At 44.1% G+C, this 57296-nt stretch carries 60 protein-coding genes and 2 tRNA genes (1 of these 62 running past the window's edge); 49 read left to right on the forward strand and 13 right to left on the reverse strand.

Going from position 1 to position 57296, the window contains the following annotated elements; all coding sequences use genetic code 11:
- The 7 genes from HMPREF2832_RS10020 to gltX form a co-directional block, all read left to right on the forward strand.
- A partial coding sequence (locus HMPREF2832_RS10020; protein ID WP_148131360.1) for an LPXTG cell wall anchor domain-containing protein occupies positions 1-164 on the forward strand: 164 nt, incomplete at its 5' end.
- 161 nt (positions 165-325) lie between these two features.
- Positions 326-1192: an ABC transporter permease gene (locus HMPREF2832_RS09355; protein ID WP_049497072.1), complete on the forward strand. Its 867-nt coding sequence runs from the start codon at positions 326-328 to the stop codon at positions 1190-1192.
- Positions 1189-1953 (forward strand): ABC transporter ATP-binding protein, encoded by a 765-nt coding sequence (locus tag HMPREF2832_RS09360; RefSeq protein ID WP_049497074.1) that lies wholly within the window; start codon positions 1189-1191, stop codon positions 1951-1953. The genes HMPREF2832_RS09355 and HMPREF2832_RS09360 overlap by 4 nt, the downstream gene beginning before the upstream one ends.
- A gap of 798 nt (positions 1954-2751) precedes the next feature.
- The gene (locus HMPREF2832_RS09365; protein ID WP_049523374.1) at positions 2752-3294 is read left to right on the forward strand and encodes a hypothetical protein; all 543 of its coding nucleotides are present in this window, start codon (positions 2752-2754) and stop codon (positions 3292-3294) included.
- Positions 3295-3497: 203 nt separating this feature from the next.
- Positions 3498-5159: a ribonuclease J gene (locus HMPREF2832_RS09370; RefSeq protein WP_049523372.1), complete on the forward strand. Its 1662-nt coding sequence runs from the start codon at positions 3498-3500 to the stop codon at positions 5157-5159.
- A gap of 70 nt (positions 5160-5229) precedes the next feature.
- Complete coding sequence (locus HMPREF2832_RS09375; RefSeq protein ID WP_070507000.1) at positions 5230-6012, forward strand: alpha/beta hydrolase; 783 nt, start codon at positions 5230-5232, stop codon at positions 6010-6012.
- Positions 6013-6397: 385 nt separating this feature from the next.
- The gene (gltX, locus tag HMPREF2832_RS09380) at positions 6398-7855 is read left to right on the forward strand and encodes a glutamate--tRNA ligase (RefSeq protein ID WP_070507002.1); all 1458 of its coding nucleotides are present in this window, start codon (positions 6398-6400) and stop codon (positions 7853-7855) included.
- 267 nt (positions 7856-8122) lie between these two features.
- Here the strand turns inward: gltX and HMPREF2832_RS09385 are convergent, their stop codons facing one another.
- Positions 8123-9325, reverse strand: a complete 1203-nt coding sequence (locus tag HMPREF2832_RS09385; RefSeq protein ID WP_070507005.1) for an IS110 family RNA-guided transposase — start codon at positions 9323-9325, stop codon at positions 8123-8125.
- 238 nt (positions 9326-9563) lie between these two features.
- Here HMPREF2832_RS09385 and HMPREF2832_RS09390 point away from each other — a divergent pair, with 238 nt between their 5' ends.
- The 10 genes from HMPREF2832_RS09390 to rsmA all read left to right on the forward strand — a co-directional run bounded on the left by HMPREF2832_RS09390 (position 9564) and on the right by rsmA (position 16788).
- On the forward strand, positions 9564-10457 hold the full coding sequence (locus tag HMPREF2832_RS09390) for a TDT family transporter (RefSeq protein WP_049497083.1): 894 nt from the start codon (positions 9564-9566) through the stop codon (positions 10455-10457).
- Positions 10458-10542: 85 nt separating this feature from the next.
- The gene (locus HMPREF2832_RS09395; protein WP_049497084.1) at positions 10543-11220 is read left to right on the forward strand and encodes a CPBP family intramembrane glutamic endopeptidase; all 678 of its coding nucleotides are present in this window, start codon (positions 10543-10545) and stop codon (positions 11218-11220) included.
- A 78-nt stretch (positions 11221-11298) separates the two neighbouring features.
- Entirely contained in the window at positions 11299-11640 is a 342-nt protein-coding gene (gene rnpA, locus HMPREF2832_RS09400; protein ID WP_003002960.1) for a ribonuclease P protein component, read from the forward strand.
- Between the two features lies 1 nt (position 11641).
- The gene (locus tag HMPREF2832_RS09405) at positions 11642-12457 is read left to right on the forward strand and encodes a YidC/Oxa1 family membrane protein insertase (protein ID WP_070507069.1); all 816 of its coding nucleotides are present in this window, start codon (positions 11642-11644) and stop codon (positions 12455-12457) included.
- Between the two features lie 15 nt (positions 12458-12472).
- Complete coding sequence (gene jag / locus HMPREF2832_RS09410) at positions 12473-13420, forward strand: RNA-binding cell elongation regulator Jag/EloR (protein WP_021153989.1); 948 nt, start codon at positions 12473-12475, stop codon at positions 13418-13420.
- A gap of 75 nt (positions 13421-13495) precedes the next feature.
- Positions 13496-14125: a hypothetical protein gene (locus HMPREF2832_RS09415; RefSeq protein ID WP_049497088.1), complete on the forward strand. Its 630-nt coding sequence runs from the start codon at positions 13496-13498 to the stop codon at positions 14123-14125.
- Between the two features lie 147 nt (positions 14126-14272).
- The gene (rpmH, locus tag HMPREF2832_RS09420; protein ID WP_003003086.1) at positions 14273-14407 is read left to right on the forward strand and encodes a 50S ribosomal protein L34; all 135 of its coding nucleotides are present in this window, start codon (positions 14273-14275) and stop codon (positions 14405-14407) included.
- A 125-nt stretch (positions 14408-14532) separates the two neighbouring features.
- Positions 14533-15303, forward strand: coding sequence for a TatD family hydrolase (locus HMPREF2832_RS09425; RefSeq protein WP_049497090.1), 771 nt, complete (start codon positions 14533-14535; stop codon positions 15301-15303).
- On the forward strand, positions 15275-15859 hold the full coding sequence (rnmV, locus tag HMPREF2832_RS09430; protein WP_186823075.1) for a ribonuclease M5: 585 nt from the start codon (positions 15275-15277) through the stop codon (positions 15857-15859). Before HMPREF2832_RS09425 ends, rnmV begins: the two co-directional genes overlap by 29 nt.
- 53 nt (positions 15860-15912) lie before the next feature.
- Positions 15913-16788 (forward strand): 16S rRNA (adenine(1518)-N(6)/adenine(1519)-N(6))-dimethyltransferase RsmA, encoded by an 876-nt coding sequence (gene rsmA / locus HMPREF2832_RS09435; RefSeq protein ID WP_070507011.1) that lies wholly within the window; start codon positions 15913-15915, stop codon positions 16786-16788.
- A 45-nt stretch (positions 16789-16833) separates the two neighbouring features.
- On the opposite strand, the gene HMPREF2832_RS09440 is transcribed toward rsmA, so the two are convergent.
- Positions 16834-16923: transfer RNA gene (locus tag HMPREF2832_RS09440), tRNA-Ser, on the reverse strand.
- 4 nt (positions 16924-16927) lie between these two features.
- Positions 16928-17010, reverse strand: a tRNA-Leu gene (locus HMPREF2832_RS09445).
- 248 nt (positions 17011-17258) lie between these two features.
- Between HMPREF2832_RS09445 and rsgA the strand changes: the two genes are divergently transcribed.
- From rsgA to glnA, 15 genes are all read left to right on the forward strand, one after another.
- On the forward strand, positions 17259-18137 hold the full coding sequence (gene rsgA, locus HMPREF2832_RS09450) for a ribosome small subunit-dependent GTPase A (RefSeq protein WP_070507015.1): 879 nt from the start codon (positions 17259-17261) through the stop codon (positions 18135-18137).
- Positions 18138-18151: 14 nt separating this feature from the next.
- On the forward strand, positions 18152-18811 hold the full coding sequence (gene rpe / locus HMPREF2832_RS09455; protein WP_070507018.1) for a ribulose-phosphate 3-epimerase: 660 nt from the start codon (positions 18152-18154) through the stop codon (positions 18809-18811).
- Complete coding sequence (locus HMPREF2832_RS09460) at positions 18804-19436, forward strand: thiamine diphosphokinase (protein WP_070507020.1); 633 nt, start codon at positions 18804-18806, stop codon at positions 19434-19436. The genes rpe and HMPREF2832_RS09460 overlap by 8 nt, the downstream gene beginning before the upstream one ends.
- A 1-nt stretch (position 19437) precedes the next feature.
- The gene (locus tag HMPREF2832_RS09465) at positions 19438-20688 is read left to right on the forward strand and encodes a DNA recombination protein RmuC (protein WP_049497101.1); all 1251 of its coding nucleotides are present in this window, start codon (positions 19438-19440) and stop codon (positions 20686-20688) included.
- Entirely contained in the window at positions 20675-21619 is a 945-nt protein-coding gene (locus HMPREF2832_RS09470; RefSeq protein ID WP_049497103.1) for a 3'-5' exoribonuclease YhaM family protein, read from the forward strand. Before HMPREF2832_RS09465 ends, HMPREF2832_RS09470 begins: the two co-directional genes overlap by 14 nt.
- Positions 21620-21754: 135 nt before the next feature.
- Positions 21755-22570: a pur operon repressor gene (gene purR, locus HMPREF2832_RS09475; protein ID WP_037599408.1), complete on the forward strand. Its 816-nt coding sequence runs from the start codon at positions 21755-21757 to the stop codon at positions 22568-22570.
- Positions 22571-22593: 23 nt separating this feature from the next.
- Positions 22594-23130: a hypothetical protein gene (locus tag HMPREF2832_RS09480; RefSeq protein ID WP_049497105.1), complete on the forward strand. Its 537-nt coding sequence runs from the start codon at positions 22594-22596 to the stop codon at positions 23128-23130.
- A 205-nt stretch (positions 23131-23335) separates the two neighbouring features.
- Positions 23336-23749, forward strand: a complete 414-nt coding sequence (gene rpsL / locus HMPREF2832_RS09485) for a 30S ribosomal protein S12 (RefSeq protein ID WP_003003125.1) — start codon at positions 23336-23338, stop codon at positions 23747-23749.
- A gap of 19 nt (positions 23750-23768) precedes the next feature.
- Positions 23769-24239 carry a 30S ribosomal protein S7 gene (rpsG, locus tag HMPREF2832_RS09490; RefSeq protein ID WP_003003105.1) on the forward strand — a complete coding sequence of 157 codons (471 nt, stop codon included), beginning with the start codon at positions 23769-23771 and terminating at the stop codon, positions 24237-24239.
- 387 nt (positions 24240-24626) lie between these two features.
- Positions 24627-26708, forward strand: coding sequence for an elongation factor G (fusA, locus tag HMPREF2832_RS09495; RefSeq protein ID WP_003003071.1), 2082 nt, complete (start codon positions 24627-24629; stop codon positions 26706-26708).
- A gap of 271 nt (positions 26709-26979) precedes the next feature.
- Positions 26980-27990, forward strand: coding sequence for a type I glyceraldehyde-3-phosphate dehydrogenase (gene gap, locus HMPREF2832_RS09500; RefSeq protein ID WP_023919220.1), 1011 nt, complete (start codon positions 26980-26982; stop codon positions 27988-27990).
- A 178-nt stretch (positions 27991-28168) separates the two neighbouring features.
- The gene (locus HMPREF2832_RS09505; protein ID WP_003015928.1) at positions 28169-29368 is read left to right on the forward strand and encodes a phosphoglycerate kinase; all 1200 of its coding nucleotides are present in this window, start codon (positions 28169-28171) and stop codon (positions 29366-29368) included.
- A gap of 267 nt (positions 29369-29635) precedes the next feature.
- The gene (locus HMPREF2832_RS09510; protein ID WP_003008874.1) at positions 29636-30169 is read left to right on the forward strand and encodes an FUSC family protein; all 534 of its coding nucleotides are present in this window, start codon (positions 29636-29638) and stop codon (positions 30167-30169) included.
- Between the two features lie 67 nt (positions 30170-30236).
- A complete protein-coding gene (locus HMPREF2832_RS09515; RefSeq protein ID WP_003008872.1) occupies positions 30237-30596 on the forward strand; it encodes a MerR family transcriptional regulator in 360 nt (119 codons plus the stop codon).
- 39 nt (positions 30597-30635) lie between these two features.
- Positions 30636-31982 carry a type I glutamate--ammonia ligase gene (gene glnA, locus HMPREF2832_RS09520; protein ID WP_003008870.1) on the forward strand — a complete coding sequence of 449 codons (1347 nt, stop codon included), beginning with the start codon at positions 30636-30638 and terminating at the stop codon, positions 31980-31982.
- Positions 31983-32234: 252 nt separating this feature from the next.
- Here glnA and rnjA read toward each other — a convergent pair whose 3' ends face one another.
- Together rnjA and HMPREF2832_RS09530 are read right to left on the reverse strand one after the other, a co-directional pair.
- Positions 32235-33917: a ribonuclease J1 gene (gene rnjA / locus HMPREF2832_RS09525; RefSeq protein ID WP_070507023.1), complete on the reverse strand. Its 1683-nt coding sequence runs from the start codon at positions 33915-33917 to the stop codon at positions 32235-32237.
- A gap of 3 nt (positions 33918-33920) precedes the next feature.
- Positions 33921-34151, reverse strand: coding sequence for a DNA-directed RNA polymerase subunit epsilon (locus HMPREF2832_RS09530; protein WP_003008866.1), 231 nt, complete (start codon positions 34149-34151; stop codon positions 33921-33923).
- Positions 34152-34443: 292 nt separating this feature from the next.
- Here HMPREF2832_RS09530 and tsaB point away from each other — a divergent pair, with 292 nt between their 5' ends.
- From tsaB to HMPREF2832_RS09560, 6 genes are all read left to right on the forward strand, one after another.
- On the forward strand, positions 34444-35127 hold the full coding sequence (gene tsaB / locus HMPREF2832_RS09535) for a tRNA (adenosine(37)-N6)-threonylcarbamoyltransferase complex dimerization subunit type 1 TsaB (protein ID WP_070507026.1): 684 nt from the start codon (positions 34444-34446) through the stop codon (positions 35125-35127).
- Positions 35124-35561 carry a ribosomal protein S18-alanine N-acetyltransferase gene (rimI, locus tag HMPREF2832_RS09540; RefSeq protein ID WP_070507029.1) on the forward strand — a complete coding sequence of 146 codons (438 nt, stop codon included), beginning with the start codon at positions 35124-35126 and terminating at the stop codon, positions 35559-35561. The genes tsaB and rimI overlap by 4 nt, the downstream gene beginning before the upstream one ends.
- Positions 35551-36561 carry a tRNA (adenosine(37)-N6)-threonylcarbamoyltransferase complex transferase subunit TsaD gene (tsaD, locus tag HMPREF2832_RS09545; protein WP_070507032.1) on the forward strand — a complete coding sequence of 337 codons (1011 nt, stop codon included), beginning with the start codon at positions 35551-35553 and terminating at the stop codon, positions 36559-36561. Before rimI ends, tsaD begins: the two co-directional genes overlap by 11 nt.
- 218 nt (positions 36562-36779) lie before the next feature.
- The gene (locus HMPREF2832_RS09550; protein ID WP_070507035.1) at positions 36780-37475 is read left to right on the forward strand and encodes an AzlC family ABC transporter permease; all 696 of its coding nucleotides are present in this window, start codon (positions 36780-36782) and stop codon (positions 37473-37475) included.
- Positions 37462-37788: an AzlD domain-containing protein gene (locus HMPREF2832_RS09555; protein WP_186823076.1), complete on the forward strand. Its 327-nt coding sequence runs from the start codon at positions 37462-37464 to the stop codon at positions 37786-37788. Before HMPREF2832_RS09550 ends, HMPREF2832_RS09555 begins: the two co-directional genes overlap by 14 nt.
- 102 nt (positions 37789-37890) lie before the next feature.
- On the forward strand, positions 37891-38553 hold the full coding sequence (locus tag HMPREF2832_RS09560) for a hypothetical protein (RefSeq protein ID WP_049497117.1): 663 nt from the start codon (positions 37891-37893) through the stop codon (positions 38551-38553).
- A gap of 321 nt (positions 38554-38874) precedes the next feature.
- Here HMPREF2832_RS09560 and HMPREF2832_RS09565 read toward each other — a convergent pair whose 3' ends face one another.
- From HMPREF2832_RS09565 to larA, 5 genes are all read right to left on the reverse strand, one after another.
- Entirely contained in the window at positions 38875-40047 is a 1173-nt protein-coding gene (locus HMPREF2832_RS09565; protein WP_049497119.1) for an aminoacetone oxidase, read from the reverse strand.
- A 138-nt stretch (positions 40048-40185) separates the two neighbouring features.
- Positions 40186-40899, reverse strand: a complete 714-nt coding sequence (larD, locus tag HMPREF2832_RS09570) for a D/L-lactic acid transporter LarD (protein WP_024056458.1) — start codon at positions 40897-40899, stop codon at positions 40186-40188.
- 20 nt (positions 40900-40919) lie between these two features.
- Positions 40920-42335, reverse strand: coding sequence for a nickel pincer cofactor biosynthesis protein LarC (larC, locus tag HMPREF2832_RS09575; RefSeq protein ID WP_083306351.1), 1416 nt, complete (start codon positions 42333-42335; stop codon positions 40920-40922).
- Positions 42335-43102 carry a nickel pincer cofactor biosynthesis protein LarB gene (larB, locus tag HMPREF2832_RS09580; RefSeq protein WP_049497124.1) on the reverse strand — a complete coding sequence of 256 codons (768 nt, stop codon included), beginning with the start codon at positions 43100-43102 and terminating at the stop codon, positions 42335-42337. The genes larC and larB overlap by 1 nt, the downstream gene beginning before the upstream one ends.
- A gap of 8 nt (positions 43103-43110) precedes the next feature.
- Entirely contained in the window at positions 43111-44385 is a 1275-nt protein-coding gene (gene larA / locus HMPREF2832_RS09585; protein WP_049497126.1) for a nickel-dependent lactate racemase, read from the reverse strand.
- Positions 44386-44545: 160 nt separating this feature from the next.
- Here larA and HMPREF2832_RS09590 point away from each other — a divergent pair, with 160 nt between their 5' ends.
- The 4 genes from HMPREF2832_RS09590 (at position 44546) to HMPREF2832_RS09605 (ending at position 47051) form a co-directional block, all read left to right on the forward strand.
- The gene (locus HMPREF2832_RS09590; RefSeq protein WP_045759927.1) at positions 44546-45211 is read left to right on the forward strand and encodes a Crp/Fnr family transcriptional regulator; all 666 of its coding nucleotides are present in this window, start codon (positions 44546-44548) and stop codon (positions 45209-45211) included.
- A gap of 1 nt (position 45212) precedes the next feature.
- Positions 45213-46061 carry an ATP-dependent sacrificial sulfur transferase LarE gene (gene larE, locus HMPREF2832_RS09595; protein ID WP_023919180.1) on the forward strand — a complete coding sequence of 283 codons (849 nt, stop codon included), beginning with the start codon at positions 45213-45215 and terminating at the stop codon, positions 46059-46061.
- Positions 46062-46064: 3 nt separating this feature from the next.
- The gene (locus HMPREF2832_RS09600; RefSeq protein WP_070507038.1) at positions 46065-46589 is read left to right on the forward strand and encodes a DUF924 family protein; all 525 of its coding nucleotides are present in this window, start codon (positions 46065-46067) and stop codon (positions 46587-46589) included.
- 162 nt (positions 46590-46751) lie between these two features.
- Positions 46752-47051: a YbaB/EbfC family nucleoid-associated protein gene (locus HMPREF2832_RS09605; RefSeq protein ID WP_003005613.1), complete on the forward strand. Its 300-nt coding sequence runs from the start codon at positions 46752-46754 to the stop codon at positions 47049-47051.
- Positions 47052-47258: 207 nt separating this feature from the next.
- Here the strand turns inward: HMPREF2832_RS09605 and HMPREF2832_RS09610 are convergent, their stop codons facing one another.
- The 3 genes from HMPREF2832_RS09610 to HMPREF2832_RS09620 all read right to left on the reverse strand — a co-directional run bounded on the left by HMPREF2832_RS09610 (position 47259) and on the right by HMPREF2832_RS09620 (position 50793).
- On the reverse strand, positions 47259-47852 hold the full coding sequence (locus HMPREF2832_RS09610; protein WP_049488259.1) for a 3'-5' exonuclease: 594 nt from the start codon (positions 47850-47852) through the stop codon (positions 47259-47261).
- A gap of 53 nt (positions 47853-47905) precedes the next feature.
- Positions 47906-48400 (reverse strand): DUF536 domain-containing protein, encoded by a 495-nt coding sequence (locus HMPREF2832_RS09615; protein WP_003008835.1) that lies wholly within the window; start codon positions 48398-48400, stop codon positions 47906-47908.
- Positions 48401-48504: 104 nt separating this feature from the next.
- Positions 48505-50793, reverse strand: coding sequence for a Xaa-Pro dipeptidyl-peptidase (locus HMPREF2832_RS09620; RefSeq protein ID WP_049488257.1), 2289 nt, complete (start codon positions 50791-50793; stop codon positions 48505-48507).
- A gap of 101 nt (positions 50794-50894) precedes the next feature.
- Between HMPREF2832_RS09620 and HMPREF2832_RS09625 the strand changes: the two genes are divergently transcribed.
- The 7 genes from HMPREF2832_RS09625 to fni all read left to right on the forward strand — a co-directional run.
- Positions 50895-52172: an HdeD family acid-resistance protein gene (locus HMPREF2832_RS09625; RefSeq protein WP_023919173.1), complete on the forward strand. Its 1278-nt coding sequence runs from the start codon at positions 50895-50897 to the stop codon at positions 52170-52172.
- 106 nt (positions 52173-52278) lie between these two features.
- Positions 52279-53046: a CppA N-terminal domain-containing protein gene (locus HMPREF2832_RS09630; RefSeq protein ID WP_024055030.1), complete on the forward strand. Its 768-nt coding sequence runs from the start codon at positions 52279-52281 to the stop codon at positions 53044-53046.
- Positions 53047-53056: 10 nt separating this feature from the next.
- Positions 53057-53998 (forward strand): serine hydrolase domain-containing protein, encoded by a 942-nt coding sequence (locus HMPREF2832_RS09635; RefSeq protein ID WP_070507041.1) that lies wholly within the window; start codon positions 53057-53059, stop codon positions 53996-53998.
- 172 nt (positions 53999-54170) lie between these two features.
- Positions 54171-55049, forward strand: a complete 879-nt coding sequence (mvk, locus tag HMPREF2832_RS09640; protein ID WP_009731693.1) for a mevalonate kinase — start codon at positions 54171-54173, stop codon at positions 55047-55049.
- Positions 55031-55981: a diphosphomevalonate decarboxylase gene (gene mvaD, locus HMPREF2832_RS09645; protein WP_070507045.1), complete on the forward strand. Its 951-nt coding sequence runs from the start codon at positions 55031-55033 to the stop codon at positions 55979-55981. Before mvk ends, mvaD begins: the two co-directional genes overlap by 19 nt.
- A complete protein-coding gene (locus HMPREF2832_RS09650; RefSeq protein WP_070507047.1) occupies positions 55971-56978 on the forward strand; it encodes a phosphomevalonate kinase in 1008 nt (335 codons plus the stop codon). The genes mvaD and HMPREF2832_RS09650 overlap by 11 nt, the downstream gene beginning before the upstream one ends.
- A protein-coding gene (gene fni, locus HMPREF2832_RS09655; protein WP_070507051.1) for a type 2 isopentenyl-diphosphate Delta-isomerase crosses the window boundary here: on the forward strand, positions 56975-57296 show its start. Its footprint extends 683 nt past the window's final position; 322 of the gene's 1005 nt are visible here — the first part of the coding sequence; its start codon is at positions 56975-56977; its stop codon lies beyond the right edge, outside the window. Before HMPREF2832_RS09650 ends, fni begins: the two co-directional genes overlap by 4 nt.

Consider the following 57296-nt stretch of genomic DNA (forward strand, 5'->3'; position numbering starts at 1 on the left):
AACCAGAGCCTAAGCCAGAGCCAAAACCAGAGCCAAAACCAGAATCATCTAAGAAATCATTGCCAAATACTGGTTCAGTTGAACAATCATTCATGACTTATTCAGCACTTATTGGTTTAGCTACTGCCGGTTATGCTTTGTCAAGAAAGAAAAAAGAAGACTAAGATTTTCTTTTAATCCTTTAAAAAATCTCACGATTAAAAACCAGAAGGCACAACCTTTTGGTTTTTTTATAAAGCATGAAAAGGGAATTGATGACAATTTCCTATAGGTTCTCCTCCATATTTGTGATACAATTAAACTACTATTATCGAAGGGAGAAACTATGATTAATTCAATTGTTTCACAAGGTTTGATTTGGGCCATTTTAGGGTTAGGAATCTTTATGACGTTCCGAATTCTAGATTTTCCAGATATGACGACAGAAGGGTCCTTCCCGCTTGGAGGAGCGGTAGCGGTAACCTTGATTACCAAAGGGGTCAATCCACTCCTTGCGACGCTGGCTGCTATTGGTGCAGGGTGCTTGGCAGGACTTGCGACGGGTCTTCTCTATACAAAAGGGAAAATCCCCACACTCTTGTCAGGGATCCTTGTAATGACATCTTGTAACTCGGTTATTCTCTTTGTCATGCAGCGGGCTAATTTAGGACTTCTGGGCTATAAAAAAATTCAGGAATTTCTTCCTTTTGCCAGTGGGTTCAATGAGATCCTGATTGGCTTGATTTTCGTAACGCTTGTGATCCTTGGTTTGATCTTCTTCTTGGATACACGCTTGGGTCAAGCCTATATTGCGACAGGGGACAATCCAGATATGGCCAAGAGCTTTGGGATCAACACTGACCGGATGGAATTGATGGGCTTGGTCATTTCAAATGGGATTATTGCTCTATCTGGTGCACTGATGGCCCAACAAGAAGGCTATGCGGATGCTTCACGTGGGATTGGTGTCATCGTTATTGGGCTTGCCAGTCTCATTATTGGAGAGGTGCTCTTTTCAAATGTCACCTTGACAGAGCGCTTGCTCAGTATTGCGATCGGATCGATCGCCTACCAATTTTTGATTTGGGCCGTGATTGCGCTTGGCATCAATACCAGCTATATTCGAATCTTCAGTGCCTTGATCTTAGCTATCTGCTTGATGATTCCAACCTTTAAGGGAAAAATCATGAAAGGAGCAAAACTCAGTAAATGACAGCAATTGTAGAATTAAAAAATGTAACCAAAGCCGTGAGCAATGGGATGAACGAAGAAAAAGTCATTCTGGATGATGTTTCCTTGGAAATTCGAGAGCATGATTTTATCACGATTTTGGGGGGCAATGGAGCTGGAAAATCAACCCTCTTTAATACCATTGCTGGGACGCTTCCGGTGAGCAGTGGGAAGATTTATATTTTGGGGGAAGATGTAACCAACTATTCTCCTGAAAAGAGAGCCAAGTACCTATCGCGGGTCTTTCAAGATCCTAAAATGGGCACAGCGCCTCGCATGACAGTAGCGGAAAACCTCTTGGTAGCGAAGTTTCGTGGAGAAAAACGTGGCTTGATTCCGCGTCACTTGGCCAGCTATAAAGAAGAGTTTCAAATGGTCCTTGCTAAGATCGGCAATGGCTTGGAAAATCATATCGACACAGCCGTTGAGTTTCTATCAGGGGGGCAACGACAAGCCTTGAGTCTGTTGATGGCGACACTGAAACGCCCAGAACTCTTGCTTTTAGACGAACACACTGCAGCCTTGGATCCAAAAACCAGTCAGGCCCTAATGACCTTGACCGATGAGTTTGTGAAACAAGATGCCCTCACAGCTCTTATGATCACCCACCATATGGAAGATGCTTTGAAATATGGAAATCGCTTGATTGTGATGAAAGACGGACACATCGTCCAAGACCTCAATCAAGAAGAAAAAGCCCAAATGACCATCGCAGACTACTATCAATTATTTGAGAAAGAATAAGATACAAAGCCCGTAAAATGGGAGTAGGACAGAAGCGACATTACTTAGGTGGTCTGATGTAGAAGTAGTTTGTCTGCATGCTAGAGAGTGGGACAGAAATCGGTAATTCGTTAGAATTCGATTTCGTTGTCCCACCTCCGCACAGTTGAGTAAGGCTGTAAAAGCTGATGAAATCAGCGTAGTATAGCCCACTCAACCACTGTGTCTTGCTCGACAATCCAAAAATAATTGAGAGGCCAGGACTTTTGTCCAGTCCTCTTTTCTTTTCCTTAAATCATCTATAAAACCGCATAAAAATAGGAACTAGTTTCAGCTGGAATCGCTTGCAATTGCCTAGGAAGCTGAGTATAATAAAGGTAGAAAGATGAAGAAGGGATTGATACCAATGCCTTATCGAGTTAAAATTTAGGTTACTTCGTTTTAGGCCTGTTTTGCTGATATCTGTTCATGCTCTTATCGTAAAAGAGCAGTCATGTCGTGTGTGTCGGATCGGTTGGACGGTCGGGCAAACCTGCTTAGTTTGTCCGGAGACATAAGAAAACGTGGGAATAGTAGGTAGAAGCTTTTTGTAAAGGTTTTCAAACTTCAATGCGTCCAGTCGAAAACTAATCATTTGGATTTGGGATAGCAAAGAAAACCTCTGGTATTTTACACAAATACTATTAAATGAAATCAACATCATAAACATTGTTTTGTTAGCCAAAAGGTTAATTGCACCAAGTCAGTGAAGCAGACCAGGCCTCTAGTCCCGTAAGACTGGAGGCCATTTTTATAAAATACTCAGGAGGAGGTGAGAGTATGGGATTGTCGTATGCGCAAGAATATAGTTGTCGGGACCATTTTCGGCAAAGAGCTTTTGAGCGCTTTGGCGTAGATGATCAGCACTTGAATAAGTGGATCAACCAACACCTCTCCTCCCTCTCTCCTTATGATAGTAATGTGGTTCAACCCGCCAACACAGAAGCCTATGTAGCCAGTGATGGCGTCATCTTTGTCTGCAATATCAAAAGTCGGGAGTTTATCACCTGTTTTAAGGCGGTTAATTACCAAGAATCTAAGGAAGAAGAGGAAGCTTATACGGACATTCACGAAAACAATGTCGCTTCCTTCAAAAAAGATGTGAACCACCTAGTCAATCGCTACCGACTCAAGGAAGCCAAAGAGCTGTTTGAAAACATTGGGGAGGACTTGGATGACTTTTATCACCTGTCCCAAGCGGTCAAGAACGGCCAATTGAGCGAGCGAAATAGTAAGCGCCTAGAGGAATTGTTAGGCAAGTTTCATGTGATCAAGGCAGCCATGCGGATCATTGAAAATAAACGGGGAGATTACCATCTTTAGGGTCTTTTCCCCCTAAAAATAGGCGCCTAGAAGCCCTCTCATCTGAAATAGATGAGAGGACTTTTTTGCTGTGGAAAGCTTTTTGAAAAAAAGAGAAAAAAATTGTATAATAGAGTGGATATGCAAGTATTTGCAAAGCTGTAATTCGACTTGGGCGACCAAGGACCGTAAGTATTAAAATAATCACACTAAAGGAGACAACAGTGAGTAGTATTAAATTAGTCACTCTTGGCGGTGTTCGAGAAAATGGGAAAAATCTCTACGTTGCCGAAGTGAACGATTCGATTTTTGTCTTGGATGCAGGTTTGAAGTATCCAGAAAATGAGCAACTTGGGGTGGATGTCGTTATCCCAAACATGGATTATCTATTTGAAAACAAGGACCGCATTGCGGGTGTTTTCTTGACCCATGGTCATGCGGATGCCATTGGGGCCTTGCCTTATCTTTTGGCGGAAGCGAAAGTCCCTGTATTCGGGACAGAGTTGACCATTGAGTTGGCTAAACTCTTTGTAAAAAGCAATGACAGTGTGAAGAAATTCAACGACTTCCATGTCATCGATCAGAATTCTGAGATTGATTTTGGCGATGCCGTCGTCTCTTTCTTTCAAACAACCCACTCCATCCCTGAAAGTATCGGGATTGTGATTGGCACTCCTGAGGGCAATATCGTCTATACAGGAGACTTTAAATTTGACCAAACTGCCAGCGAGTCATACGCGACAGACTTTGCTCGTCTAGCTGAGATTGGACGCGAAGGCGTACTCGCTCTCTTGAGTGATTCGGCCAATGCGGATAGTAATATTCAAGTTGCCAGTGAGCAAGAAGTAGGCGATGCTATCTTAGATACGATTGCAGACTGGGATGGTCGTGTCATCGTGGCGGCGGTAGCCAGCAACCTTTCTCGGATCCAGCAGGTCTTTGATGCTGCGGCTGAGACTGGCCGTCGAGTGGTCTTGACAGGATTTGATGTGGAAAACATCGTCCGCACAGCTATTCGCTTGAATAAATTGTCTCTTGCCAACGAAAAACTCTTGATCAAGCCAAAAGAAATGAGCCGTTTTGAAGATCATGAATTGATCATTTTGGAAACAGGCCGGATGGGTGAGCCGATCAACGGTTTGCGCAAGATGTCGATTGGCCGTCACCGCTATGTGGAAATCAAAGATGGGGACTTGGTCTACATCGTCACAACACCGTCTATTGCCAAAGAAGCTGTGGTGGCTCGTGTGGAAAACATGGTCTACCAAGCAGGTGGCATTGTCAAATTGATCACGTCAAGCTTGCGCGTATCCGGTCACGGAAATGCACGGGACTTGCAGTTGATGATTAACCTTCTTCGTCCTAGATATCTCTTCCCGATCCAAGGGGAATACCGTGAATTGGATGCCCATGCACGAGTAGCGATGGAAGTCGGAATCTTGCCTGAAAATATCTTTATTCCAAAACGCGGGACTGTGATGGAGTACGAAAAGGGGGACTTCGTCCCTGCCGGTAGCGTCTCAGCGGGAGATGTCATGATCGATGGGAATGCCATTGGGGATGTGGGCAATATTGTCCTTCGTGACCGCAAGGTCTTGTCAGAAGACGGGATCTTTATCGTGGCGATCACGGTGAATCGCAAAGAGAAGAAGATTATTTCCAAAGCGCGCGTGCACACCCGTGGTTTTGTCTATGTTAAGAAGAGTCGGGATATTCTTCGTGAAAGTTGCGAATTGGTCAACCAAAGCGTTGAAGACTATTTGGCACAAGACAGCTTTGACTGGGGTGAGTTAAAAGGTTTGGTACGCGACAACTTGTCTAAGTTCTTGTTTGAACAAACCAAACGCCGTCCAGCCATCCTACCAGTCGTGATGGAAGTGAAATAATAGTAGAAAACGAAACGCTTGGCGGCCCGAGGCTTGCCGAGTGTTTTTAACAGTAGAAAGAGGAAATCAAATGGCAGTTATGCAGATTGAGTATTATTCAGAAGCCTTGAAGATGGAGTGGGGCGTGTCCGTCCTTTATCCCGATGCATCGCGCGTGGAAGATCCAGCGGATACCGATATTCCAGTTCTCTATCTCTTACACGGGATGAATGGGAACCACCACTCCTGGTTGAAGCGGACCAATGTGGAGCGCATTTTGCGAAATACCAATCTGATCGTGGTCCTACCCAATACCAATAATGGCTTTTACACAGATACCCAGTATGGCTACAACTACTACACAGCCATTGCGGAGGAATTGCCAGAGACTCTTTCTCGCTTCTTCCCTAATATGACCAAGAAACGGGAGAAGACCTTTATTGCGGGTCTATCCATGGGCGGCTATGGATCAATGCTCTTGGCTCTCAAGACAAATCGTTTCTCCCATGCGGCTAGTTTTTCCGGTGCTCTGAGTTTCCACGATCGGGACTTTGAAAACAATGACTTGGAACAACCAGCTTTTTGGAAGGGGATCTTTGGAGAGATTGAGGATTGGACGACCAGTCCCTATTCGCTAGAGACTGCTGCCAAGAAGTTTTCAGATAAGAAGACCAAACTCTGGATCTGGTGTGGGGAGCAGGATTTCCTTTATGAGGCCAATAATTTTGAAGTCAAGGAACTAGAAAAGTTAGGTTTGGGTGTCACCTATACCCACAGCCCAGGCAAGCACGAATGGTTCTACTGGGAACGTGAGTTGGAGCACTTTTTACAAACCCTGCCAATCGATTTTGAATTAGAAGAACGGTTAAAATAAGATACAAAGCCCGTAAAATGCACAGTGAAAATAGGGAGTAGGACAGAAGCGATATCATTTATAAACGCTTCGTCGTCCTACCCCCACAAGGCTGATTAGGTATTCTTCTGAGCTTAGAAAGCGACAGAAGAATCCAATCAGCTACTGTGTCTTGAATTAATTGCTATTCAGCTTTCGTTTTTGACACAATCCGTAGCCCGTGTTCGTTTAATAAGATACAAATAGATTGGATATAAGTCAGAGCATTTGTTCTGGCTTTTTTCATATATATAGGAAGAAAGGCTAGAAAGGTCACTTATTCATTTCAGTCCTGCTTTCTTTGTGGTATAATAGGAACGATTGAAAAATGAGCTAGAAATAGCGAACAAGATAAGAGGAGAGAAATATGGCAAAAGATATTCGTGTGCGTTATGCACCAAGTCCAACAGGGCTATTACACATCGGAAATGCTCGTACAGCATTGTTTAACTACTTGTATGCACGCCACCATGGTGGAACCTTTATCATCCGTATCGAGGATACGGACCGCAAACGTCACGTCGAAGACGGCGAACGTTCACAGCTTGAAAACCTTCGTTGGTTGGGCATGGACTGGGATGAAAGCCCAGAGACGCATGAAAACTACCGCCAGTCTGAACGTTTGGAACTCTATCAAAAATACATTGATCAACTCTTGACTGAAGGTAAAGCCTATAAATCTTACGTTACAGAAGAAGAGTTGGCAGCGGAACGTGAACGCCAAGAAGCAGCTGGGGAAACACCTCGCTACATCAACGAATACCTTGGCATGAGCGAAGAAGAAAAAGCAGCTTACATCGCAGAACGGGAAGCAGCAGGTGTGATTCCAACGGTTCGTTTGGCAGTGAATGAGTCAGGTATCTACAAATGGCATGATATGGTCAAAGGCGATATCGAATTTGAAGGCGGCAATATCGGTGGGGACTGGGTCATCCAAAAGAAAGATGGTTACCCAACTTACAACTTTGCTGTTGTGATCGATGACCACGATATGCAAATCTCTCACGTTATCCGTGGAGATGACCACATTGCCAACACTCCAAAACAACTCATGGTCTATGAAGCGCTTGGATGGGAAGCGCCAGAGTTCGGTCACATGACCTTGATCATCAACTCTGAAACTGGTAAGAAGTTGTCTAAACGTGATACTAATACCCTTCAGTTTATCGAAGATTACCGGAAGAAAGGTTACCTTCCAGAGGCAGTCTTTAACTTTATCGCTCTTCTTGGTTGGAACCCTGGTGGGGAAGACGAAATCTTCTCTCGTGAAGAACTCATTAAACTTTTTGACGAAAACCGCCTCAGCAAGTCTCCAGCTGCTTTCGACCAAAAGAAAATGGACTGGATGAGCAATGAGTACATCAAGAATGCGGATCTTGAGACTATCTTTGAAATGGCCAAACCATTCCTCGAAGAAGCAGGACGTTTGACAGACAAGGCTGAGAAATTAGTGGAACTTTACAAACCACAAATGAAGTCAGTGGATGAAATCGTTCCATTGACAGACCTCTTCTTCTCAGACTTCCCAGAATTGACCGAAGCAGAGAAAGAAGTCATGGCTGGTGAAACAGTGCCGACGGTACTTGAAGCCTTCAAAGCAAAACTTGAAGCCATGTCAGACGATGAGTTTGTAGTAGAAAATATCTTCCCACAAATCAAAGCGGTCCAAAAAGAAACTGGTATCAAAGGGAAGAACCTCTTCATGCCAATCCGTATTGCCGTTTCAGGTGAAATGCATGGTCCTGAATTGCCAGATACCATCTACTTGCTTGGACGTGAGAAATCCATCCAACACATTGAAAAAATGTTGGAAGAAATCAGATAATTATCAGAAAAGCCTGTAAATGAATTGAACCCCAAAAGTTAGACAGAAAAGATCCAACTTTTGGGGTTCAGTTCATTTTTTTACTTCTTTTTCTACCATTTGTCAAGTATAATACGGTTTCCGACTCACCATTATTCTTGAAAATGTATGAAGAGAATTTTTTGAGGGATAGTTCGAGCCATTTTTCTGATATTTGAGCATAGAAAAATGACACCTTATCTGGCATTTTTTGAAACAAGGTGTTGGAATTATAAGGCTTAGACGACTTTAATGACTTTGAAATAAAGTATAGTTGTAAAGTTTATTATGCATTATAAGATAATACATTATCCTAATGAGACGATGTATAGAGGCAATCGTATGTGGCTTAGTTGAAGTTATCTGCGATTGTCTTTTTCGTTTCTCATTGAAATCTGCGATATGGCAAGGATTAGTATGGCTAGCTGAAGCGATATCGTGAATACATTTGTACAGAATTTTTCTTGCATAAGGATCCCCACGCTTAGTGATATGCTCTTGACCTAGAAAATCTCCCGATTCATAGTGTTTGAGATCAATACCGATAAAAGCGTTGAGTTGATTAACAGACTTAAAATGACGAATATCTCCTAATTCGCCAATAATGCTTGTAGCCGTTGTTTCTGCGATACCAGGAATAGAGAGAAGAATCTCATATTCAGGTAGAGGTTCAGCTAACGCTATCAACTGTTGTAAAACTTGTTCCCGACTGTTTGTCAACCTTATACTCTCCTGTGCATCATACTTAACCTCTTTTATCATAGGAGAGGCTTTTGAAATGCCAGCATAAGATTGCCTCGCCAATCCAACTAATTTCTCAGTCAAGTTACCTACTCTGTTCTCTGAAATGCGTTTAGAGGTTGAGTTGCGAATAGCTTCTTTCAACTCAACTTCTGATAGTTCCAGCACCCAATGCTTGGTTGGGAAGATGGACACGAGATTCCAATATTGCTCACCTGTAGGAGTAGATAGTAGATTCTCGATTTCTGGGAAGGCGACTTGAAGAACTTTGTGCAGCCTATTCTTCGTCCTTACGATATCCTCTGTCAGATTTTGGTAGAATCGGCTAAGATCATGCAAGTTTTGATAGACTTCTTCTTGAACATAAGTTGGCTTACGGTTTAGAACAAATTGTGACGAAGCAAGTTTCTCTGCATCAATCTTATCGGTTTTTCGGACTCGTAATCCATCAAGTTGCTTCTTAGCTTCCAAAGGATTAAGACGTGTATAGTCATAGCTGTTTTCTTCTAGAAAGGCCTGAAGTCGGCGAGAGTATACACCAGTAGCTTCGAAAATAATTTCGGGATTGCTCACGGTCTTTAGATCCTCCAGTAGACGAGAAAATCCGATAATGTCATTAGGCATAGTATAGCCATGAACCCTTTCACCATTCACAAGAATAGCGACTTCTGAGCTTGCTTTACTCACATCAATTCCAAAAACTGTCCGCATTATGTTTTCCTCTTTGTCTTGAATGATTCCTTATTTTGGTGATTCCATTTTCAATACTCGGCGTCTAGCGCCAAAAGAAGCTACGACATAACAAGATACTTCTGCTTTAATATAAAGAAAAAGTAGTGAGTACTCTCTCCCGTCGGAGATTTCTTCACTACTAATCTTAGTATGTTTTTTATCCTGCTTCCTTCTCTTTTATGGTATACTGAAAGCGACAACATGATTGGAGCTCCCGATGAAAAAGATCCCCTTAGTATTTTCAGGCTGTCTGTTAGGACTGGTTGGCGCTGGAAACCTTCTTGCAGACTCGCTACCTTTCTTTGCCCACGCCTTTAGTCTGACAGGTTTGTTCTTCTGGTTTTTCTTTGTAGTTTACCATGCGATTCGCTGGCAAGAAGCCAAGATAGAATTCCAACAACCAGCCCTTTTATCTGGGATGGCGACTTTTCCCATGGCAGGGATGATTCTATCCACCTATCTTTTGCGCCTCTTTCCCGCCTTTGGAGGTCTATCACAGTTGGTCTGGTGGTCTGCCTTTCTCTTGGATCTGAGCTTAATTCTCTATTTTACCAAGACCCATGTCCTAGCGCGACCAAGAGCCAATGCCACTCCAAGTTGGACCGTTCTCTATGTGGGCATTGCAGTAGCAGCCTTGACTTATCCAGTTGTAGGAATAAGAGAGATTGCTTATCTCGCTTTAGTGATTGGTTTTGGTTTGACCTTTCTTCTTTATCCCCTTATCTATCATGATTTGAAGCAGTCCCCCTTGCCCAGTCATCTGTTGGGCCAAGAAGGCATCTATTGCGCTCCATTTTCCCTTCTTTTAGCAGCTCTGGTTCGTGTGGGTGGAGCAAGCCTTCCTGTCTGGTTCTTACTGATCATGGTAGTTGCCTCACAAGGTTTTTATTTCTTTGTTTTGACGCGTCTACCGAGAATGATCAAAGAAGGTTTTCAACCTGCTTTTTCAGCCCTGACCTTTCCAACAGTCATCACAGCGACCTCTTTGAAAATGGCCCAAGGCTTGTTGCAGTGGCCTTTCTTGACAGCTCTCGTATGGATGGAAACTCTTCTTTGTCTCTTGATTTTAGTCGCTGTTTTAGGAGGTTATGTGGCCTATCTCAGGGAGTAGGAAGTCATCCTTTTTCATTGAAACCTTGTCACGATTATGGTAAGATGCACTATACGATTTGTCATACTCTATAGGAAAGGTATCTATGAAATTCATCAAAGGAAAGCTCTCACTACTTTATCCCCTTTTTCTGCTCTTGTTTTATTTTTATGTTCGGCCTCAATTTCGCCCCTTGGCCCAGTATGTCTCCAATAGCGTAGCAAGCGCCAATAGCTATTATTGGACCTTATTTGGCCTAGAAGGCCTCTATGCAGTCTTTACAGGATTTTTGGTCTACCGTTTTTCTAAAAAAGCGCAGTTTAAACTGGGGAAGAACCCCCTTCAAGCTCTGATAGAAGCTGTTTTTGCGGCCTGTTTGGTCTACTGGCTGGACTACTTCATCAGTGGTTTTGTTCAAGGACGGGCAGCCGTTTTGAGTTTGTTTCCACGGGAAATTAGCCCCACAGGGATGCTTATCCTGGTGATCGCAATGGTCGTCATCCGGCCAGTGACAGAAGAACTGATCTTTCGTGGAGCCTTGGTGAATGCCTACTTCAAAGGCTGGAAACTCTATGCAGAGATTTGGCTTCCAGCCCTCATCTACAGTGGCCTGCATTTTCTCCACACTCCCTTTTCGCTGGGAGCTTCTATCATCTATCTCCTGCCGAGTGTGATTTTTGGGATCCTGTATTATCGGAGCAAGACGCTCCTTTCACCTATTTTGGCTCATATCTTGCTCAATCTCTACTACACCTTGCCTTTACTTTTATCTGTATTTAAGTAGCAACCGATTTCCTGAGTGAGATTGGTTTTTTTTGAAAATATGGTATAATAGAATAAATTTAATAGAGGGAGTTGAGGTTTGAAAAAAAGCTACCGCGTCAAACGTGACAAAGATTTTAATGCTATTTTTAAAAGTGGTCAAAATGTTGCCAATCGGAAATTCGTTGTTTACCGCTTGCGCAAAGACCAACCGCATTTTCGAGTCGGCCTGTCTGTTAGTAAGAAACTGGGAAATGCTGTGACCAGAAATCGCATCAAACGTTTGATTCGCCATGTTTTGATCAAACACCAAGCCTTCCTTACGACCGATGATTTTGTTGTCATTGCTCGTAAAGGAGTGGAGGAGCTCGACTTTCATCAAGTAGAGAAAAATCTTGTACATGTCTTAAAATTAGCGCATGTCTACCAAGAAAGGGAATAATGTGAAAAAGAAACTGAAGTTAACTGGATTATTAGGAGCGGCCTTATTGGTCTTGACAGCTTGTGGAACCTCTCAAGTGACAGCTCAGTCGACAGGTGGTTGGGAACGCTTCGTCTACTTCTTTGCAGAAGCTATCCGCTTCTTGTCCTTTGGCGGAAGTATCGGTGTAGGGATTATCGTCTTTACCATTGTCATCCGGACGGTCCTCTTGCCTCTCTTCCAATATCAAATGAATTCAACCCGCAAAATGCAGGAAATTCAACCCCTCCTCAAGGAATCGCAAGCTAAGTATCCTGGGAAGGATCTTGATAGCCGGACCAAGCTTTCCGAAGAGATGCGGGCCCTTTACAAGGAAAAAGGTGTCAAAACATCTTCAGCCTTCCTTCCTCTCTTGATCCAGATGCCGGTCTTGATGGCCTTGTTCCAAGCGCTGAGCCGTGTCGAATTTCTTAAAGTCGGTCACTTCCTCTGGTTGGACCTTGGCGCGATCGACCCGACTTATATCTTGCCGGTTCTTGCAGCACTCTTCACATTTTTCAGCAGTTGGTTGACCAATAAAGCCATGCCAGAGCGCAATGGTAGTGCGACAACCATGATGTATGTGATGCCTGTGATGATCTTCTTCTTTGCCTTGTTCTCAGCCAGCGGGGTCGCACTATACTGGGTGACTTCCAATGCTTACCAAGTTGGGCAAACCTATCTCTTGAACAACCCCTTCAAGATTATCGCAGAGCGTGAAGCAAAAGAGCAAGCTTCGCGCGACATGGAAAAACAAAAACGTCGTGCCCTAAACAAGGCACAGAAAAAGAAAAAATAAGAAAGAGGTGGACATATGGTCCTATATACTGGAGCAACTGTTGAAGAAGCGATTCAAAAAGGTCTGAACGATTTAGATATTCCTCGTATGAAGGCACATATTACGGTTGTAGCGCGTGAAAAGAAAGGTTTTCTTGGCTTGTTTGGGAAAAAACCAGCCCAAGTTGAGATTGAACCCATTGCAGAAACAACTGTTGTGAAAGCCAATCAAAAAGCTGTCAAAGGTGTCCCAGATGAGATCAATGCACAAAACGAACCGGTTAAAACTGTGAGCGAAGCTACGGTCGATCTCGGACGCGTCGTTGCAGCGATCAAAAAGGTCGAAGAAGAAGGAGAAGTTGTCTCTGAAGAAATCAAGACCGAAATCCTGAAACATGACAAAGAAGCAGATACCGTTCTTGAAGAAAAAGGACATGAACATATCCTTGAAAAAGTTAAAGAACCAGCGACAAAAGAATCAAGCGAATCTGATTTCTCAAACCTTGGTATCGAGGTAGAGGAAAACTACAACATCGAAGAAGTCGTAGATGATGTGACAGCCTATGTTCAAACAGTGGTCGATGAAATGGATGTGGATGCAACCATCTCAAGCAGTCACAACCGCCGTACGGTCAATATGCAAATTGATACCAATGAACCGGGACGTGTCATTGGTTACCACGGAAAAGTCTTGAAGGCTCTTCAACTTTTGGCACAAAATTACCTCTATAACCGCTACTCAAAGAATTTTTACATTACTATTAATGTTAATGACTATGTAGAACACCGGGCGGAAGTTCTTCAAAGCTATGCTCAGAAGTTGGCAACACGTGCCCTCGAAGATGGGCAAGCCCAACAGACAGATCCGATGTCAAACAGTGAACGGAAAATCATTCACCGGATCGTCTCTAAGATGGAAGGAGTCACTAGCTACTCTGAAGGGGAAGAACCAAACCGTTACGTGGTGGTAGACATCGAAGGATAATCTAGCTATTATTTCCCATAAGGGAGAGACGGGATTTAGCCGATCTCTCCTTTTTTAGGTTTAGAAAGGAAGCAAATGGCATTTGCAGCGATTCGAGAGTTTTTAAAGCTTCAAGGTATCCACTACCAGGCCCCAGCAAAGGCTGGGGTGCTAGCCTCGGAGATGGAGCAATATCGTGCCCTAGCTCAAGCAGCTCGTAAGGAATTCACCGATTTAGTCTCAGCCTTTCAGCAGCGTCACCCTTACTTGGAGCAAGATCGGACCAGTCAATGGATGAACCAGGCCCAGGTCTTGCGGCCTCATTTTTGGGCCTATCTAAGAGGAGAAGGGACGATGGCAGAGCCCATGTTTGCACTGAGACTTTATGGGGATGCAGCTGATTTTGGTGTTTCCTTAGAGGTGAGCTTTATCGAGCGAAAAAAAGATGAGGAGAGTCTTCAAAAACAACACAAAGTTCTCACCCTTCCCATTTCTCAGCCAGTTTATTATTTCGTCCAGAAAAATGGAGAGAGTCAAAGGGTAGAAGGAACAGAAAAGAATCGCCATGATCTGTTGCAAGCAGTAGCAGAAGGGGCGGTTCGTAAGGTCCTCGTCAAATACGATGTTTCTCTAGTCGAGGATGATTCTCTTGAGGATATCCTGGATCAGTTGCAAGAGGCGCTGGTGGCTCTGGAACCCTATTACTTGGCAACCCGTCAGGTGTAGAAAGGTGTTCTCCAACCTGTATTTGCAACAATTTTGCCATAGCTATTGACAAATAGAGTCGAATCCGATAGAATAGTAAAGTATGTTTAGTAACTGATCACAACTAGCCGGCTAAACGAATACAAAATCTATGAGGAGGTATTCATCGTGAAACGTACTTATCAACCAAGTAAACTTCGTCGTGCGCGCAAACATGGTTTCCGTCACCGTATGGCAACTAAAAATGGTCGTCGCGTATTGGCAGCTCGTCGTCGTAAAGGACGCAAAGTTTTGGCTGCCTAATTCAGATAAAAACCTAAAAACCAGTAGAAACTCGAGACTACTGGTTTTTGTTTTGTCCGAAAGTGAATTTAGAGGCGCTTTCTGCTATAATAGAAACAAGAAAAACTCGGAAGAAAAGGAAGATCATGCAGATTTTTGATACCCACACCCATCTCAATGTGGAAGAATTCGCAGGAAAAGAACAAGAAGAGCTCGACTTGGCCAAGGAAATGGGTGTTGTAGCCCACAATATCGTTGGTTTTGACAAACCGACGATTGAGCGTGCCATGGAGTTGGCAGATCAATATCCAGAACTCTATCTCACGCTTGGTTGGCACCCCACTGAGGCAGGCGATTATAGTCCTGAAGTGGAGGCCTATTTACTTGAACAGCTAAAACATCCTAAAGTTGTCGCACTCGGAGAAATCGGTCTGGATTACCACTGGATGACAGCGCCGAAAGATGTCCAAGAAAAGGTTTTTCGTCGTCAGATTCAATTGTCTAAAGACTTGGACTTGCCTTTTGTGGTGCATACACGTGATGCTTTAGAAGATACTTATGCCATCATCAAGAGTGTAGGAGTCGGTCCTCGCGGTGGGATCATGCATTCTTTCTCAGGAAGTTTAGAAGAAGCCAAACGCTTCATGGATCTGGGAATGATGATCTCCTTTTCTGGAGTGGTGACCTTTAAGAAAGCCACAGATGTCCAAGAAGCGGCAGCTGGCCTTCCGTTAGACAAGATCTTGGTTGAAACAGATGCCCCTTACCTGGCACCAGTTCCCAAACGAGGTCGGGAAAATAAAACAGCCTACACTCGTTATGTGGTAGATTTTATTGCAGGACTACGTGGCTTAACAACAGAAGAAGTGGCTCAGGCAACCTATGACAATGCAAGAAAGGTATTTGGCCTTGACTGAGAAAAGAAAAATACCAGAAGTAATTGTCGTGGAGGGCAAGGACGACACAGCTAATCTCCGTCGTTTTTATGAGGTGGATACCTATGAAACGCGAGGTTCTGCGATCGATCAAGATGACCTGGAACGAATTGCTACCTTGCAAGAGTTGCGTGGGGTCATTGTCTTTACCGATCCAGACTATAATGGCGAGCGAATTCGCAAGATCATTATGCAAGAGGTGCCCCAGGCCAAACATGCCTTTTTAAATCGTGGTGAAGCAGTCCCCAAATCCAAGACCAAGGGGCGTTCCTTGGGAGTGGAGCATGCCAGCTTTGAAGACTTAGAAAAAGCCCTTGCTGGGCTGGTGGGTTCCTATGAAGAGGAGCATTTCTTTGATATTACCAAGTCAGATCTGATGCGACTCGGCCTGCTGATGGGCAGTGAAAGTCGCAAACGACGGGAATATCTAGGCGAAGCCTTGCGCATCGGCTATTGCAATGGCAAGCAATTGATCAAACGCTTGGAGTTGTTTGGAATTTGTTTAGCACAAGTCGAAGAGGCCATGGACAGTTATTAAGACGGAAGTAGAGGGGAATCCTTTACCCCTAAACGGATTAGAAAAGAGAAAAAATGAGAATTGCAGATTATAGCGTGACCAAGGCAGTGCTGGAGCGTCACGGTTTTACCTTTAAAAAATCCTTCGGTCAGAACTTCTTGACCGATACCAACATCCTTCAAAAAATTGTGGATACGGCTGAGATTGATAAGCAGGTCAATGTCATCGAAATCGGTCCCGGGATTGGAGCTTTGACTGAGTTTTTGGCAGAAAATGCCGCAGAAGTCATGGCCTTTGAGATTGATGACCGCTTGCTTCCCATTTTGGCGGATACCTTACGGGATTTTGACAATGTCACGGTTGTCAACCAAGACATCCTCAAGGTAGACCTCAACCAGTACATCGCAGAGTTTAAAAATCCAGACCTTCCGATCAAGGTGGTGGCTAACCTTCCGTATTACATCACAACTCCCATCCTCATGCACTTGATCGAATCCAAGATTCCTTTCCAAGAATTTGTGGTCATGATGCAAAAAGAGGTGGCAGACCGCATCTCGGCTGAGCCCAACACCAAGGCTTATGGTTCTTTATCCATTGCAGTCCAATACTATATGACTGCTAAGGTAGCCTTTATCGTACCCCGCACCGTCTTTGTGCCAGCACCAAACGTCGACTCTGCCATTTTGAAGATGGTCCGTCGCGAAGAACCAGCAGTAGCCGTCAAGGACGAAGATTTCTTCTTCTCTGTCAGCAAGGCTAGCTTTGTCCACCGCCGCAAAACACTTTGGAACAACTTGACCAGTCGCTTTGGCAAGACCGAAGAAATCAAAGCCAAGCTGGAAGCAGGAATCCAAGCCGCAGGCCTGCAACCTTCTGTACGAGGAGAAGCTCTTAGCTTAGAAGACTTCGCTCGCCTAGCAGACGGCCTTCTAGAAGCAGGAATAAAATAACAGAAAAGACATGAGCTTTGTAGCTCATGTCTTGTTTATTGTTGAAGGAAAGGACGGGATTTGAACCCGCGCGTGAATAGAAATCCACTTGCCGGATTTCGAGTCCGGTGCCGTACCAAGCTGGGCCACCTTTCCAAGATGCGGAGAAAGGGATTTGAACCCTCACGCCCGAAGGGGCACATGCGCCTGAAGCATGCGTGTCTGCCGTTCCACCACCTCCGCATAGTTCTATTATACACTTTTTAGGAAAAATGCCAAGGAAAAAAAGGAAGGTGCCCTTTCCCGAATTCTGCTAAAAGACAAGTCATAACGGATACTCCGTCTTCTGTTTCTATCCATTTTAAAAACGAACCTATTCGTTTCTAAAAGCGTCCGGAGAGGTTCACTTTTCGTTTTTTCTTATCAAGCAATCCAGCCTTATTTCTCATTTTTTGGTATAATAGATAGTATTAATCTCAAAGGAGTGCGATTTGCAAGGGACAATCGTCAAGGCCTTGGCTGGCTTTTACTACGTGGAGTCAGATGGTCACATTTACCAGACACGGGCTCGTGGAAATTTTAGAAAAAAAGGACAGACTCCTTATGTGGGGGATCAGGTGGAGTTCTCTGCTGAAGAGAATTCAGAAGGCTACATTTTGAGCATTGCGCCTCGAAAAAATAGCCTCGTGCGCCCTCCTATTGTCAATATTGATCAGGCGGTAGTGATCATGTCAGCTAAGGAACCTGATTTCAATGCCAATCTTTTAGACCGTTTTCTGGTTCTTTTGGAGCATAAGGGGATTCATCCCATTGTTTATATTTCAAAGCTGGACTTGTTAGAAGATATGGAAGACATCCACTACTACCAAGGAATCTACCAGGCTATTGGCTATGACTTTGTCTTGTCAATTGAGGAACTCTTGCCCCTTTTGACCAATCAAACCACGGTCTTTATGGGACAGACTGGTGTAGGAAAATCGACCTTGCTCAATAAAATCGCTCCGTATTTAGAACTTGAAACGGGTGAGATTTCAGATAGTCTGGGGCGCGGGCGACACACGACCCGAGCTGTCAGCTTTTACCATTTAAATGGAGGAAAGATCGCAGATACGCCAGGCTTCTCCTCTCTTGATTATGAAGTGACGACCAGTGAAGACTTAAATCAAGCCTTCCCAGAGATCGCCGATGTGAGCCACTCTTGTAAATTTCGTACCTGTACCCACACGCATGAGCCCGCTTGTGCGGTGAAACCAGCCGTTGAAAGAGAGGAAATTGCGCCTTACCGTTATGAGGATTACTTGCAATTTCTAAGTGAGATTGAAAACCGTCGCGAAACCTATAAAAAAGTTTCGAAAAAAATGCCAAAATAGGAGACACTACAACGATGAAAACAATGAAAATTGCACCCTCAATTTTGAGTGCCGATTATGCCAATTTTGAAAGTGAATTGAAACGCTTAGAAGCAGCAGGAGCTGACTATGCCCATATTGATGTCATGGATGGCCATTTTGTGCCCAATATCAGCTTTGGAGCTGGTGTCGTAGAGAGCATGCGTCCACATAGCAAATTGGTCTTTGATTGCCACTTGATGGTCACCAATCCCGAACACCATATCGAAGAATTTGCCCGTGCAGGTGCTGATATCATCAGCATCCATGTAGAAGCAACTCCTCATATCCACGGAGCTCTTCAAAAAATTCGTCAAGCCGGTGTGAAGGCTAGTGTCGTGATCAATCCAGGAACTCCTGTAGAAAGTATCAAACATGTCTTGAACTTGGTGGATCAAGTCTTGGTTATGACCGTTAATCCAGGATTCGGTGGCCAGGCCTTCTTGCCTGAAACCATGGACAAGGTGCGCGAATTAGCTGCTCTTCGTGAAGAAAAAGGCTTCGACTTTGATATCGAAGTGGATGGTGGAATTGATGGCCAAACTATTTCCCAAGCAAAAGAAGCCGGGGCCAATGTCTTTGTGGCAGGCTCTTATGTCTTTAATGGAGATGTCAATGAGCGTGTTCAAACGCTCCGAGATGCTGTAAATGGGTAACATCGCAATACTGGCAGGAGGTGACAGCACGCTTTTGCCAAGAGATCATGACGCTTATGTAGGTGTTGATGGTGGCTGTTTGAAGCTACTGGGACAAGGTCTGCCTTTAGATATAGCTGTGGGGGATTTCGATTCCGTCTCTGAGACCGATTTGCGCCAGATTCGAACCCAAGCCAAGCAGGTTGTTCAATCTGTCCCTGAAAAGAACGATACGGATTTGGAATTGGCCTTGAAAGCAGTCTTTGAGGCCTATCCAGAGGCTGAAGTCACCGTTTATGGTGCCTTTGGCGGTCGCTTGGATCACTTCTTGTCTAATATCTTTTTGCCGACCGATCCAGACCTAGCTCCCTACATGGAGCAGATTCAATTAGTCGATGGTCAAAATCGCTTGATCTACAGACCAGCTGGCTGCCATGAGATTCAGCCAGATCCAGCCATGTCCTATGTTGGTTTTATGCCTGTCGGACAAGGCCACTTAGAGATCACAGGGGCCAAGTATCCGCTCCATCAGGATAATTATTTTTTGAAGGCCATGTATGGCTCCAATGAATTTTTGGATCAACCGATTCAAGTGAGTCTTGACCGTGGCTATCTTGTCATTGTTTATAGTAAAGACAGAGGTTAATATGAATATCATTCTGCTTCTGATTGGCCTGCTCAATCTAGGCCTCCTCATCTATTTCTTGCAACGGTCAGATGACACAAGACCGGCTTTACGAGAGATGCTGGAAGACCACGAGGATCATTTGACAGACCAGTTGGACTATCGTTTTGAAAAAGAAAGACAAGCAAGCCAGATTGCCAATCAGCAGTTAGAGATCGCCCTGACAGATCGCTTAACCGAGATGCGAGTGGAGATCCACCAGCAGACGACGGCTCTGCGCGCTGAGATGAATGAGCACTTTACTAAAAATCGGGACAAAACAGATGAGCGCATGCGCCAGATCCAAGAGTCCAATGAAGTGCGGCTAGAACAGATGCGCCAAACGGTAGAAGAAAAATTGGAGAAAACCTTGCAACACCGTTTGCAGACCTCCTTTGAGACCGTTTCAAAACAATTGGAGTCGGTCAACAAAGGGCTGGGAGAAATGCAGACGGTGGCGCGGGATGTCGGAACTCTTAATAAAGTTCTCTCCAATACCAAGACGCGTGGGATTATGGGCGAATTGCAACTGGGCCAAATCATTGAAGATATCTTGACCCCGGCCCAGTATGAGCGGGAGTTTGTCACCGTTCCCCAATCCAGTGAGCGCGTGGAGTATGCCATTAAGCTTCCAGGACAAGGAGAGGAGCCAGTCTATCTGCCGATTGACTCTAAATTCCCACTGGAAGACTACTATCGTCTGGAAGAAGCTTATGAATCAGGAGAGAAAGAGGAAATTGAGCGTTACCGCAAGGCTCTTCTTGCTAGTATCAAGCGTTTTGCTAAGGATATCCAACAAAAATATCTTTTTCCGCCAGCGACGACGAATTTCGGAATTCTCTTTTTGCCAACTGAAGGCCTCTATTCCGAAGTGGTTCGCAATCCAGAATTCTTCGATCGCTTGCGTCGGGACGAACAAATTTTAGTAGCTGGTCCAAGTACCTTATCAGCCCTCTTGAACTCCTTGTCTGTTGGCTTTAAAACGCTTAACATCCAAAAGAGTGCAGATGACATTAGCAAGGTGTTGGGATCGGTCAAATCAGAATTCCATAAGTTTGGAGGGATTCTGGCCAAGACTCAGCGCCATTTAAAGAATGCTTCCAATAATATTGATGATTTGCTAACCAGACGGACCAGTGCCATCGAGCGGACACTCCGCCAAATCGAAAGCGATGAGGACCTGCTGGGACTAGATGTATATATAGAAGATGGAGAAGATGATGGTCAAAATTAACCAAATGAAAAAAGATGAATTGTTCGAAGGATTCTATTTGATCAAGTCAGCAGAAGTGCGTCAAACACGGGCCGGGAAAAACTACCTCGCCTTTGTCTTCCAGGATGAGACCGGTACAATCGAAGGTAAACTATGGGATGCCCAACCTCACAATGTAGAGAGTTTTATGGCTGGGCGCGTGGTCCATATGGCTGGACGTCGAGAAGTTTACAATAATACTCCGCAAGTCAACCAATTAAACATGCGCTTGCCCCAAGCAGGAGAGCCCAACAATCCAGCAGACTTTAAGGAAAAACCACCAGTAGATCCCAAGGAATTGCATGAATACCTGTCAAACATGATTTTCAAAATTGAAAATCCAGTCTGGCAACGGATTGTCCGTGCCCTCTATGGGAAATATGAGAAAGAGTTTTATAGCTATCCAGCTGCTAAGACCAACCACCATGCCTTTGAAGCAGGCCTTGCTTATCATACGGCAACCATGGTCCGCTTGGCAGATAGTATCGGCGATATCTATCCTCAGTTGAATAAGAGCTTGCTCTTTGCAGGGATTATGTTACACGATTTGGCCAAAGTGATCGAGTTGACGGGACCTGAAAATACAGAATACACTGTTCGGGGCAACCTTATCGGCCACATTGCACTGATCGATGAAGAAATCACCAAGGTCTTGCAAGACTTGAAGATTGATGACCAAAAAGAAGAAGTGATCGTCCTTCGCCATGTGATCTTGAGTCATCATGGCTTGCTGGAATACGGTAGTCCTGTTCGTCCAAAGATCATGGAAGCAGAGATTATTCATATGATCGATAATTTGGATGCGGAAATGATGATGATGACAACAGCACTTGGCTTAATTGGTCCTGGCGAAATGACCAATAAAATCTTTGCTATGGAAAATCGTTCCTTCTATAAACCGAATCTCGACTAGTAAAAACAGTGAGAAATACGGGAATGATTCTGCCAAAAATGAAATAATCAGGAAAAAACGGCCTTCTGTAAATCAGAATGTTCGTTTTTTTCTGTTCTTATGGTATAATGATAGAAAAAACTACATGGTGAGAAAATGAAATTAAGAAGAAGTGAACGGATGGTCGTGATTTCTAATTACTTGATCAACCATCCCTATGAATTGACTAGCCTCAATACGTTTGCGGAAAAGTATGAGTCTGCCAAGTCTTCCATCTCAGAAGATATCGTGATCATTAAGCGTGCGTTTGAAGAGATGGAAATCGGAAATATTGAGACCATTACAGGAGCTGGAGGAGGCGTTATCTTTACACCGTCTATTTCAGATCAAGAATCCAAAGAAATCGTCGAGGATCTTTGCAAGCAACTGTCTGAAAGTGATCGTATCCTTCCTGGTGGCTACATTTACCTGTCTGATCTTTTGAGCAATCCGAAGATTTTGAATCGCATCGGACGCATCATTGCCAAAGCCTTCCGAGATAAGAAGATTGATGCTGTCATGACCGTAGCGACCAAGGGAGTTCCTTTAGCGAATGCAGTGGCCAATGTCTTGAATGTTCCATTCGTCATTGTCCGTCGTGATTTGAAAATCACAGAAGGGTCAACCGTTAGTGTCAACTATGTTTCAGGCTCAAGTGGGGATCGCATTGAGAAAATGTTCCTTTCAAAACGGAGCCTAAAAGCAGGAAGCCGGGTCTTGATTGTCGATGACTTCCTTAAAGGTGGCGGAACGATTAACGGGATGGTCAGCCTCTTGTCTGAATTTGATTCTGAATTAGCAGGAGTAGCTGTCTTTGCGGATAATGCTGCAACCGACCGTGAATTCTTTGAACACAAATCCTTATTGCGCGTGACCAACATCGATGTAAAAGAAAATAAATTGAGTGTCGAAGTTGGGAATATCTTTGATTAAGAGCAACAAAGGAGGATCAAAAAGTGAAAAGAATTTTAGATCGATTTGATAATAGTCCTTTGTGGATTCGCTTGGTGACAGTTCTGTCTCTATCCTTTATTTTGGTAGCTGGCTTGTATACCGTTAAAAAGAATACGGCTGCCCAGGTAACGACAGAAGTTCAACCTGCTAAAAAAACAGGTTCCCTTCCAGTGAAAAAGGAAACAAAGGAAGAAAAAGAAAAGAAGGAAGAAAAGAAAAATACAGAAGCTGCTGAAAAAGCAGTCGTTCAAATGGAAACAACTCCAAGTCAAGATTCTGTGAACGCTGCCCAGGCTGCTGTGAAGAAAGTCAAAGATGCGACTCAAAAGCAATCGCTTGAGGCCCGTATCCAATACATCGCTAACTATTATGGACTGACCTATGAGAGCGACACAACGGCAACACAGCAGACTCAAACAGACGCTAATGCCAACGCTGGAGTAGCTGGAGCCAATGCGACAGTTCAACCACAACAGCAACAACAGTATGCTCCGGCTGCAGATGCAGGGGCAGAAGTACCTGCTGAAGCTGGTCAATAATGAACTTTTTCGACTTCTTTAAAAAATAAAAAAACATCTTGCAATCAAAGTGCCGTCATGTTATAATAATAGACGGTACTTTTTACTTTTGGTCTCTCAAGAGTGTACAGGGACGTGCTGACAAATGTTGCAAAAGTACACACAGATGGTAGCTGTCACCAAGTGTACCATCACCAAAAATAAAAAATTTCACAGGAGAATGTAGATGCCTACAATTAACCAATTGGTTCGCAAACCGCGTAAATCAAAAGTAGAAAAATCTAAATCACCAGCTTTGAACGTTGGTTACAACAGTCATAAAAAAGTTCAAACAAACGTTTCTTCACCACAAAAACGTGGTGTTGCAACTCGTGTTGGAACAATGACACCTAAAAAACCTAACTCAGCCCTTCGTAAATTTGCTCGTGTACGTTTGAGCAACTTGATCGAAGTAACTGCTTATATCCCAGGTATCGGACACAACTTGCAAGAACACAGCGTGGTTCTTCTTCGTGGTGGACGTGTAAAAGACCTTCCAGGGGTACGTTACCATATCGTCCGTGGAGCACTTGATACTGCAGGTGTAAACGATCGTAAACAAGGCCGTTCTAAATACGGTACTAAAAAACCAAAAGCATAAGGAAAGGGGATAAAGAAAAATGAGTCGTAAAAACCGTGCGCCTAAACGCGATGTATTGCCAGATCCGCTTTACAATTCACAATTAGTTACTCGTCTTATCAACCGCGTTATGCTTGATGGTAAACGTGGTACAGCTGCTTCAATCGTTTACGGAGCTTTCGAACAAATTAAAGAAGCTACTGGAAACGATGCTCTTGAAGTATTCGAAACAGCTATGGAAAACATCATGCCTGTACTTGAAGTACGTGCTCGCCGTGTTGGTGGTTCTAACTACCAAGTCCCAGTTGAAGTTCGTCCAGAACGTCGTACAACACTTGGACTTCGTTGGTTGGTAACAATCGCTCGTCAACGTGGTGAACACACAATGGTTGATCGTCTTGCAAAAGAAATCTTGGATGCAGCGAACAACACTGGTGCAGCTGTTAAGAAACGTGAAGATACTCACCGTATGGCTGAAGCTAACCGTGCATTCGCACACTTCCGCTGGTAAGATCAAGATATTAAGGGCGTTAAAAAAGCGACTGAAAATTAGGAAGCTTGACGAAGAATCAAAGATTCTAGGAAGGCTTATCTATTTTCCGAGCTTTTAGCCCAGGTTCAATTATGATACTAAGAGCGGCAAAGGCCCAAGGCAAAAATAGGAAACTGATGCAGTGTTCGATGAACACAAGTCAGTTAACTTGAGCTTTTACCCCAGGTTCAATTGAGCTCAAATCGGCTAACTAACTTTAGCCCGGGTTCAATTCAACTCTTCTTATAAGTTGGAACCAAAACATAGCATGAAAACACTGAGAACGGGTAGGTCCTGCCTATCCGTTTTTATTAAATCATGTTATAATAGAATATAGAAATAAAAAATATAGGAGAAACAAACCTCATGGCACGCGAATTTTCACTTGAAAAAACTCGTAATATCGGTATCATGGCTCACGTCGATGCTGGTAAAACAACTACAACTGAGCGTATCCTTTACTACACTGGTAAGATTCACAAAATTGGTGAAACTCACGAAGGTGCGTCACAAATGGACTGGATGGAGCAAGAGCAAGAACGTGGTATCACTATCACATCTGCCGCTACAACAGCTCAATGGAAAGACACTCGTGTAAACATCATCGACACACCAGGACACGTGGACTTCACTATCGAAGTTCAACGTTCACTCCGCGTTTTGGACGGTGCTGTAACCGTTCTTGACTCACAATCAGGTGTTGAGCCTCAAACTGAAACAGTTTGGCGTCAAGCAACTGAATACGGAGTTCCACGTATCGTATTCGCAAACAAGATGGATAAAATCGGTGCTGACTTCCTTTACTCAGTAAGCACACTTCATGACCGTCTTCAAGCAAACGCTCACCCAATTCAATTGCCAATCGGTGCTGAAGATGACTTCCGCGGAATCATTGACTTGATCAAGATGAAAGCTGAAATCTATACGAACGACCTTGGTACAGATATCCTTGAAGAAGATATTCCAGCTGAATACCTTGAACAAGCTCAAGAATACCGTGAAAAATTGGTTGAAGCAGTTGCTGAAACTGATGAAGACTTGATGATGAAATACCTTGAAGGGGAAGAAATCACAAACGAAGAATTGAAAGCTGGTATCCGTAAAGCAACAATCAACGTTGAATTCTACCCAGTACTTTGTGGTTCTGCCTTCAAGAACAAAGGGGTTCAATTGATGTTGGATGCAGTCCTTGACTACCTTCCAAGCCCACTTGATATCCCTGCAATCAAGGGTGTAAACCCAGATACAGATGAAGAAGAAGAACGTCCAGCATCTGATGAAGAGCCATTTGCAGCTCTTGCCTTCAAGATCATGACTGACCCATTTGTAGGTCGTTTGACATTCTTCCGTGTTTATTCAGGTGTCTTGAACTCAGGTTCATACGTATTGAACACTTCTAAAGGTAAACGTGAACGTATCGGACGTATCCTTCAAATGCACGCCAACACTCGTAAAGAAATCGAAACAGTTTACTCTGGAGATATCGCTGCTGCCGTTGGTTTGAAAGATACAACAACTGGTGACTCATTGACAGATGAAAAAGCAAAAATCATCCTTGAATCAATCGAAGTTCCAGAACCAGTTATCCAATTGATGGTTGAGCCTAAATCTAAAGCAGACCAAGACAAGATGGGTATCGCCCTTCAAAAATTGGCTGAAGAAGATCCAACATTCCGCGTTGAAACAAACCCTGAAACTGGTGAAACAGTTATCTCTGGTATGGGTGAGTTGCACTTGGATGTCCTTGTTGACCGTATGAAACGTGAATTCAAGGTTGAAGCTAACGTTGGTGCCCCTCAAGTATCTTACCGTGAAACATTCCGCGCTTCTACACAAGCACGTGGATTCTTCAAACGTCAATCTGGTGGTAAAGGTCAGTTTGGTGATGTTTGGATCGAATTTACTCCAAACGAAGAAGGTAAAGGATTCGAGTTCGAAAATGCGATCGTCGGTGGTGTGGTTCCACGTGAATTCATCCCTGCAGTAGAAAAAGGACTTCAAGAATCTATGGCGAACGGTGTTCTTGCTGGTTACCCGATGGTTGACGTGAAAGCTAAGCTTTACGATGGTTCATACCACGATGTCGACTCATCTGAAACTGCCTTCAAGATCGCTGCATCTCTTGCACTTAAAGAAGCTGCTAAGACTGCACAACCAGCTATCCTTGAACCAATGATGCTTGTAACCATCACAGTTCCTGAAGAAAACCTTGGGGATGTTATGGGTCACGTAACTGCTCGTCGTGGACGTGTAGATGGTATGGAAGCACACGGTGCAAGCCAAATCGTTCGTGCTTATGTGCCACTTGCTGAAATGTTCGGTTACGCTACTGTCCTTCGTTCTGCAACTCAAGGACGTGGTACCTTCATGATGGTATTTGACCACTACGAAGATGTACCAAAATCAGTACAAGAAGAAATCATTAAAAAAGCTAAAGGTGAAGCTTAATTTACCAAAGCTGAAAAACTCTTCCCATTCGGGAAGAGTTTTTCTTTGTTCCAAAAGTGAGTACAAGTAAAAAAAAGTGCTGATCAGGACTTTGTGAAAAACTTTAATAAAAGAGGTAGTGATCTATGATAAATCTTGCTTTTCGTGGGGAAATAGTTGCTTTTTAATGCAATAAAGTATATAATAGAGACTGTTAAAAGATGTTTGGCGCTGTGTCAAGTTACTCTTTTCACAAAAAAATTTTTTGATTTTCATAAGGAGGAAATCACGAATGGTAGTTAAAGTTGGTATTAACGGTTTCGGTCGTATCGGACGTCTTGCTTTCCGTCGTATCCAAAACGTAGAAGGTGTTGAAGTTACACGCATCAACGACCTTACAGATCCAGTTATGCTTGCACACTTGTTGAAATACGATACAACTCAAGGTCGTTTCGACGGTACTGTGGAAGTTAAAGAAGGTGGATTCGAAGTTAACGGTAAATTCATTAAAGTTTCCGCTGAACGCGATCCAGAACAAATCGACTGGGCTAACGACGGTGTAGAAATCGTTCTTGAAGCAACTGGTTTCTTTGCTACTAAAGCAGCTGCTGAAAAACACTTGCATGCTGGTGGTGCTAAGAAAGTTGTTATCACTGCTCCTGGTGGATCAGATGTTAAAACAGTCGTATTTAACACTAACCACGATATTCTTGATGGTACTGAAACAGTTATCTCAGGTGCTTCATGTACCACAAACTGCTTGGCTCCAATGGCTAAAGCTCTTCAAGATAACTTCGGTGTTGTTGAAGGATTGATGACTACTATCCACGCTTACACTGGTGACCAAATGATCCTTGACGGTCCACACCGTAAAGGTGACCTTCGTCGTGCACGCGCTGGTGCTGCTAACATCGTTCCTAACTCAACTGGTGCTGCTAAAGCAATCGGTTTGGTTATCCCTGAATTGAACGGTAAATTGGACGGAGCTGCACAACGTGTTCCTGTTCCAACTGGATCAGTTACTGAATTGGTAGTTGTTCTTGACAAGAACGTTACTGTTGATGAAGTGAACGCAGCTATGAAAGCAGCTTCAAACGAATCATACGGTTACACTGAAGATCCAATCGTTTCTTCAGACGTTGTAGGTATGTCTTACGGATCATTGTTTGACGCAACTCAAACTAAAGTTATTGACGTTGACGGTAAACAATTGGTTAAAGTTGTTTCATGGTATGACAACGAAATGTCTTACACTGCACAACTTGTTCGTACTCTTGAATACTTCGCAAAAATTGCTAAATAATTCATGCGTATGATGAGAGGAGGGAAACCTCCTCTTTTTTTGTACTTATGGAGATACAAATCATGCAAAGTATAGGGAATCCAGCTCAATAAGAGGTGAAATCATCGAATTTTTCTACCTCTTTTACAGCTTTTGTGATATAATTATCATGTATTAAAAAAAGAAGGAGTCATATCTAATGGCAAAATTAACTGTTAAAGACGTTGACTTGAAAGGGAAAAAAGTTCTCGTTCGTGTTGACTTCAACGTTCCTGTAAAAGATGGCGTGATCACTAACGATAACCGTATCACTGCAGCTCTTCCAACTATCAAGTACATCCTTGAACAAGGTGGACGTGCAATCCTCTTCTCTCACCTTGGACGTGTAAAAGAAGAAGCAGATAAAGAAGGTAAATCACTTGCTCCTGTAGCTGCTGACTTGGCTGCTAAATTGGGTCAAGAAGTTAAATTTATCCCAGGTGTTACACGTGGTGCTGAATTGGAAGCTGCTGTTAACGCTCTTGAAGATGGACAAGTTCTCTTGGTTGAAAACACTCGTTTCGAAGATGTTGATGGCAAGAAAGAATCTAAAAACGATCCTGAACTTGGTAAATACTGGGCATCACTTGGAGATGGTGTCTTCGTAAACGATGCATTTGGTACTGCTCACCGTGCACACGCATCTAACGTTGGTATCTCTGCAAACGTTGATAAAGCTGTTGCTGGATTCCTTCTTGAAAATGAAATTGCTTACATCAAAGAAGCAGTTGAAGCTCCAGAACGTCCATTCGTAGCTATCCTTGGTGGATCTAAAGTATCTGACAAGATCGGTGTTATCGAAAACTTGCTTGAAAAAGCTGATAAAGTTCTTATCGGTGGTGGGATGACTTACACATTCTACAAAGCACAAGGTATCGAAATCGGTAACTCACTTGTAGAAGAAGATAAATTGGATGTGGCGAAAGCTCTTCTTGAAAAATCAAACGGCAAATTGATCTTGCCAGTTGACTCAAAAGAAGCGAACGCATTTGCTGACTACACTGAAGTGAAAGACACTGAAGGTGAAGCAGTAGATCCAGGATTCCTTGGTCTTGATATCGGTCCTAAATCAATCGCTAAATTCGACCAAGAATTGACTGGTGCGAAAACAGTTGTATGGAACGGACCTATGGGTGTATTTGAAAACCCTGACTTCCAAGCTGGTACAATCGGTGTAATGGACGCTATCGTGAAACAACCAGGCGTTAAATCAATCATCGGTGGTGGTGACTCAGCTGCTGCTGCGATCAACCTTGGCCGTGCAGACAAATTCTCATGGATCTCTACTGGTGGTGGTGCATCTATGGAACTCCTTGAAGGTAAAGAACTTCCAGGATTGGCTGCTCTTACAGACAAATAATCTAAATAGAATGAAAGAGGCTGGGACAAAAGTCCTAGCCTCTCAATTGTCTTGGATTATCGATCAAGACGCAGTGGTTGAGTGGGCTCTACTACGCTGATTTCATCAGCTTTTACAGCCCTACTCAACTGTGCGGAGGCGGGACAAAGAAATCGAATTCTAACGAATTACCGATTTCTGTCCCCCTCTCTTTTTTCTTTCTATTGATATCTGTTCTCTCCTTTCTGAAAATATGGTAGAATAATAGAAATAGAAAGATAGGTGACCATGGATTACTTTAAACGACACAAATTTGATTGGTCCAAATTCCGTTTGGGGATGAGAACCTTTAAAACAGGGATTGCCGTTTTTATTGTACTACTTATTTTTGGAATATTTGGCTGGCGAGGCCTTCAGATCGGGACTTTGACAGCTGTTTTTAGTTTGAGGGAAGACTTTGATAAGAGTGTCCACTTCGGGGCTTCGCGTGTCATGGGCAACAGTATCGGAGGTTTTTATGCTGTATTGTTCTTCCTTTTAAAAACGCTCTTTCATGGGGCGTATTGGGTGACTCTGATTTTTGTACCCATTGCGACCATGTTAACCATTATGACAAATGTCGCTATGAATAACAAAGCAGGAATTATCGGAGGAGTTTCGGCAATGCTGATTATTACCCTCTCGATTCCTAACGGAGAAACCTTCTTGTATGTTTTTGCCCGAATATTTGAGACCTTTATTGGCGTTTTCGTTGCGATTTTGGTCAATTCGGATGTGGATCGCATTCGCGATTTTCTCAAGAAACACAAAAAACCTATGTAAGATTATATAACATTTAATCTTGACATAGATTTTTTTTTCGATATAATAGAATAGAAAGAGGAATGGTATGAAGGAAAAGGAATTACGACGCTCGCTGGCAGTCTTTCCGATTGGAAGTGTTATGAAGCTGACCGACTTGACAGCTCGCCAGATTCGTTATTATGAAGATCAGGGATTGATTTCTCCTGATCGGACAGAAGGCAATCGCCGCATGTATTCGTTGGACGATATGGACCGCCTGCTTGAGATCAAAGATTATATCTCAGATGGCTTCAATATTGCGGATATTAAGAAGAAATATGCGGAAAAAGAGCAAGAGCAAACCAAGGTTGTCAGTCAAGAAGAGATCCGTAAGGCTCTTCATCGTGACATTCTTCAGCAAAGTCGCTTCACATCTTCCCCATCGCCATATGGTCAATTTCGTTGATCATTTCATAAGCTTGTAATCTATTTTAAGGAGACAAAAATGTCAATTACTGCTGCAGATATTCGCCGTGAAGTAAAAGAAAAAAATGTTACTTTTATTCGCTTGATGTTCTCTGATATTTTGGGAACTATGAAGAACGTCGAAATTCCAGCTACCGATGAGCAACTGGACAAGGTTCTTTCAAACAAAGCCATGTTTGATGGTTCTTCTATCGAAGGATTTGTCCGTATCAACGAGTCAGATATGTATCTTTACCCAGATTTGGATACATGGACAGTCTTCCCTTGGGGAGATGAAAATGGTAGCGTAGCTGGCTTGATCTGTGACGTCTATACGACAGAAGGAGAACCATTTGCAGGAGACCCACGTGGCAACTTGAAACGTGCCCTTCGTCATATGGAAGAACTTGGATTCAAATCCTTTAACCTTGGACCAGAACCGGAATTCTTCCTCTTCAAGTTGGACGAAAATGGAGATCCAACTCTTGAAGTAAACGACAAAGGTGGCTATTTTGACTTGGCTCCAACAGACCTTGCAGATAACACTCGTCGTGAAATCGTCAATGTCTTGACCAAGATGGGCTTTGAAGTTGAAGCCAGCCACCACGAAGTAGCTGTTGGTCAGCATGAAATTGACTTCAAATATGACGAAGTTCTCCGCGCTTGTGACAAGATCCAAATCTTTAAACTTGTCGTGAAAACTATCGCTCGTAAACACGGCTTGTATGCAACCTTTATGGCCAAACCAAAATTTGGAATTGCCGGATCAGGTATGCACTGTAATATGTCTCTCTTTGACCAGGATGGCAACAATGCCTTCTTTGATCCGGAAGATCCACGTGGAATGCAATTGTCAGAAACAGCTTATCACTTCTTGGGTGGTTTGATCAAGCATGCCTACAACTTTACAGCCGTGACCAACCCGACTGTCAACTCTTATAAACGTTTGGTTCCTGGATATGAAGCTCCCGTTTATATCGCTTGGGCAGGTCGCAACCGTTCCCCATTGGTACGTGTGCCAGCATCACGTGGTATGGGAACTCGTTTGGAATTGCGCTCCGTAGACCCAATGGCCAATCCTTATGTAGCCTTGGCAGTCTTGCTTGAAGTTGGGCTTCACGGGATTGAAAATAAAATCGAAGCACCTGCTCCGATCGAAGAAAATATCTATGTGATGACACCGGAAGAACGTAGAGCAGCTGGAATTACAGATCTCCCTTCTACCCTTCACAATGCCTTGAAAGCCTTGACAGAAGACGAAGTGGTGAAAGCTGCCTTGGGTGAGCACATCTACACCAGCTTCCTTGAAGCCAAACGAATCGAATGGGCAAGCTATGCGACCTTCGTATCTCAATGGGAAGTAGATAACTATTTAGATCTTTATTAAGAAACAAGAGTAAAGAGGCTAGGACAAAAGTCCTAACCTCTCAATTATTTTTGGATTGTCGAGCAAGACGCAGTGCTTGAGTGGGCTCTACTACGCTGATTTCATCAGCTTTTACAGCCCTACTCAACTGTGCGGAGGCGGGACAAAGAAATCGAATTCTAACGAATTACCGATTTCTGTCCCCCTCTCTTTTTGATCCTCAAAAAGTCACTATAAAACCAGTTGAAACAGAGGTCTCAACTGGTTGTTTTGTTAATTTTCGTCATCTGGTGTGAGAATCATTGGGATAATGATAGGTTCACGTTCCGTGCTCTCGTATAAGAATGGGCGAAGAGCATTGACAATCGCACCATTGACAGTTTGGATATTGGCATCTTTGTTCTTCAAGGCGATACGAATAGCGTTGAAGAGAATGCGTTGGCTTTCACGGATCAGATCTCCTGATTCACGCATGTAGATAAAACCACGGCTCAAGATGTCTGGTCCAGCCAGGATCATCTTCGATTTGAAGTCGACAGTCGCAACGGCAAGCACGACACCGTCTTCAGAAAGGTCTCTCCGGTCACGAAGGACAGCAGCCCCGATTTCACCGATGCGGTTTCCATCGACATAGATATCTTGAGCATTGAAGCTTCCTGCGATCCGAGCAGAGTTGGCTGTTAGAGCGAGGACATCACCATTACTCATGATGAAGATATTGTCTTTTTCAACTCCGCAATCACGCGCAAGTCCTGCGTGGATCTTCTGCATCCGGTATTCACCATGGACAGGCATGAAGTATTTTGGTTTGATCAAGCGGAGCATAAGTTTTTGTTCTTGTTGCCCCCCGTGTCCAGAAGTATGGATGTTGTTGATCTTCCCGTGGATGACATCGACACCCGCTTCTGAAATAGTATTGATCAATTTATTCACACTGGTTGTATTACCAGGAATCGGACTAGAAGAGAAGATCACGGTATCTCCTGGTTGGAGTTGTACTTGGCGGTGCGTTCCGTTGGCAATCCGAGAGAGGGCTGCCATTGGCTCTCCTTGGCTTCCTGTACACATGATCAGGATTTCATTGGCCGCATAGTCTTTGATCTCATTTGGCTCGATAATGGTTCCAGCAGGGACCTTGATATAGCCAAGTTCGATTCCATTGACGATGGCTTTTTCCATCGAGCGTCCAAAGACGACGATCTTACGACCGGTCTTAACAGCGGCCTCAGCAGCTTGTTGGAGACGGAAGATATTCGAAGCAAAGGAGGCAAAAATGATGCGCCCATGGATGCCTTCGATGATCTTCATGATGGATTGGCCAACCACTTTTTCAGAGTTAGTAAAGGTTGGGATTTCCGCGTTGGTTGAGTCTGAAAGCAGACAGAGAACGCCTTCTTCACCAAGGGCCGCCATACGATGGAGGTCAGCCGGTTCTCCAACAGGTGTGAAGTCAAATTTGAAGTCTCCGGTACAGACAATCTTTCCTTGAGGGGTGTGAATCACAATCCCTAAAGGTTCTGGAATCGAGTGAGTCGTACGGAAGAAGGTTGCTTTAAGATTTTTAAATTGAAGCTCAGTGTTTTGGTTGATTTCGTAGAGTTTGGCATCACGAAGAAGACCGTGCTCTTCTAATTTTCCACGGATCAAGGCAAGTGCCAAAGGTCCAGCGTAGATAGGGACATTGGCTTGCTTCAAAAGGAAAGGAATCCCACCGATGTGGTCTTCGTGTCCGTGGGTAATGAGGACCGCTTTGACGCGATCGATATTGTCAACGATATAAGAGTATTCTGGGATTACATAGTCGATCCCAAGGAGGTCATCTTCTGGAAATTTGATCCCGGCATCGACAATGATGATTTCATCTTGGTATTCGATCCCGTAGGTATTTTTTCCGATTTCTCCAAGTCCACCAATGGCAAATACACCAACTTCTTCAGGTTTTAAGGTATAAGCCATGGATTAGTACTCCGTTAGTTCAAAAGCACCTGACTCTTTCTCGTAAGCAAGGTGTTGCTCAGAAAGTGGTGTGATAAATTCAATGTTGAAATCTGTGTTTGCTTCAACCAATTGACGAGCTTGGATGCGTCCTTCGCGTTCATTTGGTGCATCAATATCGAGATAAAGTGCATGCGTGGTTTCACGACGAGGGTTGCGGTCTTTTGTTTCCTGATAAAAAACTTTGTAAATCATGAAGTAATTTTCCTTTCATTATTTCGGTCTATTTGTTAGCTACGAAGGAGTGCAATCACTAGAGTTTCCTACTCGCAACTAGTGGACCTGATTCGATACAATTAATTATCATTATATCATAAATTTGCCTGTAAGTAAAAGATAGACTGGAAAAATCAGAGAGGCAAAGGGCTATAATAGAGAAGCTTTTGAGCGGTTTTGGATATGAAAATCCTGCGCTCTAAGGGAGAGTTTCGCTGGGATTTGAAGGGAATTTGTAGTATAATATAATCCAGTTCAAGAGGAGTGGGAAATGAAATTATTAGCATTTGATACCTCGAGTAAGGCTCTTTCTGTAGCGATTTTAGAAGATGAGACTCTACTTGCAGAAACAACATTAACTATTAAAAAAAATCATAGTATCACCTTGATGCCGGTCATCGATTTTTTGATGCAACAAATTGACTTGACACCCAAGGACTTGGACCGCATCGTGGTGGCAGAAGGTCCTGGGAGTTACACTGGACTGCGCATTGCGGTCGCAACCGCAAAGACCTTGGCTCATACTTTAGGGATTGAATTGGTCGGGGTTTCGAGCCTCTTAGCCCTAGTGCCAGATGATCTAGAAGGTTTGGTAGTGCCTGTCATGGATGCCCGTCGGAACAACGTTTATGCAGGTTTTTACCAAAATGATCAGCTGGTCACACCAGAAGGGCATTTTCCATTTGAGGAAGTCCTAGAGCGTGCAGCGACGAGTGAGCAGGTCACCTTTGTCGGAGAAGTCACGGCCTTTAAGGAGCAGATTGCCTCTAACCTGCCAAGTGCTGCTTACTATGAAACCTTGCCAGATGCAGTGAAAATCGGACGTCTCGGTCTCAAACAAGCGCCTGCTAGCCTCCATGATTTTGTCCCTCATTATCTCAAACGGGTCGAAGCAGAGGAAAATTGGCTCAAAGACCACACGGAAACAACGACCTCTTACATCAAGCGCCTATGATGAAAGGAACAATCAGGAAAGGGAGCAGCCAGGATGCGGCCGCCATTCTCGCTGTGATGGAAGATGTCTATGAAGCTAGTCTCTGGAAGTTGGAGCAGATTGAAGCTGATTTAGAGCAGGAATCGATCTTCTATTTCCTAGCTGTGGATGAGAGGCAAGTCCTTGGATTTGTCGCCATTCAAGAGACTCTCTATGAAGCAGAGGTCCTACAGATTGCGGTCAAGCTCGCCTTTCAAGGCCAAGGCCTAGCTCAGCAGTTACTCGCGCAGTTGCCGGACCAAAAAGAGATTTTCTTAGAAGTGCGCGTGTCCAATCAACCGGCCCAAGGCCTATATAAAAAAATGCACTTTGAAGAAATTGCACGGAGGAAAAACTACTATCACGATCCCATAGAGGATGCTGTGATTATGAAGAGGAACCCGAATGAAAGATAGATATATTTTGGCTTTTGAGACATCTTGTGATGAGACCAGCGTGGCTGTCTTGAAAAATGACGACCAACTCTTGTCCAATGTCATTGCCAGTCAAATCGAAAGTCACAAGCGTTTTGGTGGGGTGGTGCCTGAGGTAGCCTCTCGTCACCATGTGGAAGTCATCACCGCTTGTATTGAAGAAGCCCTGGAAGAAGCTGGCATCACAGAAGCCGATGTCACAGCTGTAGCTGTCACCTACGGTCCAGGCCTGGTTGGAGCTCTCTTGGTAGGCCTAGCAGCAGCCAAGGCCTTTGCCTGGGCGCACGGACTCCCTTTGATTCCTGTCAATCATATGGCAGGGCACTTGATGGCCGCTCAAAGCGTCGAGCCCTTAGAATTTCCACTTTTGGCCTTGCTGGTGAGTGGAGGACATACAGAACTAGTCTACGTCAGTGAAGCTGGTGATTATAAGATCGTCGGAGAGACCCGTGATGATGCTGTCGGAGAGGCTTATGACAAGGTCGGGCGCGTCATGGGCTTGACCTATCCAGCAGGACGTGAGATTGATCAGCTGGCCCACCAAGGGGCTGATATCTACGATTTCCCTCGGGCCATGATCAAGGAAGACAATCTGGAATTCTCTTTTTCAGGGCTCAAATCAGCCTTTATCAATCTGCACCATAATGCCGAGCAAAAAGGTGAAAGTCTCTCCAATGCAGACTTGTCTGCAAGCTTTCAGGCAGCCGTATTAGACATTCTCATGGCCAAGACCAAGAAGGCTTTGGAGAAATATCCAGTCAAGACTCTAGTCGTCGCTGGTGGGGTCGCAGCCAACCAAGGTCTTCGTGAACGCTTGGCTTCTGACATCACAGATGTTAAGGTCATCATTCCGCCTCTTCGTCTCTGCGGGGACAATGCAGGGATGATCGCCTATGCCAGCGTCAGCGAATGGAACAAAGAAAACTTCGCAGGTTGGGACCTCAATGCCAAACCAAGCCTAGCCTTTGAAGGAATTGAATAAGAAAAAGGAGCCAATTGGATGTGCAAGGTCCAATGGCTTTTTTGCTAGGATCTCACCAACTAGTAGCGGATTTGCGAGTCGAAAGAAAATTCGGTATGATAGAAGGAATGAAAGATTGGTGAGGGAAGGGATAATAAAGCTTTCTCTCTCATTGGTCCTTTTTCAACCTTTTTTCTTGTGTTATAATAGAGGTTAATGATTCAGAAAGGAGTGAGAGAGTGGAAAAAGATTTTTGGCAGGGGGTGAGGGACGCGCTACCGACGGCTTTGGGCTATATCAGTATTGGCCTTGCTTGTGGTGTGGTGGCGTCTCCCTATTTTTCTCCTTTGGAGATGGCCTTGATGAGTGTATTGGTCTATGCTGGGGCGGCCCAGTTTGCGATGATCTCTCTGATTGCGGCTCATTCTTCGATATTGAATATGGCCTTGACGGTGTGTTTGATCAATCTCCGTAATATGTTGATGAGTCTGCATACGTCGTCTGACTTTAAGGATGCTGGTCTCGCTCATACCATCGGGATTGGAAGCCTCCTGACCGATGAGAGTTATGGGGTCTATTTGAGTGAGAAGCTAAAGACCGATCGGATTACAGTTCCTTGGATGCATGGGAACAATCTAGTAGGCTATGTGGCCTGGATCAGTGCGACGGTTATCGGAACAGCTCTAGGGTCTCTCCTACCTGATCCAAAGGCTTTTGGACTTGATTTTGCTTTAGTGGCTATGTTTATTGGGATTTTTGCAGCCCAGTTTCAAGGAATGCAACTGACAGAAAAGACCAAGACCATGCTCTTGGTGCTATTAGCAGTAGCAGTGAGTTTCTTTCTCTTACTCTTTTTTGTTTCGCAACCGCTAGCAGTGCTAGCTGCGACCTTGATCGGCTGTTTTGTGGGGGTGGTCTGTGATGCGCGTGAATAGTTATATCTTCATGGCCATTCTGGCCTCAGCCCTCGTTACCTGGATTCCTCGGATCTTGCCCTTCCTATTAGTCAAATTCAAGGGACTGCCGGCTCCTGTAACCCGCTTTCTCAAATACCTGCCTATTTCCATTATCTTTGCCTTGGTTTTATCAAGCTTAGTAGATGGAAAAATTGGAAGTCTCCCGCAGCTCCACTGGTTGGACATAGTAGTGACCATTCCCAGTCTCTTTGTAGCCTTTCGTTACAAAAACCTTATGGGAACCGTTTTGTTTGGAATTGTCTTGATCGCCCTATTACGATTGGTGTTTTAAATAGAAAAATATGTTACAAAAAAATTACAATTGTTACAAAAAAACTTGATTTTTGTAACAATTGGAGTATAATGGGAGTCAGAAAGATAAAGAGGTGATCTTATGAAAAAATCAATCTTCCGTTGGAGCGCCGCTGTTCTGGTGGCTGCTTCACTTGGTCTAGCTCTCGGTGGTTGTGGTGCAAAGGATAAAAAGACAGCTTCCTCATCCGCAAAAGCTTCTACCAGCAAGGTAGAGAAAAAAGCTAAAAGTAATAGTAAAAAGAGTGCAGCATCTTCCTCTCAGGCAAACAATACAGCTAGCTCTTCGACTCAAGCAAGTAGCGCGACAGCTTCAAAAGACTCTGGTAAGACTGAGAATGCGTCTACTACGACGCAAGCTACTGTCCCTGCAGAATTGGTGGGAACTTGGGTAGGATCTAGCCCACAAGCAGATGCGATTAAAATGACAGTGGACGCCAATGGAGATGTGACAACAGTTGTTAGCTTCAAAAATGATAGCGAACCGACTCGGACAGCGACCTATACAGCAAGAGCAGTAAAAGCAACAGGCAATATATACTATTGGGAGTCAGAAGGATTGGATGGAGCTGATGCCTTGCTTCCTGGGATCACAGGGCTAGGTGTAGCCAACTTCCGACTGGAGCCAGGTTTTGTCTTAGAAGAAGGCCATTATACCCCGATTGTTTTCACAGCGCCTGTCAATACAGAATTTGACTACACCAAATACAATGATTTCCGTTTTTCATTAACCAAAGAACAATAAAAAGACGAACTCGATGGAAAATCGAGTTCGTTTCAGATTGAAGACAAAGTCATTTTAAAAACTTTCCTTAGGTGAGTACGGACGTCAGCGAACTTCTTCGAAGTTCCATGACTAATTATTGAGCCTAAGGTCTCAATAATTCCGAGTGCCTGAAACAATAACATTTCAGGCACTTTTCTCACAGCGGAAAGTTTTGGTATTTTCTTAATTCATCCTAAGAATTGGACCACATTTATATTTCTTTGTAGAATTACTTAACTTATTTTACTTTAAAATAGTTGGTCATCATTCTAAAACTAGCTCGAAAATCGAGTTCGTTTTTTAGTAATGAGGGCTCCCTGCTACCCAACCGGTGCAGAGGGCGGATGTGATATTAAAACCGCCTGTATGGGCATTGATATCGAGGACTTCTCCTGCAAAGTGGAGTCCAGGAACTAGCTTACTCTCCAGAGTTTTCGGATTGATTTCTTTGAGGCTGACGCCACCCTTGGTCACAAAGGATTTGGCTAGAGACATCTTCCCAGTGACGGGGATAGGCATCTCTTTGATCTTTTGGATGAGCTCTTCTGTCTGATTAGGAGTGAGTTGCTTGGCTTTTTCAGGGAATCCTTGCGCCAAGAAATCAGCTAATCGTTCAGGAAGCAGGGCTTTGAGGCTATTTTTAATGGCCTTTTCTCGATGCTCTTCTAGAAAGTCTTTTAACTCTTGGGAAGAAGTGGTCGGAAGGAGGTCTAGAGATAAGATTTCCCCGCCTTTAACAAAGCTGGACATCCGAAGGGCTGCAGGGCCAGAAAGACCGAAATGTGTAAAGAGAAGGTCGTGTGTGATGATGTGTTTGCCGTAGCTGAGGGTCACATCTGTCAGAGAGATGCCTTGGAGGGCCTTGTGTGGAAAATCTGTCAAAAGAGGACTTTCTGCCGCTTCGAGATCGGTGATGGTGTGTTTAAAGTGGCGGGCAATTTCGTGTCCGTAGCCAGTAGAGCCGGTAGAAGGGTAGGATTTGCCTCCAGTCGTAACGATCAGCTTATCAGCTGTCCAAGTGTTTTCAGCTGATTTGACGATGAAGACGTCTTCTGGCTTGGTGACAGAGACCACTTCACAGTTGGTGGCAATGCTAGCACTAAGCTCAAGAATCTTATTTTCTAAGGCTTGAATAATGGTGCGAGATTGATCACTAACAGGAAAGACCCGGCCATGGTCTTCGACTTTTAACTTGACGCCATTATCGGTAAAAAATTGGATGATATCATGATTATCAAATTGGGAAAACACACTGTAAAGGAAACGGCCATTTCCAGGGATACCGGCCATCAAATCGTCTAAGGTCCCGTTGTTTGTGACATTACAGCGCCCCCCTCCGGTACCTGCAAGTTTCTTACCCAGCTTTTTATTTTTTTCGATCAGTAGCGTAGGTTGGCCATAAGAGGCGCTGGCAATGGTCGCCATCATACCTGCTGGGCCACCGCCGATGACAATGGTGTGAAAATGAGTCATGTCGTTCTTCCTTCTTTTGTTTCTTTCATGATTTGCTTTGTCCATTATATCATTTTATGGACGGCTTCGGAAAATGAAGGAATCAAAAAAACAAGCATCTTTCGATGCTTGCTTTTGAATGATTCTTCGATCAACTTATTACATGATTCCAAGGAAGTAACGGATGAAGAAGAAGGCAAGGACAGCACCAACAAATGGAGCAGTACCTGGTACAAGAAGACCATATTGCCAGTCGTTGTTTACTTTATCTTTGATTGGCAAGATTTGGTAAGCGAAACGAGGTCCAAGGTCACGCGCTTGGTTCATCGCGAAACCTGTAGTACCACCAAGACCCATACCGATAGCCCAAACGATCAAACCAACAGTGAATGGAAGCATTGCTTCGTTGGCGTGTTCAGCAGCCATGATAGATGTCAAGAAGATAAATGTTGCGAACGCTTCGACGAAGTAGTTACGTGGAAGGTTACGGCAGTTAGGGTTAGTTGAGAAGATGTTACGGATAGCAACACCATCAATTTGACCTTCAGAAATCTTGAAGTGATCAGCATACATAAAGTAAGCAATCAAAGCTCCAAGGAAGGCACCGATCATTTCAGCGATTGCAATTGGGAAGAATTGAGCGATTGTCAATTTACCAAGAAGGACTTTCAACAAAGCCATAGCAGGGTTCATTGAAACGCCGCCAAAGACGAACAAGCAGACAGTGATACCGAATGCCCATGTAGTGATCGCGAATAAGTGTCCAGTTCCAGCATATTTTGTTTTCTTCAAAACGTCGTCACAGTGTACGCCAACCCCGAAGATAATCATCAAAGCTGTACTCATAACTTCTGCAAGTAATTGATGTGTCATGTTAATTAATGTCTCCTAAATTAATAAATGTATTTTTGTAATTGGTGATAAACTTCTTGAATCGGCAACTGCATCTCCGTAGCAATACGCTGACAGTCTTCGTATTCAAGTGTTTTTTTAGTGGTAGATCCGTACTGGTTAATTTTTACCGTAACGGGTCCAAATTCCGTATCGATTTGTTCAAATCGACGTTGCATGACCTTTCGGTCGACTTGTTGGTATCGAAAACCAATGGTACTGGTTTCTTTGAACAAGAGGGCTGAAAAATCTTCCAACTGACTTCCTTGAATCAAGAGAATCAATTCAAAGCCAGGGCGATTCTTTTTCATAACGACGCTACGATAGTAGACATCTAAAGCTCCAGCGTCCAGGAAACGGTGGATAATATAACCAAGTTGCTCTGGTGTTTGATCATCGATCGTAGTGGTGATCTCAATAATTTGATCTTCCGTGCGATGAACAACAGTGGTGCTGTGAGAGGTGTCTTCTTTCAATAGCGAACCACGTAAAGCATTGAATTTTCCAGTCTCTCTTTTACCAAATCCATATCCCACACTTTCGATGGAAAGGTGAGAGGGGATTGGTTCAAAGATTGGTGACAATGCTTTAAGGAGGGCTAACCCTGTCGGAGTAATCAACTCCGTTTTAACTGTGAAGTCTTGAGTAATCGGAATAGTCGTTCCTTTTCTCAACTGCATCACAGCGGGAACCGGAACAGGCATTTCTCCATGGGCAACTGAAATGGTCCCACTTCCCTCAGTGAGAGGAGTAGAGTAAACTGTATCGATACCGAGCGATTCCACTAGGATGAAAAAGCTAACGATGTCGACAATGGAGTCAATTGCACCAATTTCATGGAAATGAATCTGTTCGACAGGCATGTTATGCACAGCTGCTTCGGCCTTTGCGATATCAAGAAAGACTTCAAGACTTTTTTCTTTCACAAAAGGACTCAACTGTGAAGCGGCAATCAAATCGTGGATATCCGCATAACTGCGAGCATCCGCGTGGGAATGGTGATGATGGTGTTCATGATCGTGATGATGTTCGTGATCATGATGGTGTTCGTGATCATGATGATGTTCGTGATCATGATGATGTTCGTTATCATGATGATGTTCATGATCATGATGATGTTCATGATCGTGATGGTGTTCGTGATCGTGATGATGTTCGTGATCGTGATCGTGATCGTGATCGTGATCAAAATCACCTTCAATCCCCGTATCTTTCTCCCCGTGGTGAAGGTGAACATCGAAATCAGTTCCCCAAATTGCGCTTTTTGCGACGCGATGAACGTGGAGGTGGAAACCATCCACTCCCAGTTTCTCGAGTTTTGTGTGAAGAAGGTCGACATCTGCCCCAAGGTCCACAAGAAGACCATTGAGCATATCGCCACTTATTCCAGAAAAAGGTTCTAAAAATAGACTGGTCATCAGTTTTCCTTTCGATTGTGGTTGAGTCGATTGATCATACATGCTGAATAAGCTGCACCAAATCCGTTATCAATGTTGACGACCGTTACACCAGAAGCGCAAGAGGTCAACATACTCATCAAGGTTGTTAGCCCTTGAAGGTTGCTTCCGTATCCAATGCTGGTCGGAACGGCAATAACGGGGACATCCACAAGGCCTCCTACGACACTGACAAGAGCTCCTTCCATACCGGCAATCACGATGATCACACTGGCTTTTTGGATCTCTTCTAAGCGATTGAAGAGGCGATGGATGCCGGCGACTCCCACATCATAGATTCGGCGAACCGAATGGCCAAAGGTTTCTGCAGTGACTGCAGCTTCTTCTGCAACAGGAACATCACTTGTCCCTGCTGTGACGACCGCAATGTAGTGTTCAGGATCGGCTTCTTCCTTTTTAGAGTTGAGAACGAAGCAGCGGGCTTCTGGATAATAGTGGCCAGTCGGAAAGCGCTGAGAAAGAGCCTCTCCCTTTTGGAGAGAGACTCTTGTTGTGAGGATCGGCAATTCTTTTTGTGAAAGAAATTGCAGGATTCCTTCCATTTGCTCAACTGTCTTTCCTTCGCCGTATACGACTTCAGGGAAGCCGTTGCGACGTTGCCGGTCAGTATCAATTGCTGCATACCCTAGTTCTTTAACCCCGTTGATTTGCTCCAGCGCATCCTCAACTGAGAGATGGCCTGCTTGCAAAGAACGGAGTGTCTGTTCTAGATTGGGTTGAAAATCCATGTTTGATTCTATTCAACAACGACAGAAAGTCCGTCGCGGATAACTGCTACTTTAGCATCTTTTCCTTCACGAGCAAAGGCTTTTTCAAGCGCTTCGTCAAATGAAGTTGCAAGTTCCATATGCATACCTGTGATCAATTCAGGATCTACAAGGTCAGATACAAAGATAACATGGTGGTGTACCAAAATACGTGCCAAGATTTGAGAAGTCCATTGGTCTGGGACAGTCTCTAAACGAGGTGTATTGATGGCTTGTTCCAAGAATTCTTTTGGATCTTCTACGTCAGCAAGGTTGCGATAGAAACCTTCTCCACCGTGACCATCTGCACATCCAGCCACCATGATGATTGTTCCGCCTTCTTTGTTAGAAGCTTCGGCTGCAGTCATCCCTTTAACAGCTTGGTAGATATTTTGGTCAAGTGGGAAACCACCGTTTGTTGAAATTGTGATGTCGCTTTCGATCTTAGACACATGTGCCAAGTCTGCAACGAAGTCACAACCAACTTTGTGGGCTTCAACCATGTCCCCAGCGAAAGATCCGATGATGTGTTTTTCGCCGTCCAATACAACGTTGACGATGAAGGCCAAGTTTGCAGTACGAGCAGCGTAAAGCATATCTTCGTGGATTGGGTTGTGGTCAAGGTTACCAGTACGTGCCTTATCAGAATTGATGAAGTCACCTGAGTGGTTCGCCATGATAGTTTTGTATGATGCGATACCTGGAAGGACTGATTTACGTCCACCTGAGAATCCAGCGAAGAAGTGAGATTCGATGAATCCTTCTGCTATCAACAAGTCAGCTTCAGCAGCGATTTTGTTGATGATACAATCACCACCTGAAGGAAGTTGACCGATTTTAACCATGTCGTCGTCGTTTGTTGAAATGTGCATAACGATTTCTTCATTGTCAACGATTTCTTGGCCGTATTTGTTGATCAATTCTTCACGAGTTGAAGGACGGTGGAAACCAGTAGCAACCAAGATACGCACGCGTGCATCAGGGTTAACTGAGCGAATACGACGCAAAATGATTGGAGTGATGATGTGAGAAGGAACGGGACGAGTGTGGTCAGAACTGATCAACACGATGTCTTTTTTGCCTTTAGCAAGTTCTTCCAAAGTAGGGCTGCCGATAGGGTTATCCATTGAACGTTCAACAGTTTCTTCTTCAGACAGTGGGTTATGGAAGTTTTCCGCTTTTGACTCTAACAAACCAGCAAAGTTTTCATCTGGAATCTTTGCAACAATCGTCTTTTTGTCGTACGGTAATTTAATTTCTACCATTATTTGCGATCTCCTTTATTAATACTGATACTTATAGTATAATTCTTTTTTAAAAGAGGTGTGTGCCATTTGTTGTCAACAAATGATGACATAAAAAAACAAGAACAGGTGTATCATTAGTGTGATTTCAAGAAAGAGCAGATGGGGAGGAAAAACCGTCGTGAATTCAGAATTTTTAGTGAAATTTTTGGAAGAGAGGCGAACGCCGATCGTCAAGAAAAAATACCATAGTTACCTCTCCTATCGTGGGATCAAAGAGGATTACATCTACATCTTGAAAGAAGGTGTGGTCAAGACAAGTGTCATCATGCGTGATGGGCGTGAGTTTAACTTTTCCTATCTAAAAGCCATTGACATTGTCTCTTTGATTCGTGATGAGGTGTCCAACTATACAGACTCACCTTTCAATGTGCGAGTGGAGACAGAAGAAGCAAGTTTTTATCGTATTCCTCGGGTCAAGTTTTGGAATTTTGTCAAAGAGCATAAAGAGCTGCAGGACTATGTGAGGGACTATTATCGTAATAAACTGTCTGAAAGTATGGAGTCTCAGCAGTATATGATGATGAATGGTAAAAAAGGGGCGGTTTGTTTTCATTTGCAAAAACTAAGCAGTTTGTTTGGTGTGGAGCAAGAAGACGGCGTCTTGATTGATTTCAACATTACCAATGAAGATATTGCCGGTTTTTGTGGGATTTCGACGCGAAACAGTGTCAATCGCATTCTCAATGAATTAAAACGAGAAGGTGTTTTGGATATTCGACAGCAAAAGATCGTGATTTTGGATAATGAACGGATTGAAGAATTTATCGGAAGGGAGCTATTCTAAGATGGCAACAGAAGCACAAATCAGAAAAGAAAAAGAAGAAAAATTACAAGATATTTTACGAAAAATCGGAAAGGTAGCCGTTACCTATTCAGGTGGGATTGACAGCTCTTATCTCTTGAAGGTGGCCTTGGATACCTTGGGACCTGACAATGTTATTGCGGCCGTCGTGAACTCTGAGATGTTTTCAAATGAAGAATTCGATCTAGCGCTCGACTTGGCCGATCAGCTAGGAGCACCTGTGCTTGGACTGGAAATGAGAGAATTGAGTGATCCACGGATTGCTGCCAATACGCCCAATATTTGGTATTACACCAAACAATTGATGTACCAAACTATTAAGGATTCAGTTACAGAACTGGGCTTTAAGCAATTGGTAGACGGCAATATTATGGATGATATCGACGATTTTCGCCCTGGTATCAAGGCTAGGGACGAAGCGGGTGTCCGCAGTGTCTTGCAAGAAGCCGGCCTCTATAAGACAGAAATTCGTCAATTGGCCAAGGAAAGAGGGGTCTCCAATTGGAATAAGGTGCCATCTTGTAGCGTTGCCTCACGCTTCCCATACGGAGTGAAAATCACTTCAGAAAATGTACAACGGGTTTTTGAAGGGGAAGAGTTCCTTGTAGGACTTGGCTTTGAGCAAGTCCGTGTGCGTGTGCATGGAGACTTGGCGCGCATCGAAGTGGAAGAAGACCATCTGCTTAAAGCCATCCAACTGCATGACAAGATCAATGACTACATGAAAAAAATCGGATTTACCTATGTAGCCTTGGATTTGGCTGGATATAAGTACGGCCGGATGAATGATGCATTGGATGAAAAAACAAAAGAAAAAATTATGGCAGGTTAAGCAATGAAGGAAGTGATAAGGTTCTGGTTCGAAGAGTTGAAGCCAGAGGATTGGTTCAAAAAATCAGAAGCACTGGATCAAGAAATGCGGGAGCGCTTTGAGGAACTTTATTGGAAGGCCAGTCGTGGGGAATTGTTTCACTGGCGGGCTACGGCAGAAGGGCGTTTAGCAGAGATTTTGCTCTTGGACCAAATTCCTCGCAATATTTTTCGAGGGACTGCCCAAGCTTTTGCGACAGATTCCCTGGCCTTGGTCTTGGCCCAAGAAGGCTTAGAGCAAGCCTTGGATCTACCAGTTGTACAAAGAGGATTTTTCTACATGCCTTTTATGCATTCTGAGTCCTTAGTCATTCATGAAGAAGCCCTGCGCCTATTTGATCAACCGGGCTTAGAAAAGCGTTTGAAGTATGAGAAGATGCACATGGACATTCTTCAACAATTTGGGCGTTATCCACATCGGAATGCCATCTTAGGACGGCCTTCGACCAAGGAAGAAGAGGAGTATTTGAAAGGACATTCTGGCTTTTAAAGGAAGATGAGGCCCACAGATTTCAAAACTCTTTTCTCTCTTCATGAAATTGCCTGAAACAGCAGGCATGATGTCAGAGTTCCCTCACCAAAGCTTTTCCAAGCGTCTAAAAAATGGTATAATGAACTGTAAATTTCAGAAGTTGGAAGGAATGTAATTGCTATGATGAATATGCAAAATATGATGAAGCAAGCTCAAAAATTGCAAAAGCAAATGGAGCAAAGCCAAGCAGAATTAGCCGCAACTCAATTTGTAGGGAAATCTGCTCAAGACTTGGTTGTTGCAACTCTTACAGGTGATAAGAAGGTTGTTTCCATCGATTTCAACGCCGCAGTGGTCGACCCAGAAGATACAGAAACTCTTTCTGATATGACGGTTCAAGCCATCAATGCTGCCATTGAAGAAATTGATGCGGCAACCAAGAAAAAACTCGGTGCTTTCGCAGGGAAATTACCATTTTAAGCTAAGGAAGTTTTCATTAACTCAAAAGAGGCTGGGACAAAAGTCCTAGCCTCTTAATTGTTTTTGGATTGTCGAGCAAGACGCAGTGGTTGAGTGGGCTCTACTACGCTGATTTCATCAGCTTTTACAGCCCTACTCAACTGTGCGGAGGCGGGACAAAGAAATCGAATTCTAACGAATTACCGATTTCTGTCCCCCTCTCTCTTTTTATTCATCAAAAAATCCGGATAAGTCCAAGCCTCCGAAGGGGTTGGTGGAGAAGTTCTCTTGCTCTTCAAGGAGGGTGCGGCCTTGATCAAATTCGAGGAATTGTTCGTAGACAAGGGCTGTCATGCGGGCATCCTCTAAGCTATCGTGTGATTTTCCTGCGACTCTCAAAAATTCTGCAACGGTGTGGAGTTGGAGATTTTTAATGCCGTGGAGGTCAGATGGACGACGTTCGAAAGCCTCGTCAAAGACATCGACGGCGTACTGGTCTTCTAGATCCAGCCCATTTTCAAGCAGGATGGGAAGGTCGCTCTTTTTGGCATTGTATCCGATTAAGGGCCGGTCTCCTACAAAGGCCTTGAATTCGCTGAGGACCTGCTCGAGTTGAGGGGCATTTTGGATCTTGTCCTGGGTAATGCCAGTCAGGCCGTTAATAAAGCTTTTTAGGGGCTTATCGGTGTAAACGTAGGAGTCGTAGTGATTGACTTCTTTACCGTTCGTAAAACGTACGGCAGACACCTGGATGATCTGATAGGCGCCTTCGTATTGGTTAAATTCGAGGTCAAAGGCGATATAATCTTCTAATGCTTTCATGGGAAATCTCCTGTGGTAGAAAAGAAAAGGGACTGGTAGGATCCAGCCCCGGATTATCGACGGAAAACGCGTGCCCAGAAACCTTTGCTTTCTTGCTCTTGAACTTTTTCGTTGGCTTGTTCGAGTTCAAGTTTCAAGGTATCGCGGTCGTTCATTGCTTGTAAAGTCAATTGTTGTTGTTGGTCCAATTGCTTGTCTTTTTCAGCAATTTGAACGTCTTTCACGCGCAACTGTTCATCTTTCTTAGCGAGTTGCTCGTCTTTGGCTTTGAGTTGCTCGTAGAGACGGACGATTTCAGCATTTTTTTCATCCACCAAAATTTCCATCAATTCGCGTTGTTTCACATCATCGCTGACGGGCTCATCTTCAAAAATAGTTTTTTTGTAGATTTCTTCGAGCTTGATCAAGCCACTACGGGTTACAACGGTAACCCCTTTTTCGTTCTTTTGTGTATCTTCTGGAGCCAGCGCTTTGACACGGTTATTGACCGCCTGGCGGCTGACTCCTAAAATTTCAGCAATTTCGCTGACAGTTTTTTCAATCGCCATAACTTCCTCTAATATCTTTTTCTATGAAATACTCTATTAGATAGTAACATAAGTAGGCTAAGCTGTCAAATGAAGCCGAGTAAGGGCAAGCCTTGAGACCACGATTAGCGGGTCTCTGTCATTTCAGGAAGATGGAGGCTGGATTGTGCTAAATCAATGGTCAGTTGGTAATCGGTTTGATCGCGCACAGTGATTTCAAAGTCCGTTGTGTAAAGGACCAGGCGAAGGGTCGCTCCTTTTTCGAGCTTGTAGATGGTTGGTTGAAGATCAAAGTCAAATTCCATCCACTCGCCTGGCGTCACAGCCTCAACCTCTAAGAGGTCATGACGATTTTGGAGGTTGAGATAACCTTTAGAAATGACTCGTTGGCCAGCTTCTTTGAAAGGCAACTCAGTCAAATTGTCTAGCATATGGTAGCGACCGTTATCCAGCGTACGGACCGACAAGACAGCAGGATAGGGTTGGAGGTATTTCTTGCTTCCAAGCTCTAAGAGTTGGGCTGAAAGCAGGCCTTTATTGGTGCTGGAGTAAAGTCGCAGGTGAAGGCGAGCTTTCCCATTGAGGTGTAGGTCTTCTTCGATTGGAAGATCAATGGTCACCTGTTGCGCCTTATCCTGGTAGAGGTCCGTTAAGAAGGTCGGATAAGCCTTGCCATAGCGCTCGTAATCTTTTGTCTCGTAGCGGTTTTGGATGACTTTTTCGTCGTCTCCCAGGGAGAAGGTCCGCTGATTTGTTTGGTTGCCAAAATCATCCAAGGAAGTCCAACTTTGTTCTCCTGTATTGTCCTGCCAGATGACAGTAGGCAATTCATAGCTTGAATCGTAGCCCAGCAATTTTTTAGAGAGGAGGGCGTTCATGCTTTCGCGGAAGTCAATGGATTGCCAGTTGTTGAGATAGACATGGGCACCATTGTGATAGAAGAGGTGTTTCTTGATGCTTGTTGGAAGAGCCTGGAACATATTAAAGACGTGAAGAGGTTTCACGTTCCAGTCTTGCGAACCATGAGTGAAGACCACCTCAGCCTTCACCTGATCAGCATGTAAGAGATAATTGCGGTCGTGCCAGAATTGATTGTAGTCTCCAGAAGCGCGGTCCAGCTCTTTTTTCACGATGTCTAGATCGGCTTGGTGGGCTGCATTATGGTGCAAATAGTCTCCACCTAGAAGGTTGCGCGAGTAGGTCAATTCGGCAAGGGAATCGAAATCTTCACCTGGATAGCCACCAGGACTTGTCACGAGGCCGTTTTCGCGGTAGTAGTTGTACCAAGAAGAGATCCCAGCCTCTGCAATGATGACTTCAAGACCGTCCACACCTGTGGTCGCAAGGCCGTTAGACATGGTTCCAAGGTAAGAGATCCCGGTGGTTGCGACCTTTCCATTAGACCAATCAGCTTTGACTTGGCGTTTGCGTGTGTGATCTGTAAAGGCCCGGCAACGGCCATTGAGCCAGTCGATAACGTTCTTGTAGGCTTCGATTTGTTGGTAATTTCCATTGGTCATCAAGCCTTGCGAATCTTTTGTCCCCACTCCAGATACGTAGAGATTAGCGTAGCCGCGTGGAAGGAGGTAGTCGTTGAGGGTATAGCTGGAATTGATATGGGTGAGAGTTTCTTCAGCTTCATCGACTAGCTCAGCTGAACCGACAGGATCCACCAATTCTAATTGAGGTACTTCTACTTGAATGGTATGAGGTTCTTTGACCTCGAGGTCGACATTCATATTGTAGAGGGCCTTGTCGCTGGCCTTATCGTTGGTCCCTTGGTGATAAGGACTTGCGGTCATAACAGCTGGAATCTTGCCTTCATAGCGAGGACGGATAATGCTGACCTTGACCAAGTCTGGCAGACCATCTTTGTCGGTATCGACCCGACTTTCCACATAGACGACCTCGCGGATGGCATCATGGCTCGTAAAGGTTGCGAGGCTCTTGCCGTTAAAATAGTGATACTGGTTATCTTCAGGAATCAAGCCATCGCTGACCAACTGATCGATGAGTAAATTTCCTTTTACTGTTCGAGTATTGAGAAGGTGATAGAGGTTTTCTACCAAGTTTCCATACTCAATCGGAAATTGGACTTCTTTCAAGAAGCTATCCGTATCTTCAAAATCAATAAAATAGCGGAAACCGAGTAATTGGAGGGCTACTGTGTAAAAAATGTTCGGAGACCATTCGCAGTCAGATTGGATATACGTTAAAAAGTCTGTTTTAGAATCCACCACTAGGTTAGAGAGGGGATAATCTGTATCTTTATAGGTGAAGTAAACCTTGCGGACAAACCATTCAAACAGTTCTTTTTCTGGGAGGTGGGTGGGAAGGTCAAACCCAATTTCTTTTAGTTCCTTAAGAATGTCTTTTTGGTCAACAGATAGATAGCTATATTGATTGTATTTCATAGACTGCTCCTTTTATCAGTTTCTTTTTTCTTTACTTCTTATATTATACTTGATAAAATAGTATTTGTCTAAAGACCTTTCGTCTATAAGGAGAAGGAATATTGAAAAAAATATCTTTTGAACAAGTTGCAAGAAGACGGACCTTATTGTTTGGGGTTCTTGCCGTCATTTTTGGGATTCTCATTTTTCGAAACGGCGTTGGTTTCACCAAATTTTCCTTGGATCTATTAGCCATTTACTTTTTAGTTGATGGACTAGGAAGCTTTCTTCTTCGCTTTTTGTTACGTAGCAAGTCTATTTCCTATAGCCACTCTATTTGGTTTATTTTTCTTTCACTTGCGTTGATCTGGTTGAATCGACTGAGTAGTCTGCCCGTAAACTTAGTTGTGATTTGTTTAGGGGCATATCAGTTGGGGAGTGCCATTGTCTATGGGATCACATTTTGGCTTTATAAGGCCAATCGGGTAAAAGGAGGCTGGCTCTATTTATGGGATGCGCTTTTAAACGGTGGGCTTGGTCTAGCAACTGTCTTGGAACCTGGTTCAGATGGGCACTTCCAATTTATCCTCTTGGGGGCTTATCTGGTCTTGTTGGGGATTTCTAATATTCGAGATGGTATTTTATTTGACAAAGACCAACAAGGCCAAGAGTTAAAACGTCGCTTTCGTATTAGCCTACCGGTTATCTTTGCAGCCTTTATCCCTGCTAAGGAGTTAAAACGGTTTAACCAGTTTCTTCAAAAAGGGAGCTCGGCGGGACACACAGGCCCTTATCGATTGGTGAAAAAAGAAGAAGAGGCAAGGGAATTAGAAATTTTGGTTCATACTTCTGACAGCAACTTATTTGGAGCGATTGGGCATGTAGATATTTGTTATCAGGGGAAGGTCATTTCTTACGGAAGTTACGATCCCTTTTCAGAGCGTCTATTTGGGACGATTGGGGATGGCGTACTGTTTAAAGTGGATAAGGAACCATACATCGAACTATGTAAAAAAGAGAGTCAAAAGACGCTGTTTGGCTACAGCCTATCCCTTACCGAAGAAGAGAATCAGGCAGTAGAGAAGCGTCTAGCTGAAATTGATCAGTTGTTAGAACCTTGGGATCCACCTAGGAGGTTACTGGAAGACGGTCAGCCGACCTACGCTTACAAATTGAAATATGATTTAGGGGCTGAGCTATATAAATTTACTTCTTCGCGTTTTAAATCTTACTTTGTTCTGTCTACTAATTGCTGCCTGTTAGCAGATTCCATTGTGGGACAGGCAGGAACGGCTGTATTAGATGTGCGTGGAGTGATTGCACCAGGGACCTATCAGGATTACTTAGAATACGAATTTGAAGCTCCAAACGGGCGGGTCCATACACGAACAGTATACTAAAAAAAGAAAGACAGATTTTTATTTTTGAAAAATCTGTCTTTTTTGCACAAGATTTCTTGTAAAAAGCCAGAAAATCTTTTACAATAAAAAGTGCTTGGAGGAAAGTATGACAGCAAATCAGATCGTAAGAGTGATCCCAGTCTTGAAAGTGAATAACCGAAATGTCAATCAACGCTTTTATGAAGAGACATTGGGAATGAAAGTATTAGTGGAAGAAGGAGCTCTCCTATCTTTAGGAGATGCCTCAAAAGTAGAGAAAATTGTCTTAGAAGAGTCACCGAGTATGCGTTCGCGTAAGGTCGAAGGTCCAAAGAAATTGGGTCGCATCGTGGTGAAAGTGGCACAAGCTCAAGAAATTGATTATTTGTTGGCCCGCCAGCCAGAAACAAGCGCCCTTTACCAAGGAGCTAATGGTCGCGCCTTTGAAGTTGTGTCTCCTCAAGGAGATACCATTTTCGTGCATGCTGAAGAAAATCTTGAAAGCCTAGAACCGTTGGAGAAAGCGCCTCTTGTTGACGTGCCAGAAGATTTCAAAGGTTTGACCAGCTTTGATGTGGACTTTCTTGAGGTCAATGTGGCCGATTTTGCTGAGGCTGAGAAGTTCTATAGCAACTTGCCAGCTTTGGCCCACTTTATCCATTTGCAGGAAGCTCAAGGAGAAGATCTCCAAGTGGAGAACAAGGTGACTTGGGATTTGAGCATGATCAAGGTCGAATTGGCATCTTTTGATGTGGAAGTCGTGAAAGAACGCTTGGGAGAAACTGTCGATTTTGTGCACCGTAAGGGAACTTTCTTGATTGCCAAAGATCCAAGTCAGATTGAACTCTGGTTTGAAGCCAATCAAGATCAGGTCCATATTTCTTATGAAGAATAAGAATGGAGTGATGAGCGTGAATGCAATCATCGAAAAAATTACCGAACAAATCCAAGAAGGCATCTATCCAGGTGCCTCTCTTGCGCTTTACCGAAATGGTCAGTGGAGTGAGCACTATCTGGGACTAGCAGATCCTGAAAAAGGAGAGCCAGTAGAGGCTGATCTGGTCTATGATTTGGCCAGTGTCAGCAAGGTTGTTGGAGTCGCTACCATTTGTGCCTTTTTGTATACAAAAGGGGAGCTTGCGCTCGATCGCCCTTTTAAAGAGGTCTACCCACGTTTTGCTCATGAAAAGACGACCATCCGGGAACTGTTGACCCATACTTCTGGGCTCGATCCCTATATTCCCAATCGGGATCAATTGGATGCGAGACAATTGAAAGCAGCTCTTGAAAATTTGCAGTTAAAAGAGGATAAGAGTTTTCATTACACCGATGTCAATTTTCTTTTGCTAGGTTTTTGGTTAGAAGAAGCATTCGGTCAGTCCTTGGATGACTTGTTTGAAGAATTGATTTTTGCACCCTGGCAGATGGCGGAAACACGGTTTGGACCGGTCGAAAAGGCGGTGCCAACGGTCCGTGGCCTTGCTTCTGGAAGTGTTCATGATCCCAAAGCGAGAGTATTGGGCTGTCATGCGGGAAGTGCTGGACTTTTTTCAACTGTTGCTGATCTAGAGCGCTTCTTAGAGCATTATCTGAAGGATGATTTTGCGCGTGACTTGTCTCAGAATTTTGCGCGTGAAGAGGGCAAGACCCGCGCTCTCGGATGGAATCTAGAGGGTGACTGGTTGGATCATACGGGCTATACTGGAACCTTCATCATGTACAATCGAAAGAGGCAGGAAGCTGTGATCTTTTTGTCTAACCGGACCTATGAGAAGGACGAACGGGCCCAATGGATCTTAGACCGCAACTCTTTGATGGACTTGATCAAACAAGAATGTGAAAAATAGAAATGGATGGCTGGGATGACGGATCCCGGCCTTTTCTTGTCTGTCCATAAGAAGGAGCTCTTCTGGGTGATTCATTTTTGGACTCCGTCTTAGGTTGGATTTCCTTCAAAAGCATCGCTTTTTTGGCTGATTTATATTAAAATAGTAATGACCTTAGTAGAGCGAGATGAATATGCATAAAGAGATAGGCGTCGGAAAGGCGCATAGTAAAATTATCTTAATTGGAGAGCATGCGGTGGTTTATGGTTATCCGGCTATTGCCCTGCCACTCCATCATATCGAAGTGATCTGCCAGATCATCCCGGCAGACAGTCCATGGATTTTGTTTGAAGATGACACATTGTCCATGGCGGTTTTTGCGTCTCTTGAGCACCTCGGGATTCGTGAGGCCCGGATTCGCTGTCGGATTCAGTCTATGGTACCGGAAAAACGGGGGATGGGGTCCTCTGCGGCGGTCAGTATCGCAGCTATTCGTGCAGTTTTTGACTATTATCAAGAGGAGCTGGACGATGAGACCTTAGAAATCCTGGTCAATCGAGCAGAAACCATTGCCCATATGAATCCAAGCGGTCTGGATGCCAAGACTTGTCTGAGCGATCAAGCCATTAAATTCATCCGGAATGTCGGCTTTTACCCGCTGGAGCTGGGTATAAAAGCGAGTTTGGTGATTGCGGATACGGGGATTCACGGCAATACCCGTGAGGCGATTCAAAAGGTTGAAGCTAAAGGGCAGGAAGTTTTGTCCCATTTCCATGAGATTGGTCAGTTGACCCAGCAGGTAGAAGCGGCTCTGAAAGAAAAAGATCTCATTGGCCTTGGGCAGGCTCTTACAGCTTGTCATGACCACTTGAGAGCCGTTGGTGTCAGCTGTAAAGAAGCAGATCACCTGGTCGCCGTTGCCCTTGAAAATGGGGCCTTAGGGGCTAAAATGAGTGGGGGCGGTCTTGGAGGCTGTGTGATTGCCCTCGTCAAGGATTCTCGTGAAGCAGAAACCATTGCCCATGCATTAGAAAAAGAAGGAGCGCACCATACATGGATCGAAAACCTGTAAAGGCTAAGTCCTATGCCAATATCGCGATTATCAAATACTGGGGAAAAGAAGATGCCAAACAGATGGTCCCTTCGACCAGTTCGATTTCGTTAACCTTAGAGAATATGTATACAGAGACCCGTCTGTCTCCCTTGCCAGCAGATGCGACTGCGCATGAGTTTTATATCGATGGAAAATTCCAACATCCAGCTGAGCAAGCCAAAATTGGAGCTGTGATTGATAGCTTGAAGCCAACAAATGAAGCGAGATTTGTTCGGGTGGATACCAGCAACAACATGCCAACCGCAGCAGGCTTGTCCTCTAGCTCGAGCGGCCTCTCTGCTCTCGTCAAGGCTTGCAATCAGTATTATGATTTGGGCTTGAGCCAGGAGGAATTGGCTCAAAAAGCCAAGTTTGCTTCGGGCTCTTCTTCGCGGTCTTTCTTTGGCCCTTTAGCAGCCTGGGACAAAGAAAGTGGAGAAATTTATAAGGTCAAAACAGACCTAAAACTCGCGATGATCATGCTGGTTCTCAATGACAAGCAAAAGCCCGTTTCCAGCCGGGAAGGGATGAAACGCTGCATGGAGACTTCGACTAATTTCAAAGAATGGATCGAAGAGTCTCGACAAGATTACAAGGACATGCTGGGCTATCTAGCTGCCAATGATTTTGAACAGGTCGGTCAGCTGACAGAGCGCAATGCCCTTGCTATGCATGCGACGACTAGAACAGCCACTCCAGCCTTTAGCTACTTGACAGAAGAAAGCCACAAAGCCATGGACTTTGTCCGTGAGCTTCGCGCTGCAGGCCATGCTTGTTACTTTACCATGGATGCAGGGCCAAACGTTAAAGTCCTCTGTTTAGAAGAAGACTTGGATCAGCTGGTACCTTTATTTGATGCCCGCTATCGGACCATCGTATCTAAGACAAAGGACCCTCAAGATGAAGACTAAGTATCAGGTACAGACTGGAGGTAAGCTCTATCTAGCTGGAGAATACGCGGTGCTAACACCTGGTTATGGAGCTGTGATTCAGTTTATTCCTATTTATCTGTTAGCTACCATCCAAGAAGCAACAGCCTACCAGCTAGCCTCAGATCTCTTTGGTTACCAGGTGGATTTGACCCCAAATAAGGACTACGCCTTGATTCAAGAGACCATTCAGCTCATGGAAGAGTGGCTGAAAGATCAGGGAATAACCCCTAAACCCTTTGATCTTCACCTTAGAGGAACACTGGGCGAAGAGGGGAAAAAGTATGGGATTGGTTCCAGCGGAAGTGTGGTCTTGCTCGTGATCAAGGCCATGGCTGCTCTGTATGAGTTAGACTTAAATCCAGATCTGCTCTTTCGACTAGCAACAGTTGTCTTGGTGCAAAGAGGGGACAATGGTTCCATGGGCGATTTGGCTTGTATTGCTTACGAGGACTTGATTTATTACCAATCCTTTGATCGGGCTTGGTTGCATGAAGTATTGACCTCTCAGCCCCTTTCACAAGTTTTAGACCTGGATTGGGACTACCAGATCCGCTCGATCCAGCCAGCCATCGCTTATGATTTTCTGGTTGGTTGGACCAAGGAACCGGCCATTTCAAGTGATTTGATCCGCCAGGTTAAGGGAGCGATCAAGGAAGATTTTCTTCAGGAGAGCCAGAGCGCAGTGAAGAATCTTGAAAAAGGCCTCCGTGAAGGGAATCAAAAAGAAATTGAGACCAGTATCAAACGCGCCGATCAGAACCTAAAGTCTTTGAACCCTTTGATCTATACCCCAGCTCTAAAAGAGCTACAAGAAGCGACAGAGGGCCTTTCTGCCTGTGCCAAATCCAGTGGTGCTGGAGGAGGCGACTGTGGGATCGCCCTTAGTTTTGACCCAGTTGAGACTCAGACCTTGATAGACCGCTGGAAGGAAAAGAATATTGAAGTCATTTACCAAGAAAGGATGGGAGATTCGTGAGCGAAAATCGAAAAGACCAGCATATTCGCTATGCCTTGGAGCAAAGCTCCTCCTATAATAGCTTTGATGAGATCGAGCTGATTCACCGATCCCTCCCCCTTGTGGATCTAGCGGAGATTGATTTGACAACCCATTTCGCAGGGCGTGATTGGGAGGTCCCTTTTTATATCAATGCTATGACAGGCGGGAGTAAACGGGCCAAAGAGATCAATCAAAAGTTGGCAGCAGTAGCCGAAGCCTGTGGGATTCTCTTTGTGACTGGCTCTTACAGCGCAGCACTGAAGGATCCGAACGATCAATCGTATGCGGTCAAAAAAG

This window comes from Streptococcus sp. HMSC073D05, from assembly GCF_001812015.1.
GTDB lineage: Bacteria > Bacillota > Bacilli > Lactobacillales > Streptococcaceae > Streptococcus > Streptococcus parasanguinis_D.

Coding starts and splice junctions, on each gene's coding strand:
- HMPREF2832_RS09515 (WP_003008872.1), top strand. CDS start 30,237: ATGAAGGAAAAGGAATTACGACGCTCGCTGGCAGTCTTTCCGATTGGA.
- HMPREF2832_RS09555 (WP_186823076.1), top strand. CDS start 37,462: ATGCGCGTGAATAGTTATATCTTCATGGCCATTCTGGCCTCAGCCCTC.
- HMPREF2832_RS09650 (WP_070507047.1), top strand. CDS start 55,971: ATGAAGACTAAGTATCAGGTACAGACTGGAGGTAAGCTCTATCTAGCT.
- HMPREF2832_RS09600 (WP_070507038.1), top strand. CDS start 46,065: ATGAAGGAAGTGATAAGGTTCTGGTTCGAAGAGTTGAAGCCAGAGGAT.
- purR (WP_037599408.1), top strand. CDS start 21,755: ATGAAATTAAGAAGAAGTGAACGGATGGTCGTGATTTCTAATTACTTG.
- HMPREF2832_RS09365 (WP_049523374.1), top strand. CDS start 2,752: ATGGGATTGTCGTATGCGCAAGAATATAGTTGTCGGGACCATTTTCGG.
- larC (WP_083306351.1), bottom strand. CDS start 42,335: ATGACCAGTCTATTTTTAGAACCTTTTTCTGGAATAAGTGGCGATATG.
- HMPREF2832_RS09415 (WP_049497088.1), top strand. CDS start 13,496: ATGGCATTTGCAGCGATTCGAGAGTTTTTAAAGCTTCAAGGTATCCAC.
- HMPREF2832_RS09510 (WP_003008874.1), top strand. CDS start 29,636: ATGGATTACTTTAAACGACACAAATTTGATTGGTCCAAATTCCGTTTG.
- HMPREF2832_RS09620 (WP_049488257.1), bottom strand. CDS start 50,793: ATGAAATACAATCAATATAGCTATCTATCTGTTGACCAAAAAGACATT.
- HMPREF2832_RS09610 (WP_049488259.1), bottom strand. CDS start 47,852: ATGAAAGCATTAGAAGATTATATCGCCTTTGACCTCGAATTTAACCAA.
- HMPREF2832_RS09615 (WP_003008835.1), bottom strand. CDS start 48,400: ATGGCGATTGAAAAAACTGTCAGCGAAATTGCTGAAATTTTAGGAGTC.
- larE (WP_023919180.1), top strand. CDS start 45,213: ATGGCAACAGAAGCACAAATCAGAAAAGAAAAAGAAGAAAAATTACAA.
- gltX (WP_070507002.1), top strand. CDS start 6,398: ATGGCAAAAGATATTCGTGTGCGTTATGCACCAAGTCCAACAGGGCTA.
- HMPREF2832_RS09375 (WP_070507000.1), top strand. CDS start 5,230: ATGGCAGTTATGCAGATTGAGTATTATTCAGAAGCCTTGAAGATGGAG.
- HMPREF2832_RS09630 (WP_024055030.1), top strand. CDS start 52,279: ATGACAGCAAATCAGATCGTAAGAGTGATCCCAGTCTTGAAAGTGAAT.
- mvaD (WP_070507045.1), top strand. CDS start 55,031: ATGGATCGAAAACCTGTAAAGGCTAAGTCCTATGCCAATATCGCGATT.
- HMPREF2832_RS09425 (WP_049497090.1), top strand. CDS start 14,533: ATGCAGATTTTTGATACCCACACCCATCTCAATGTGGAAGAATTCGCA.
- larD (WP_024056458.1), bottom strand. CDS start 40,899: ATGACACATCAATTACTTGCAGAAGTTATGAGTACAGCTTTGATGATT.
- tsaB (WP_070507026.1), top strand. CDS start 34,444: ATGAAATTATTAGCATTTGATACCTCGAGTAAGGCTCTTTCTGTAGCG.
- rsmA (WP_070507011.1), top strand. CDS start 15,913: ATGAGAATTGCAGATTATAGCGTGACCAAGGCAGTGCTGGAGCGTCAC.
- HMPREF2832_RS09355 (WP_049497072.1), top strand. CDS start 326: ATGATTAATTCAATTGTTTCACAAGGTTTGATTTGGGCCATTTTAGGG.
- HMPREF2832_RS09460 (WP_070507020.1), top strand. CDS start 18,804: ATGGGTAACATCGCAATACTGGCAGGAGGTGACAGCACGCTTTTGCCA.
- tsaD (WP_070507032.1), top strand. CDS start 35,551: ATGAAAGATAGATATATTTTGGCTTTTGAGACATCTTGTGATGAGACC.
- gap (WP_023919220.1), top strand. CDS start 26,980: ATGGTAGTTAAAGTTGGTATTAACGGTTTCGGTCGTATCGGACGTCTT.
- HMPREF2832_RS09360 (WP_049497074.1), top strand. CDS start 1,189: ATGACAGCAATTGTAGAATTAAAAAATGTAACCAAAGCCGTGAGCAAT.
- HMPREF2832_RS09560 (WP_049497117.1), top strand. CDS start 37,891: ATGAAAAAATCAATCTTCCGTTGGAGCGCCGCTGTTCTGGTGGCTGCT.
- rpe (WP_070507018.1), top strand. CDS start 18,152: ATGAAAACAATGAAAATTGCACCCTCAATTTTGAGTGCCGATTATGCC.
- HMPREF2832_RS09470 (WP_049497103.1), top strand. CDS start 20,675: ATGGTCAAAATTAACCAAATGAAAAAAGATGAATTGTTCGAAGGATTC.
- HMPREF2832_RS09635 (WP_070507041.1), top strand. CDS start 53,057: ATGAGCGTGAATGCAATCATCGAAAAAATTACCGAACAAATCCAAGAA.
- HMPREF2832_RS09505 (WP_003015928.1), top strand. CDS start 28,169: ATGGCAAAATTAACTGTTAAAGACGTTGACTTGAAAGGGAAAAAAGTT.
- rimI (WP_070507029.1), top strand. CDS start 35,124: ATGATGAAAGGAACAATCAGGAAAGGGAGCAGCCAGGATGCGGCCGCC.
- HMPREF2832_RS09385 (WP_070507005.1), bottom strand. CDS start 9,325: ATGCGGACAGTTTTTGGAATTGATGTGAGTAAAGCAAGCTCAGAAGTC.
- jag (WP_021153989.1), top strand. CDS start 12,473: ATGGTCCTATATACTGGAGCAACTGTTGAAGAAGCGATTCAAAAAGGT.
- HMPREF2832_RS09395 (WP_049497084.1), top strand. CDS start 10,543: ATGAAATTCATCAAAGGAAAGCTCTCACTACTTTATCCCCTTTTTCTG.
- HMPREF2832_RS09605 (WP_003005613.1), top strand. CDS start 46,752: ATGATGAATATGCAAAATATGATGAAGCAAGCTCAAAAATTGCAAAAG.
- rnjA (WP_070507023.1), bottom strand. CDS start 33,917: ATGGCTTATACCTTAAAACCTGAAGAAGTTGGTGTATTTGCCATTGGT.
- rpsL (WP_003003125.1), top strand. CDS start 23,336: ATGCCTACAATTAACCAATTGGTTCGCAAACCGCGTAAATCAAAAGTA.
- glnA (WP_003008870.1), top strand. CDS start 30,636: ATGTCAATTACTGCTGCAGATATTCGCCGTGAAGTAAAAGAAAAAAAT.
- HMPREF2832_RS09390 (WP_049497083.1), top strand. CDS start 9,564: ATGAAAAAGATCCCCTTAGTATTTTCAGGCTGTCTGTTAGGACTGGTT.
- HMPREF2832_RS09565 (WP_049497119.1), bottom strand. CDS start 40,047: ATGACTCATTTTCACACCATTGTCATCGGCGGTGGCCCAGCAGGTATG.
- mvk (WP_009731693.1), top strand. CDS start 54,171: ATGCATAAAGAGATAGGCGTCGGAAAGGCGCATAGTAAAATTATCTTA.
- rpsG (WP_003003105.1), top strand. CDS start 23,769: ATGAGTCGTAAAAACCGTGCGCCTAAACGCGATGTATTGCCAGATCCG.
- fusA (WP_003003071.1), top strand. CDS start 24,627: ATGGCACGCGAATTTTCACTTGAAAAAACTCGTAATATCGGTATCATG.
- larB (WP_049497124.1), bottom strand. CDS start 43,102: ATGGATTTTCAACCCAATCTAGAACAGACACTCCGTTCTTTGCAAGCA.
- HMPREF2832_RS09465 (WP_049497101.1), top strand. CDS start 19,438: ATGAATATCATTCTGCTTCTGATTGGCCTGCTCAATCTAGGCCTCCTC.
- rnmV (WP_186823075.1), top strand. CDS start 15,275: ATGCAAGAAAGGTATTTGGCCTTGACTGAGAAAAGAAAAATACCAGAA.
- larA (WP_049497126.1), bottom strand. CDS start 44,385: ATGGTAGAAATTAAATTACCGTACGACAAAAAGACGATTGTTGCAAAG.
- HMPREF2832_RS09530 (WP_003008866.1), bottom strand. CDS start 34,151: ATGATTTACAAAGTTTTTTATCAGGAAACAAAAGACCGCAACCCTCGT.